Raw genomic sequence first — 57,671 nt, 5'->3', positions numbered from 1 at the left:
TCTTTACAAAAAATAAATATTTTTCATGGAACTTTATAAATATACTTTATTTATCAATTGGCTAGTTGTATTTTTGTTTGTAAAGATTTTTAAAGAAATGTAAATTTTTATTTTACCTATTTCCTTTTTAAGAAATATGCGTAAACTACGCCACACAAAGCAATAGGGCTTTGCAAAATGAATACTAGATGGAGATTTATCATGAAAAAATTAGCATTAGCTGCATTGGTGTTAGGTTCAACGGTCGCTTTAACCGGTTGTTTTGATAAAGATGAGGCAGCACAAAAAGTTGCAGAGGCAAAACAAGCGGCAACTTCAGCTGTTACGGATGTGAAAGAAGCTGCAACTAATGCTGCAGCAGATGTAAAAACTACTGCACAACAAGCTGTATCTGATGTGAAGGATATGGCGAGTAACGCTGTAGATTCTGCAAAATCAGCGGCAGCAGAAAAAATAGCTGAAACTAAAGATGCAGCTATGGCTAAAGTTGAAGATGCGAAGAATGTGGCAATGGAAAAAGTTGAACAAGCCAAAAATGCAGCGTCTTCAAAAATGGAAGAAATGAAACAATCTATAGGTGAAAAAGCGAATCAAACAATTGATGCGGTGAAAGAAGCTGCTAAATAATTTTGTGATTAAATAGAAAAATCCCTATTGTGAATTCAATAGGGATTTTTTAGTTTTAGTATTTGATATTATTTTTTCCAGATAACATGAAATTCACGATTTTCTTCTCGGTGAGAAATTAAAAATTTTGCAAATATATCGTCCATTTCATCTTGATTGTTTACTAATCCAACCCAAATCTCGGCATATTCATTTGGATCGATGAGTACGCCAATTTTGTCTTCCCAGTTATCGGCAGTTTCTACAAACTCAACAGCTCCTCGTTCTTCAAATTGTAGGTTGAAGAGAAGGATATCGGCAGGATCAAGATTTTCACTTGCCATTTCTAGAAAAATATCGTACGCAATATCAATTGCTGTATCAGGATCAAGTTTTTCGATTTCAGTCATCATAAAATATTCTCATAAAACTAAGGGTTATTTATTGGTAATTTTATTTCTCGAATGTTCATTGAAAAGCCATCAATAATGAGTAATCTACCACATAAATTCTTGCCAATTTTTAAACGCACTTTAATAGCTTCTAATGCTTGAATAGAACCAACAATCCCAACAATTGGGGCTATTACTCCTGCTTCTACACAACTTAATATGTTCTGCCCAAATAATTTACTTAGTTCACGATAGGTTGGTGTATTTGATTCATAGGTAAAGACTGAAATCTGCCCTTCCATTCGGATTGCCGCACCAGAGATTAAGGGAATATGCGCTTTCTCGCATTGGCGATCAAGTTGATTACGAATATCGACGTTATCAGTGCAATCTAAGACTAGATCAAAGTGCGGTATTAATTCGGCCAGTTTTTCTTCGGTTAGTTTTGCATTTATTGTTTGAATATCAATATGTGGGTTAAGCTGTTCTAGGGCTATTTTAGCAGATTCAACTTTTGGCATATTCAGTCTAGCATCACAATGAAGCACTTGACGTTGTAGATTGGAAAGTGAAACATGGTCAAAATCTAATAGGGTTAGATGCCCTATACCTGAAGCGGCTAAATATTGACTAGCCGAACAGCCTAATCCACCTAAACCTACAATGAGCATTTTGCTCTCTTTTAGTTTTTCTTGTCCTTCAAAATCAATCGATTTAAGAATAATTTGCCGGTTATATCGTAGCTCTTCTTCGTAACTTAATTCAGTCATAGGTTACCCCAATAAATGATTGAAGAGTTCTATGGTTACACGTTCACCTGCTGATACATTGCCACGCTCTTGTTCTAATACAATAAAACAATTACTTTTTATGAATGCACTAAATAAGTGAGATCCTTGAAACCCAACCGACTTAACCTCAATTTGTCCTTGTGAGTTGATGTGATAAAAACCTCGTTGGAAATCTAATCGACCAGGAGCTTTTTTTAAGTTTGTTGAAGCAATTGCTGAAAAACGTGCTGGATTTTTCCATCGTTTTTGACCTTGCAATTTTGCAATAAGGGGCTGAACGAGTTGATAAAAAGTAACAAGTGCAGAGACAGGGTTACCAGGTAAGCCACAAAACCATGCATTTTCTAGTTTACCAAAAGCGAAAGGTTTACCAGGTTTAATGGCAAGTTTCCAGAAATTAATTTCACCTACTTTTTCTAATACTGTTTTAGTGAAATCGGCTTCTCCAACAGATACCCCACCACTGGTAATCACTAAATCAGCCTGCTTTTGTGCAGATATAAAGGCTTTTTCAAATTCAGCCTCATTGTCTGGTAATAATCCTAAATCAATAACTTCACAATGAAGTTTTTCTAGCAGTAATTTTACGGTGAATCGGTTTGTATCGTAAATCTGTCCAATTTGTAACGGTTTACCTACCTCGACAAGTTCATCCCCAGTGGAAAGTATGGCTACTTTTAATCGATGATAACATTTTACTTCTGAGATACCCAAAGAAGCTAATAATGGTAAAGAAACGGCATTTAATTCATCACCTTGTGTTAATACTATATCCCCTTTTTTAACATCCTCTCCAATACGACGAATATTTTGATTGATTTTAGGTAATTCAGAGAAGGTGATTGTTCCGTCTTCATTTACGTTGACTTGTTCTTGCATTACGACCGCATCAGCACCTTCAGGAATCATTGCCCCAGTCATGATTCTTATTGCACTCTGAGCAGGCCATGAGCCTTGAAATGGTATTCCTGCAAAGGATTTACCTGCAACAGAAAGGGTCAGTGATTTTTCTAAATCAGCTAAACGTACAGCATAGCCATCCATCGCAGAATTATCGAAAGAAGGGACATTAATAGGGGAAATAACATCTTCTGCACAAATTCTATTAGCGGCTTGTTGTAAATTAAGCGTTTCAATTTGTGTAGGAAAGGAGAGCTGTTCTAGCATATTATTACGAGCTTGATCCAAGGTGAGCATAGAGATTCCTTAATTAGAGTAAAATTTAAAGTATTGTAGTCTGAAAAATCTTAAAACTAAAGATTTCATTTTACTTAGTGATTTTTCTCATTTTGCGTTCGCTTTATCCTTTGTTAGAATAACGCATTATTTTTTTAGGAAAGACTGTTATGACCGATATTTCACAAGATGCAATAAGTGTGCGCAATGCTTTAATTGCTAAGGGCATTGAAACGCCGATGATAGATCTAAACCAATGTAAAGAAGTGCGTCGCTTAGGTATTGCAAAACATATGCATGAAGTGATGAAACTAATTGGATTGGATTTACGAGATGATAGTCTTGAAGAAACACCTAATCGTTTGGCAAAAATGTTTATTGATGAGATTTTTAGTGGAATGGATTATGCAAATTTCCCTAAAATGACAAAAATTAAAAACCAAATGAAAGTGAGCGAAATGGTGCAGGTTAATGATGTTACATTGACGAGTACTTGTGAGCATCACTTTGTGACGATTGATGGTAAAGTTTGTGTAGCATACTATCCAAAAGATTGGGTTATTGGTCTTTCGAAGATTAATCGTATTGTGTCGTTTTTTGCACAGCGCCCACAGGTGCAAGAAAGGCTAACAGAACAACTTCTTACAGCTTTTCAAACTATTTTAGAAACAGAGGATGTCGCCGTTTATATTAAGGCAACACACTTTTGTGTGAAAGCGCGAGGAATTAAAGATACAAATAGTTATACTATTACTTCTGCTTATGGAGGCGTATTTTTAAAAGATCGTGATACGCGTAAAGAATTTCTTGCTACTATTCAAAAATAAAATGGAAATAAAATCGCCGCACTTTTTAATAAAAGGCGGCGTTTTTATTTATCCAAAGGATTTTTTCTCTTGATTTAACAGATAGTTTGGCGGCAGTTCAGGCATTGAATCTTGTTCATCAAAGGATTCAATTTCTGGTTTGAGATAAAATTCAGCCGCTTCATGATTGCTTTTCATTTTGCCTAATAATTGTGGCTGAAGTTTTACAAAAGTACTATTCGGTGCAAGCCAGATGCCGATAAATGCTTGATTAAATTTAGCATCAAAATCGTGTTCCAAAACTGTATCATTTAATACAAAGTAACCTCTATCTGGTAAGGCAATATAGTTCAAAATATCGTTTGGGGAAAAATCCGGAAATGTGGATTGCATTTCTTTGAGCCAGCTTTGAGTATCGCCATCATTAAGTTTTAAGGTTTCGATTTCTTTAATAAGAGTAATCGCAAAATTTTTTCCTTCAATGGGTTTTTCATATTTGAAAGAGAGCATTAATGGGCGTTCATTTTCTTGATAAGTGCCCGTTTCGGAAAATAAGCCAATGGTATAAACATGGAACGGCCCCCACGTGTATTCGGCATTTCCGATGGGTTGCCAATGAGCAAAAGGTGCGGCAGAAAAAAACGTTATCATTGCCACAAAAAGGGATTTCATTTTCATAGTAAATTGCCGTGAATAAAATTGTGTTGATTATAACAAACCGCATCAAAAAACAAATGAGAAACGAGTAAAAAGGCGAGTAATTTTACTCGCCTTTAATATTACTGATGTTAATTTGTGCGGTGAATTATTTTAGGCTACCCACCATATCTTCTGGGCGAACCCATTTATCAAAATCTTCTGCAGAAAGTAAGCCTAAATTAATCGCTTCTTCACGCAATGTTGTGCCATTTTTGTGAGCTGTTTTTGCAATTTTAGCTGCGTTTTCATAGCCAATATGCGTATTAAGTGCGGTCACCAACATTAATGAATTTTCAAGTTGTTGTTTAATTCGAGGATAGTTTGGTTCAATACCCACTGCACAGTGTTCATCGAAAGATACGCAAGCATCACCCAATAATTGAGCAGATTGTAAGAAGTTTGCAATCATCACTGGGTTGAACACATTTAATTGGAAGTGACCTTGTGAGCCTACAAATGCGATAGTGGTGTCGTTACCAAATACTTGTGCGCAGACCATTGTCATCGCTTCGCATTGAGTAGGGTTTACTTTACCTGGCATGATTGAAGAACCTGGCTCATTTTCAGGAATTAAAATTTCACCAATTCCTGAACGAGGACCTGATGCTAATAGACGAATATCGTTCGTAATTTTAAATAAACTCATTGCTAATTGACGTAATGCACCGTGAGTTTCAACAATCGCATCATGAGTGGCTAATGCTTCAAATTTATTATCTGCGGTGACAAACGGAAGTGCAGTGAATTTTGCAATGTAATCTGCCACTTTCACATCATAGCCTTTCGGCGTGTTCAAACCTGTGCCAACAGCTGTACCACCTAATGCTAATTGACTTAAATGCGGAAGAGTATTTTTTAATGCTTTTAAGCCGAAATCTAATTGAGCGGCATAAGCCGAAAATTCTTGGCCTAATGTGAGTGGCGTTGCATCCATTAAGTGAGTGCGGCCAATTTTTACTACGTTTTTGAAGGCTTCAGATTTTGCCGCAAAAGTTTTTTGTAAACGTTCAACACAAGGAATGGTATGTTCAACTACTTTTTTATATGCCGCAATGTGCATTGCCGTTGGGAAAGTATCATTTGAAGATTGTGATTTGTTTACATCATCATTTGGGTGAATGATAGATTTTTCACCTAATTTTCCACCGTTTAACACATGAGCACGATTTGCAACCACTTCGTTCACATTCATATTGGATTGTGTACCAGAACCGGTTTGCCAAATAACGAGTGGGAATTGATCATCTAATTTATTTGCTAAAATTTCGTCACAAGCCTGAGCAATTAAATCACGTTTTTCAAGAGGTAATACACCTAAATCATGATTAGCAAATGCGGCTGCTTTTTTCAAATAGCCAAAAGCTTCGATAATTTCATGTGGCATTGATGCGGCAGGACCAATTTTAAAGTTATTGCGTGAACGTTCAGTTTGTGCAGCCCAATATTTATCTGCTGGAACTTGAACTTCACCCATTGTGTCTTTTTCAATACGAAATGCCATTCTGTACTCCTATGAATTGAATGAATATTAAAACTGGATTGATTTTAACACTTCCGAGTTATGAGTGGAACGTAACAAAAACGTTAAAAATCAGTTTTGTGACATAGATCATAAAAGTGCGGTGGATTTCTACACATTTGTAATAATGTATATTTAATTATTTATTTTTTAGGGTTTTTTCGTTAAAATTTCACCCTTTTTATAGGGCAAGATTGAGAAAATAACGGGGCTAAAATGGCAAAAACTGCGCAATTTTACATTCTTACGGAAGATTGTACCTTAACTGTCGAAGAAATAGCCTGTAATCTTTCTGCCTCAATATGGCGATTAGGGAAAAAAGTATTGATTAGCTGTGAAAGTGAGGCTCAAGCGTTAGAGATTGACGAGCGTTTGTGGCAACGAGATCCTAATGAATTTGTTCCTCATAATTTATCGGGTGAGGCAACACAATATCCCACACCGATTGAGATTTCATGGCTTGGGAAACGAAATTTACAACGCCGTGATGTGTTAATTAATTTGCAACAAGAAATCCCAGATTTTAGCCATAGTTTCACCCAAATTATTGATTTTGTACCGAAAGATGACGTCTTAAAAACACAAGCTCGAGAACGTTATAAACAGTTAAGAGCGTTGGGATGGACACTTTCCACCGAAAATATAGCATAACAGAATGGAGTAATTATGAAGAAAACCAAATTTTGCTTAAGTTTATTATTGGGAACAGCTGTATTGATGATTTCAGCTTGTGAGAAACAAGAAAATAAAGTTGAAGCCACACCTAAAGTTGAAGCAACACCTAAAGTTGAAGAAACTCAACAGGCCACAAAACATGATGTTAAAAAGGAAGCTGCTCTTTTAGAAGAAAATAAAGAGAAAACTTCTGTTGTAGATCAGAAATCTGAAGCGGTTGAACAAGAAAAAATGGTTGAAGCTGAAAAAACAGTAGAGATGACTACTCAACAAAAAACGCAAGAGGCTCAAGTTTCATCTAAAGTATCGCCAGCTCCAGCTAAAATAAAGCAGGCAAATGATCCAAATACAGAAAAACGAAAAATATTACAAATACTAGAACAACAATATCAGCAAGTTCGTTGTACTAGCGAGGGAGAGAAACTCGGTTCTGAGAGTTTTTGTCATCAAGAAGAATATCGCTTATTAAATGAAATTGATCGTTTAAAGAAAGAATTGAGATAGTTTTATAAAACTTTCTAAATCCCAACCGCACTTTAAGGATCAAAATGCAATCCAACGACATCACCTTCTACCAACGTTTTGAAGCCGATATTCTCGCCGGGCGTAAAACCATTACCATTCGGGATAAATCCGAAAGCCATTTTAAAACGGGCGATATTCTGCGTGTGGGGCGCTTTGAAGATAATCAATATTTCTGCACTATTGAAGTATTAAGTGTGTCGTCGATTACTCTTGATGAACTGACGGAACAACATGCCAAGCAGGAGAATATGGGGTTGGAAGAATTGAAAGAGGTGATTCGGATTATTTATCCGAGTGAAAGGCTGCTTTATGTAGTTACGTTTGGTTTGATAGAGGGGAAATATGCGAGCTTACAATAAACCAAAAGATTTATTAAATCCCATCTTAAATATACTTAAAACAAATCCAAATTTAGATAAGTCTTCTATTATTAGTAAATTAGCTGAATATTTTAATTTAGATAATGATTTCCTGAATCGTAGATATGAAGTAAGTAATGCTAAGATTTTTGAAAATACTGTTTTGTGGAAATTAAATGATTTAGATAAGTCAGGTTTGATCTCTTTTGAGAAGGTAAAAGATAAAAGATTATATTTTGTCTCTGATTTAGGTATTAAGCTTTTATATGCCTCTAGTGATGATGTTTTAAAATATATTAGAGAAAACTACTTAAGAAAGTTTGATACTTCATCAGAGCAAGAAAAAGAAGAAATTACGCAACAAATTGTTGAGCTTGAGGTGAATCCACTTGAACAGTTAGAAAAGTCTTATTTAGCTATTAGAAAAGAGATTTATAATGAGATTATCGAAGTGCTTTTAAGCAAATCTCCAGCAGCTTTTGAAAAAATTGTTATCGAACTATTTCAAAAAATGGGGTATGGGGATGGTGAGATTACACAATTAAGTCGAGATGGTGGAATTGATGGGATTATAAAAAGTGATGTTCTAGGATTTGAACAGATTTATGTACAAGCAAAACGTTATCAAAAAGATGCATCAATAGGGCAACCTGATATTCAACGATTTATAGGAACATTGCTTGGTTTACAAGGAAATGCAACAAAAGGTATTTTTGTGACTACTGCAAAATTCTCAAATGAGGCTATAAAATATGTTCAAAATTTTTCAAAAGCAAAAATTGTTTTGATTAATGGAGATTTATTGGCTAAATATATTTATGAATATGAATTAGGGGTTCAGCCACAAAAAATTTTTAGCATTAAGAAATTAGATAGTGATTTTTGGGAAAGCTTTTCATAGTATTTTTATAAATGATCCAATAAATAAGTTTAATCTTACTAAAAGAGAATAAATAAATGACACAAAAATTCGAAATGGCAGACCGTTTTAATCCGTCTGCAGTAGAACAAGCCCTTTATCAACATTGGGAAGAGAGCGGTTATTTTAAACCGTCTGAAAATGAAAACGCGCAGAGCTATTGCATTGCGATTCCTCCACCGAATGTAACAGGTTCTCTACACATGGGACATGCTTTCCAACAAACCTTAATGGATACTTTAATCCGTTTTAACCGTATGGAAGGGCATAATACCTTATGGCAAGCTGGGACAGACCACGCGGGCATCGCCACCCAAATGGTGGTGGAGCGTAAAATTGCGGCTGAAGAAGGCAAAACTCGCCATGATTATGGTCGTGAATCGTTTATCAACAAAATTTGGGATTGGAAAGCCTATTCAGGCGGCACAATTAGCCAGCAAATGCGCCGTTTAGGAAACTCTATCGACTGGAAACGTGAGCGTTTCACTATGGACGACGGTTTATCCAATGCTGTAAAAGAAGTGTTTGTTCGTTTGCACGAAGAAGGTTTGATTTACCGTGGCAAACGCTTAGTAAACTGGGATCCAAAACTTCATACCGCGATTTCTGATTTAGAAGTGGAAAACAAAGAGAGCAAAGGCTCCCTTTGGCATTTCCGCTATCCGTTAGCAAACGGTGCAAAAACGGCAGATGGTAAAGATTATTTAGTGGTGGCAACCACGCGTCCGGAAACCATGTTGGGCGATACGGCGGTGGCGGTGCATCCGGAAGATGAGCGTTATCAATCTTTAATTGGTAAAACGGTCGTTCTGCCGTTGGCTAATCGTGAAATTCCGATTATTGCGGATGAATATGTGGATCGTGAATTCGGTACCGGTGTAGTGAAAATCACCCCAGCGCACGACTTTAACGACTACGAAGTGGGGAAACGTCACAGCTTGCCGATGGTTAACGTGTTAACCTTAAATGCAGATATTCGTGATGAAGCGGAAATTATCGGTACTGACGGCAAACCACTTGCTGGCTATGAAGCGACTATTCCTGCGGATTACCGTGGCTTAGAGCGTTTCGCTGCACGTAAGAAAATCGTGGCAGATTTTGAAGCGCTTGGCTTATTAGACGAAATCAAACCGCACGATTTGAAAGTGCCTTATGGTGACCGTGGTGGTGTGCCTATTGAGCCGATGTTAACCGACCAATGGTATGTGAGCGTGAAACCGCTTGCAGATGTAGCGATTAAAGCGGTGGAAGACGGCGAAATCCAATTCGTGCCGAAACAATATGAAAACCTTTACTTCTCTTGGATGCGTGATATTCAAGATTGGTGTATCTCTCGCCAACTTTGGTGGGGACACCGTATTCCTGCGTGGTATGACGCAGAGGGTAACGTTTATGTCGCGCGTAACGAAGAAGAAGTGCGGTCAAAATATAACTTAGATTCTACGGTTGAACTCAAACAAGATGAAGATGTGTTAGACACGTGGTTCTCATCAGGCTTATGGACGTTCTCAACATTAGGTTGGCCAGAGCAAACCAAAGAACTCAAAATGTTCCACCCAACGGATGTGTTAATTACCGGCTTTGATATCATTTTCTTCTGGGTTGCGCGTATGATTATGTTTACGATGCACTTCGTGAAAGATGAAAACGGCAAACCACAAGTACCATTCAAAACGGTGTACGTAACAGGCTTGATCCGTGATGAGCAAGGTCAAAAAATGTCGAAATCGAAAGGTAACGTACTCGATCCAATCGATATGATTGACGGCATCAGCCTTGAAGATTTACTTGAAAAACGCACTGGTAACATGATGCAACCGCAATTAGCAGAGAAAATTGCTAAAGCGACCCGCAAAGAGTTTGCTGATGGCATTGCCGCACACGGCACGGACGCATTGCGCTTTACACTAGCTGCATTGGCTTCAAACGGTCGTGATATCAACTGGGATATGAAACGTTTGGAAGGTTACCGTAACTTCTGTAACAAATTGTGGAATGCAAGCCGTTTCGTGCTTACCAATGACAAATTAGATTTAAGTCAAGGCGAAATTGAATTTTCCGTGGCAGACCGTTGGATTCAATCGGAATTTAATCGCACAGTGGAAACTTTCCGTAATTCATTAAGCCAATATCGTTTCGATCTTTGTGCGAATGCAATTTATGAATTTACTTGGAACCAATTCTGTGACTGGTATTTAGAATTGACTAAACCAGTATTTGCCAACGGCAACGCAGCACAAATCCGTGCGGCAAGTCAAACCTTGGTTCACGTGTTAGAAAAATTATTACGTTTAGCCCATCCGCTTATTCCATTTATTACCGAAGAAATTTGGCAAAAAGTGAAAGGTTTTGTCGGCATTACGGCTGACAGCATTATGTTACAACCTTTCCCACAAGTGGAAGAAAACGGCTTTGATCCAGAAGCAGAAGCTGAAATTGAGTGGTTAAAAGAAGTGATCGTTGCGATACGTAATATCCGTGCAGAAAGCAACATTGCACCAAGTAAAGGCTTAGATCTGTTATTCCGTAATTTAAGCACAGAAAATACAAAGATTCTCGAAAAACAAACCGCTCTTTTAAAAGCGATGGCGAAATTAGACAACGTTCAAGTGTTAGCCGCAAACGAAACAGCACCACTTGCGGTAGCGAAACTCGTTGGCAATGCTGAATTGCTTGTGCCAATGGCTGGCTTTATCAATAAAGAAGCAGAGCTTGCTCGTTTAACTAAAGAGATTGAAAAATATCAAAACGAAGTTAAACGTATCGAAAACAAACTCAGCAATGAGGCTTTCGTGGCAAAAGCCCCAGAAGCCGTGATTGCGAAAGAACGAGAAAAACAAGCGGAATACCAATCTGGATTAGAAAAAATCCAAGAGCAGTATAAGGCGATTGAAGCACTTTAATTTCAATAATAAAAACGTCGGTTTAATCTGACGTTTTTATTTTTTTTCGTTTTGCTAAGTATTTTCAGATAAACCAGAAAAATTGGGTATGGAATAACTCGATAGCAACCTAATATATACTGGAAAGGAGAAAAGGATTTTATTTTCTATATTAAGGTTTTTAATTAATGAATATTGTATTTGTACTAGATAAAAATTATTCTAGTTATTTAGAGGTGGCTCTGAAGTCAGTGCACTATCACCATCATAATGTAAATATTTATATTATTCATGATGGTATTTCAAGAGCTGAATTAACGAGAGTAGGGCAGCATTTAGCTCATCGAGGCAATTCTCTGTATGACTTATATATTGAAGATGTTAATAAGTTAATTGTATTTCCAACAGTAGGATCTCCAGATCATATTGGGGCATTTTCATTAGTTCGATTGTTTGTTCATCGTTTACTCCCAGAAAATATAGACAAAGTTATTTATTTAGATGTAGATGTAATTATTAATAAGCCAATAGATGAACTTTGGAATATTGACATAGATAATTATTTATTGGGAGCTGTTACTGATTATGGTATGGAATTCCATTGGTTCCATAAGTATTTTGATAAACAACAGTATATTAATTCTGGTGTGATGCTAATTAATTTAAATAAATGGCGTGAATTAAATGTTGATAAATATTTTATTGATGGCGCATTAAAATATGGCAAAAAATTTGAATATGGTGATCAAGACACAATTAATTTTAGCTTAAGTAAGGAATTAATTAAACTATTACCTATTGGATTTAATTTTCAAGTGGGGTTGTTAGAAGATAGATTGAGAGAGGCAGATATAGATTTAAGTCCTCATTTTACTTTTGTGCCAAATATTATTCATTACACTGGAAAGTTTAAACCTTGGTTAAAAGAAGACCATGAAGATTTCCCCAAATTTTATAAAGATAATTATATTTTTTATCAGGATTTAGATTGGAATAGCATATAAATAAAATAGTCGTTCAATTAGAACGAGTATTTTATTATTATAGCCAGACGAAAGTCTGGCTATAAAAACCATACGCTATGCGTATGGAGCCAAATAGCTTAAGTGATGAACAGAAAAAATCCTCGCTATATAATGAACAAGGCTGACAACCAAAATTCAACATATAGGAGGATTATCATGGTAAGTAAAACCAGTGACGATTCAAGTCTATCACACACAAAATGGAACTGTAAGTATCACATTGTATTTATCCCTAAGTACAGAAGAAAAGGAATTTATGGAAAGTTAAGAGCAGATATAGGTCAAATATTGAGGTAGTTATGTGACTATAAAAATGTGGAGATAATAGAAGCACATGCAATGCCAGACCCTATCCATATGCTCTTAAAAATCCCACCTAAAATATCAGTATCAGGTTTTATGGGCTATCTGAAGGGGAAGTCTGCGCTGATGATTTTTGAAAGACACACGAACTTAAAATATAGACATGGAAATAGGAATTTCTGGGAGAAAGGATTTTTGTAAGCACAGTAGGGTTAAATACAAAAGTGGTGGAGGATTATATAAGAAACCAAGAAAAAGAAAATATGGTTCAAGATAATTTATTAACGAAAGAACATGTTGACCCCTTTAAGGGGTAATCAAGGAAATAATTAGACGCGGTTGTCAGTTCTCACAAGCCCCTTGAGGGGCTTGTGAAGTATAGGCCCTTATAGGGGAGCCTAAAACCGCACGTTTTACGTGCGGATTGTTATTTTTGATTTAACCCTAAAAAATCCCCAACTTCGTGCTCTAGTTGACTCATAGCGAGTAGGGTTTCTTGAGTTTTTTTGGCTTCATCTTCATCAATAACACTCATTGCAAAGCCAACATGAACAAGCACCCATTTGCCAAGTAAATCGGCAGGATCTTCAGTGCAGACTAGTGAAATATTCACATCACGTTATACGTCATATGTGTTGTAATTAGGGCGAGTAAAGTTGGTATCAGAGAAAGGGATAATCAGCTCACTCAGGGTGTCTTCGTTTACGGCATAGCCGCCGATGCGTTGGAGTACGCCTTTGAGTTTTTCGTTATCTTTTTCAATGGCATCAAAAGCATCGTCAATCAGTTTTGCCACACCAGAAAATTTCCCGCGCTCTTTTCCTATATTCCAAGGCAATTCTGCCCTAGTGTTGAGAATAGAGACTTCTTGTAAGGCTTGCCAACGTGCAGAAGTTGGTTCCCAGAACACATTGTCGGCGGCGTAGCAGTTACGGTTTTCTAGTTATGTGGTTAAAGCTTCTTGATACTCTTCTTCAGTATCAAAAAAGTGCGGTCAAGATAGAGGGGATTTTCTGGTGTGGAGAGTTCCGCCTGAATTTTTTCCTGTTGATGAGTGAAACTATCAGAAATGTATTTTAAAAAGATAAGACCAAGAACGATATGTTTATAGTTAGCGGCATCAAGTTGTTGGCGGAGTTTATCGGCAGATGCCCAAAGTTTTTCATCTAATTCATTTAAAAATGCTTGTTGTAATGCATGATTTTCAGCGACAATCTTGGTCGTCTCGTCTCGTCTCGCTTGCATAAATTATGCCCTCTGTAAAGTGATTTTTATCGGAAGTTTGAATATTCAAACAAATTATCAGGTGTCATTTTATCGAAAAACAGTATCGGGTTGAAAGGGATTTTTGCGTGCTAAATCCAATGATTTCCAGTAGAATGGGGCGCTTTTATAAATAAGGAATAACTATGGCAAGAGAATTTAAACGTAGCGATCGCGTCGCTCAAGAAATACAAAAAGAAATAGCAGTCATTTTACAACGCGAAGTGAAAGATCCCCGTATTGGGATGGTGACAGTTTCTGATGTGGAAGTGTCGAGTGATTTATCTTACGCAAAAATCTTCGTGACTTTTTTATTCGATCACGATGAAGCGGCAATTGAGCAAGGCATGAAAGGCTTAGAAAAAGCATCGCCTTATATTCGTTCATTACTAGGTAAAGCGATGCGTTTACGTATCGTGCCAGAGATTCGCTTTATTTACGATCAATCCTTAGTGGAAGGGATGCGTATGTCAAATCTTGTGACAAATGTTGTGCGTGAAGATGAGAAAAAACACGTTGAGGAAAGCAACTAATGTCTAGACCTCGTAAACGCTGGCGTGATGTTGATGGTGTGTTTTTGTTGGATAAGCCACAAGGCATGTCATCAAATGACATTATGCAAAAGGTGAAGCGTTTATTTCAAGCGAACAAAGCCGGGCATACTGGCGCGCTCGATCCGTTGGCAACGGGAATGTTGCCGATTTGCTTGGGTGAAGCAACTAAGTTTTCACAATTTTTGCTTGATGCAGATAAGCGTTATCTTGTTACGGCAAAATTAGGCGAACGTACCGATACTTCCGATGCGGAAGGGCAAGTCGTGGAAACTCGTGAAGTTCATGTTGAAACTCAGCAAATTTTGACCGCACTTGAACAATTTCGTGGCGATATTTTACAAGTGCCGACAATGTTTTCTGCACTAAAACATAACGGCAAACCGCTTTATGAATATGCGCGCCAAGGTATTACAGTTGAGCGTGAAGCACGCCCAATTACGATTTTTGAACTCAATTTTATTGAATATCACGCACCTTATTTAACCTTAGAAGTGCATTGTTCAAAAGGCACTTATATTCGCACCTTAGTAGATGATTTGGGTGAAGTGCTAGGTTGTGGCGCGCATGTGGCAATGTTACGCCGTACAGCCGTAGCGGATTACCCCGTAGCGGAAATGATGCCAATCGATGAGTTACAACTGCTCGCTGAAAGTTTTCCATTAAGTGAGTTAGATCGTCTATTACTACCAACCGATACTGCAGTAAGTAAATTGCCCGCTTTTCATTTGAATGCAGAGCAGAGTAAAGCTATTGGTTTTGGTCAGCGAGTGAAATTTGCTAACGAACAGCAATTAAGCGGTCAAGTGCGGTTATTTTCAGCGGAGAATTTATTCTTAGGCGTGGCATTGATCGACGGGAATATTATTCGCCCACAACGGTTAATCACGCAATCTGCATAACCTAATTGCCTTTCTTATAAAATTCTAGTAATCTCATCTGTAATTAATTTTTTACAAATTGTGTAAACTAAATTTTTCAGGTGAGTTTTATGGAAGCCCTTAAGGATTTACGTTCTGAAATTGATTCGCTTGATTGCGAACTTATCCAACTTTTTGCTAAACGTCTTGAGTTGGTTTCTCAAGTCGGTAAAGTTAAACATCAACATGGATTACCTATTTATGCGCCAGAGCGTGAAATAGCAATGCTCCAAGCGCGTCGTTTAGAAGCTGAAAAAGCAGGCATTTCAGCAGATCTGATTGAAGATGTTCTACGCCGTTTTATGCGCGAATCCTATGCCAATGAAAATCAATTTGGCTTTAAAACCATCAATCCTGATATTCACAAAATTGTTATCGTGGGTGGCTATGGTAAATTGGGTGGTTTATTTGCTCGCTATTTACGTGCATCTGGTTATCCAATTTCTATCTTAGATCGCGAAGATTGGGCGATGGCTGAAAGTATTTTAGCGAATGCTGATGTCGTGATCGTTTCCGTCCCTATTAATCTCACCTTAGAAACAGTTGAACGCTTAAAACCTTATTTAACGGAAAACATGCTACTTGCAGATTTAACCTCTGTTAAGCGTGAACCGCTAGCGAAAATGCTTGAAATCCATTCTGGTGCTGTTTTAGGTTTACATCCGATGTTTGGGCCAGATATTGCAAGTATGGCGAAACAAGTGGTTGTGCGTTGTGATGGACGTTTTCCTGAACGTTACAAATGGTTACTTGAGCAAATTCAAATTTGGGGCGTAAAGGTTTATCAAACCGATGCCACAGAACACGATCACAATATGACTTATATACAAGCCTTGCGCCATTTTTCAACTTTCGCGAATGGTTTACATCTTTCTAAACAGCCCGTTAATCTTGCTAATTTATTGGCACTTTCTTCCCCTATTTATCGCTTAGAACTTGCGATGATCGGTCGTTTATTTGCGCAAGATGCAGAGCTTTATGCAGATATTATTATGGATAAACCAGAAAATTTAGCAGTAATTGAAACGCTAAAACAAACTTACGAAGAAGCCTTAACTTTCTTTGAAAATAATGATCGTCAAGGTTTTATTGATGCTTTCCATAAGGTGCGTGATTGGTTCGGCGATTATTCCGAACAATTCTTAAAAGAAAGCCGTCAGCTATTGCAGCAGGCAAATGATTTGAAACAAGGGTAGGGAAAAGTGCGGTGAAATTTCACCGCAGTTTTCTTTTACTGTCTCGCTAATCTTAAATTTTCAGGTAAGTTCTCAAAATTAGAGCGGAATGGGTTGATGTCTAAGCCACCGCGTCGGGTATAGCGTGCGTAAACAGTGAGTTTTTCTGGTTTTGCGTAGTGCATTAAATCGCAAAAAATACGCTCGACACATTGTTCGTGAAATTCATTATGCTGACGGAAAGATACAACGTAATGCAATAATTTTTCGTGATCGATTTTTTTACCAACATAATGAATATGTAACGTTCCCCAGTCTGGCTGATTAGTGATGAGGCAGTTAGATTTCAACAAATGGCTGACTAATTTTTCTTCGACAATTTCATCCGATACACAATCTTTCAGCCAATCAGCGTTGAATTCGTAGCTAGTTATTTCAATATCTTGTTCATCAATGCAATCGCCTTGTAAGTGATCAATTTTTTGAGAATCATAAACTGCTACTGGATTTAACCGCACTTTTACATCGCCTTGCGCACATTCGCTTAAATCGCGTTGCATAGTTTGTTGAACAGCTGTGAAATCTGCAAATTTGCTTTGGTTGAAGCTATTTAAATAAAGTTTAAAACTCTTTGATTCAATCAAATTTTGGCTTTGATAATCCAGATAAATGTCTGCGATAGCCACTTGTGGCAAGCCTTTTTCATTGAGCCACGAGATTTCATAAGCCGTCCAAATATCGGCGCCGATAGTAAATGGTTGGTTTTGAGTAATGCCCAATCCATCGCGATTTAACGCGCGTGGCACAGGCTGTAATAAAGTGCGGTCATATTGAGAGGCGTATTCCGTTTTTTGACCGAGTTTTAAGGATTTTAAGCTGTTGTCTTGGTAATTCATCTTTTCTCCGATTAAGTGTTCGAGTTTTGCAAATTTCGACACTTTATAAATTAATTACAAAAAATTCCACGATAGGTTCGAAACTAATCGACAGGTATCGCATTTAAAATGAAAGGTATCAAAAATCGCGTCTTTTAACGCCCAGTTTGCACCACAAGAAGGGCAGCAACGGGATTTTTCAGATTCTAAAGATTGCCCACCTACATGATATAAATAATAGTAAGTCGGTATGCCCGTTTCTTTTTCTATTTCTTGGGCTAAATAACGCCCATGTTTTGAAAGTGTGCTTTGATGCTCAGAAATTTCTGCCAAAGATTGTTGTTCTAATACCGCACCATTCATTTGCAGTTGATCACAGGCTTGCCAATTTTCTTGCCATTTAATGAGATCTTGGCTTAAGTGCGGTTGATTTTTTAGTTGTTTATACAACGGGATTGGTGAGAAATTTTCTCCGCTATGAATCGGTGAGCAACTTTGTAAATGGGTTGTGTAAAGCACTTGCCAAGCTGGAGATACATTTTCTGCCGTTTGATCTGAATTGAGATCATCGCCCACAAGTTGAAAACCATCAAAAATTACACCGCACTTTTCGGCTTCTTGTAATGCTCGATTCACTTCTGCATTATTATTTTGCGGGAAAAGACTATCTTGTTCAGGGCAAATGACACGCATAGCAAAGCCTTGTGCGCCATCTTCTTCCAATAAATATAAAGGAATTTCACGTCCGATAATTTGCCCGTTATATCGCCATTGATCGATCACGGCATTAAGTAAACGGCTTTGTGATTCAATGTTATTTTCGAGCGCAGTTAGGCGAAAATAGGTTTCGATTAAATACATAAATTTTTTAATTGCTGTCCGATTTGGTTTAAGCCGTTTAAACGCGTTTCACTTAAACGTTGTGAAATGCCGAGTTCGCTAAAAAATACAGTAATATCAAATGTATTCAATTCATCCGCTGTTTTGCCATTGATTTGATTGAATAAAATCCAAAGCAAGCCATTCATAATTCTGGCTTCGCTAAATCCATTGAATTGAAAAGTGAGGTCATTTTTAGGCATAATTTGAAACCACATTTGTGCTTCGCAGCCAGTAATGGGTTGCATTTGAGCAAGTTCATCATCGCTTGGGCGAGATAAATTTTTGCCAGCTTGAATAATCAGGCGATAGCGATCTTCCCAATTTTTAGCTTGTTTTAATTGTTCTATCATTGTAATAAATCCAATGTTTTATCTAAAGCTGTAAAAAATGCCTCTACATCTTCCTGTGTATTATAAGGGGCAAAAGACAGGCGTAATGTGGTGCGTTCGCCTAAGCGTGCTAAATAAGGCTGGGCACAATGTTCGCCCACACGGAGCGCAATATTTTGTTCGCTTAAAAGTGTAGAAAGATCGGAACAGTCAATGCCCTCAAATACAAAGCAAACGACAGTGCTTGGTTGAGGGGAATTAAATAATCGGCAATTTTCGTAAGATTTTAACCGCACTTTGACGGATTCAGCCAAAGATATAGCGTGCTGTTCTGCTGCGGTAAAATCCCATTTTTGTAGCCAATTTAGTATGGCATTAAATCCAATAACCCCAGCAATATTGGGTGTGCCCGCTTCTAAACGATAAGGTAATTCGGCAAAAGTAATACGATCATTTGATACACGATCAACCATTTTTCCGCCGAAAAAGAGCGGTTGAAGTTGAGAAAGTGTGGTTAATTTTCCTGTTAAAACGCCAAGCCCATTTGGGCCATAAATTTTATGGGCAGAAAATGCGAGGAAATCGGTATCTAAATCTTGTAAATCGATTTTAATATGACTAATCGCTTGTGCAGCGTCCACTAAAACCAACGCATGGCTATGTTTTCTAATAAGTTGAATTAGGCGTTTAATCGGCTGTTCTGTGCCTGTGACATTTGAAACAAAATTCAGCGCAACCAGTTTTGTTTTTTCAGAAAGAGCAGAAATAAGCGCATTTTCATCAATTAGCCAATTATCTAAAATCGGTAAAACTCGAATTTTTGCACCGCACTTTTTCGCCGTTTCGTGCCAAGTAACAAAATTAGCATGATGATCTGCTTGGCTAATCAGAATTTCATCTTCTGCGTTTAATTGCGGTAGTAATCCATTTGCCACTAAGTTTATTGCGTGAGTTGTACCCGAAGTCCAGATAACAGCGCGTTTATCTTCTGCATCAACCCATTCTTTAACCTGTGTGCGAGCCTGTTCATATTGTGCTGTTTGGGCCGCATCATATTGGCTACGATGTACTGAGCCTGCAGAAGCATAAAATTCAGCGGTGCGATCAATTAATACTTGAGGTTTCAACGCGGTGGCGGCGTTATCTAAATAAACAACCGCATCTTCATATTGGAAATAGGGAAATTCTTGACGAAACGTTTGATAATCAAAAGCCATATTGATTTTTCTCTTGTCTGCGCCATTGACTTGGTTCAATCGGATTATTGTCCGCCCAAAGACCAATTCGTTTGGCTTGTGCATTTTCTTGCGCTTGAAGATAAATCGGATCATGGGAATATTGCTTATAAGCCCATGCCATACCTTGTTTAACCATTTCTAAATTAATATTTTTATCTTGATAATAAACAATCGCCAATATGCGTTGATATCGATCCTGACCTTTTAAAGAAAGACGTACATCACGGAGATAAACCATATCAGATAACGCTTTTTTAGATTTTTGTCCAAAAGCTTGTTTTTTCTCTGGCGCATCAATTTCAGCTAGTCGCACTTTGACTTGCTTATTGCCTTTTGTAAGGCAAGTTAAAGTGTCGCCATCGCTGATACCCACAACACGACAATTACCTTTCTCACTGGAGCAAGCAGAAAGTGCGGTTAAAAAAAGCAAAGAAATTAAAATTAAGCAGTTTTTCATCATTAACCTTGGTAAATTGGCGCTATTGGTGCCAATAAGCGTGTAGAGTATTCCATCTTATGGGTGATAAATGTGGAGATAGATTGTTTAAGATTTATGGTTAATAAGTTGGAACATTGTAGCAAATCTTAAGCCTGATGAATAATAGCTAGTGATTTGATTGTGTTTAACTCTTTGTAATTTGATATCAAAATTTGATCGAGCTCACATTTTTTTCAGATTACGCCCGATTTTATTTAAAAATAGGTGGTCAATTTTCTCTTAAAAGGCGTAAAATCTTTTTTAAACATTATCAAAAAAGTTGAAAAAGGTCGAATATGGTTCAAAAGGTGTTTTTATTGACCCGTTCTTTGGTCATTTTATACATTATGTTATATCTCGGAAATCTTATTGCACATTATGTACCTGTAGGTGTACCTGGGAGTATTTGGGGATTGTTATTACTCTTTTTGGGGTTAACAACAAGACTTATTCATTTAGATTGGATTTATTTGGGGGCGAGTTTTCTTATTCGCTTTATGGCCGTACTTTTTGTACCTGTAAGCGTAGGCATTATTAAATATTCTGATTTATTAAGAGAACAGGTTAATATTTTATTACTTCCCAATATTGTAAGCACATGTATTACATTAGTTGTGATTGGTTTTTTTGCCAATCATTTATATCAACTCCAATCTTTTACACATAAACGGAAAAAAGTAATAAAACGTCGCCAAGTTCAAGAGAAACAAATAACTGAAAACATGTAGTCTTTATTTGGATGTCAATTATGCAGCAGTACGCAATTTATCTTTATACATTTTTAACAATTTTCGGATTTTGGCTTGCATTACAAATTAGTAAACGTTGGAAATCAGTCATTTTCAATTCATTTATCTTAACCGTGTTGATTCTTGTGGTAATTTTGGTTGTAGGCAAAATTCCATATGATGATTATATGGCTGGGAATGCACCAATAAACAATTTGCTTTCATTAAGTATCGTTGCTCTTGCTTTGCCGCTTTATGAGCAACTTCGCCAAATTGCCAAACAATGGAAAATCATTCTTTCAACGGTTTTCATTGCCTCTTTTTTAGCAATGTTAAGTGGTGCACTTTTAGCATTTCTTTTAGGCGCAACTCCCGAAATGGTCGCAACAGTTTTACCTAAATCAATTACAACGCCTATCGCGATGGAGGTTTCTCGCCATTTAGGCGGAATTCCTGCTGTTACCGCTGTAGGGGTTGTTGTTGCAGGTTTGCAAGGCTCTATTTTTGGTTACCTTGTATTAAAAAAATTAGGTATTAAACATCAAGAAGCTATAGGACTTTCCGTTGGTTCTGTTTCTCATGCACTTGGTACCGTAAGCTGTATGGAAACTAACTCAACGGCAGGCAGTTATAGTTCTATTTCTCTCGTGCTTTGTGGGATTATTAGTTCTATTCTCGCGCCATTTGTATTTAAGCTCATTTATTTCTTTGTTTAAATATCAATAAAAATTAAACCGCACTTTATTCATTCTAGATTTTGTTTGTTCCAGATAAAGTACGGTTGTTTTTTGTGCTAAATGATTAGATAATGCAGAAAAACCAAATAAAACAAAGCGATATGAAACCACTTATCATTGATTCTTCTTGGACAGAACGTTTTCTTCCTGATCCTCCACGCGAAAAAGATAATCGTCCACCATTTCGTCGCGATCGTGGGCGAATTTTACATTCTGCCGCTTTTCGTTGCTTACAAGCGAAAACCCAAATTCACGCAATTGGCGAAAATGATTTTTATCGCACTCGCTTAACTCATTCTTTGGAAGTCGCCCAGATTGGTAGTAGTCTCGTTGCACAACTTAAATTTTTAGAAACCTTTGAAAGCATTTCGCAAACATTAAATATTGATAAAAACGAATTACAAAAGCAGTTAAAACCTTTATTGCCGAGTAACGATCTTATCGAAAGTTTGTGTTTTGCGCATGATATTGGGCATCCGCCTTTTGGGCATGGTGGCGAAACAGCATTAAATTATATGATGGCAGAGCAGGGCGGTTTTGAAGGCAATGCACAAACCTTCAGAATTTTAACGAAACTTGAGCCTTACACTGAAAATGCAGGGATGAATCTAACGCGTCGAACACTATTGGGTGTAGTGAAATATCCCGCGTTGTTAGATGTGGCCTCCCCTCAATATGCAGAACTTAATTTTTCTCGCAATATTGATCCGCATTTTGTGCGTATTCATGATTGGATTCCAGGAAAAGGCATTTTCCGCGATGATTTAAAAATGTTTAATTGGTTGCTGGAAAATCTTTCTGAAAATGACCGCACTTTATTCTGTCAATTTAAAAAAGTGCGGGAAAATCCAGCTGAATCTTTACATACTCGGTTTAAATCGCTGGATTGCAGCATTATGGAATTGGCAGATGATATTGCCTATGGCGTACATGATTTAGAAGATGCGATTGTGACTGGCGTGGTCAATCCTCATCAATGGCAAGCGGCGCATGCAGCATTGAAACAAATTCCTTCAGCTTGGTTGCATGAAAATATTGATTCAATTAGCCAACGGCTTTTCTCTGATAAACATTTTGAACGCAAACAAGCGATTGGCGCATTGGTAAATTTCTTTATAACCAATGTGCGGTGGAAATTAACGGCAAATTTTGATGAGCCTTTGTTACGTTATAACGCAGAATTGCCACCTGAAGTGATTGCTGCGCTTGGTGTATTTAAAAAATTCGTTTGGGATTATGTTATTCGCAATGTGGATACCCAAAGAATCGAATATAAAGGGCAGAGAATGTTGACAGAAATGTTCCAGATTTTTGAATCTGATCCGGAGCGTTTATTACCGCGAAATACTGCAAATCGTTGGCGTAATGCACCAGAAGAAGGGAAGAAACGGATTATTTGCGATTATATTGCAGGCATGTCAGATGCACACGCATTGCGGGTATATCAACAACTTTGATTTCATAGAGAATCCCATTGAATTGATGGGATTTTTTATGCAAACCGTATAGAATAGTGCGGTTAATTTTTACAGAGTTTTATGGGGCAGTTGTGGCATTAATTAGTTTAACCAATGGATACCTTTCCTTTAGTGATGCACCTTTGTTAGATCATGCAGAACTACATATTGAACCGAATGAACGCGTTTGTTTAGTTGGGCGTAACGGTGCAGGTAAATCAACTTTATTGAAAATCATTGCAGGCGATGTGCTGATGGATGATGGCAAAATCCAATACGAAAAAGATCTTGTGGTTTCTCGTTTAGAACAAGACCCACCGCGTAATGCACAAGGCAATATTTTTGATTATGTCGCGGAGGGTGTTGGGCATTTAACGGATTTATTAAAAGAATATCATCATATTTCTGTTCAATTGGAAGAAAATTACAGTGATCAAATTTTAAGTCAATTAGAGCAAGTTCAGGCTAAATTAGAACACGCTGATGGCTGGCGATTTGAAAATAAAATCAATGAAGTGTTGTTAAAACTGGGCTTAAATCCAAACACAAAATTATCCGCACTTTCGGGCGGTTGGTTACGTAAAGCAGCATTAGCGCGCGCATTGGTATGCGATCCTGATGTGTTATTACTTGATGAACCAACTAACCACTTGGATGTGGAAGCTATTGAATGGTTAGAAAATTTTTTACTGGATTTCCAAGGTAGCATTGTATTTATTTCCCATGACCGTTCTTTTATTCGCAAAATGGCAACACGGATTGTGGATTTAGATCGCGGTCAATTAGTGTCTTATCCAGGCAATTATGATTTATATTTAACCACGAAAGAAGAAAATCTACGCGTTGAAGCCTTGCAAAATGAATTATTTGATAAACGTCTTGCACAGGAAGAAGTGTGGATTCGCCAAGGTATCAAGGCTCGCCGTACAAGAAATGAAGGGCGAGTACGAGCATTAAAAGCGATGCGTGAGGAACGCCGCCAACGCCGTGACGTAATGGGAACAGCCAAATTACAATTAGATACCTCAAGCCGTTCAGGCAAAATTGTCTTTGAAATGGAAGATGTGAGCTATGAAATCACAGGAAAAACTTTGTTAAAAGATTTTTCAACAACGATTTTACGTGGTGACAAAATTGCACTTGTTGGGCCAAATGGCTGTGGAAAAACTACGTTCATTAAATTATTGTTGGGTGAAATTCAGCCAACATCAGGAAAAATTCGTTGTGGTACTAAATTAGACATTGCTTATTTTGACCAATATCGTGCTGATTTAGATCCTGAAAAAACTGTAATGGATAATGTGGCGGATGGTAAACAAGATATTGAAGTCAATGGTGTAAAACGCCATGTGCTAGGATATTTGCAAGATTTCTTGTTCCCGCCAAAACGAGCAATGACGCCAGTTAAAGCCTTATCGGGGGGAGAACGAAATCGTTTATTGCTCGCAAAATTGTTGCTCAAACCAAATAATTTATTGATTCTTGACGAACCGACCAATGACCTTGATGTAGAAACATTGGAGCTTTTAGAAGAAATTTTGACTGATTATCAAGGCACATTGTTAATTGTGAGTCATGACCGTCAATTTATCGATAATACTGCGACAGAATGTTATTTATTTGAAAGTGAAGGGCGTTTGAATAAGTATGTAGGTGGATTCTTTGATGCTAAACAGCAACAAGCCAATTTCTGGGCAAGCAAAGCAGTGGAAGAACAGGCTAAAGCGAAGAAATCTGAACCACTAAAAGAAGAAAGTGCGGTGAAAAATGATCGCACTTCTAAGCCGAAATCAGTAAAACTTTCTTATAAAGAACAACGTGAGCTAGAACAGCTGCCACAACTTTTAGAAGAATTAGAAACCAAAATCGCCGCACTGCAAGCTGAAATAGCCGATCCAGCATTTTTCCAACAGGCTCATGATATTACCGACGTTAAATTAAAAGCATTGGCGGATACTGAAGCCGAATTAGAAACAGCATTTTTACGCTGGGAAGAATTGGAAGAAAAGAAAAATTTGATTGAAGGTAAAGCTTAAAAATAACGCCCGAAAGGGCGTTATCTTTAGATATTTTCAAGATGATCTTTTTTCAAAATACTTTCTTCATCAAGCGTTGATAAGCGAGAGATAGCATTCCGGTAAGATATTTCAAGGGTTTCTCTACTAGTTGCCATTACGCCTTGATCCACTAAAAATCCATCATTTACATCATATACCCAGCCGTGTAATGAGAGTTTTTGTCCGCGTTCCCAAGCACTTTTGACAATTGAAGTGCGCCCAAGATTATAAACCTGTTCCGCTACGTTAATTTTAGTCAACATATCCGCGCGTTTTTCTGGGGAAAGTTTACCGAGAAGATGGCCATGTTTAAACCAAATATCGCGAATATGAAGAAGCCAGTTGTTGATAAGTCCTAAATCTTTATCTATCATAGCGGCATGAATACCACCACAGTTGGTGTGGCCACAGATAATAATATGTTCAATTTTAAGCACATCGACGGCATATTGCACAACAGAAAGACAATTAAAATCGGTGTGAATTACTTGATTAGCAACATTACGATGAACAAATAATTCACCAGGTTCAAGATTTGTCAATTTCTCAGCAGGCACGCGGCTATCAGAACAACCAATCCAAAGGTAATGTGGCGTTTGATGATCCGCAAGTTCTTTGAAGTAAGTAGAATTTTCTTCTTTCATTCTTTGCGCCCAACTGTAATTGTTGGCAAAGAGTTGTTTAATTTTATCCATTTTGCTTTCCTTAAAATTCTGAAAAAATTGACCGCACTTTGGTGTAAGTGCGGTCAATATTAAAGTTAAATTGAATTAGAAATTCGCATTTCTTGGCGCGCGTGGGAATGGAATTACATCACGAATATTCTGCACGCCAGTTACATAGACGATTAAACGTTCAAAACCAAGACCAAAACCAGAGTGTGGAACGCTACCGTATTTACGAAGATCGCGATACCACCAATAATCATCTGGGTTTAATCCCATTTCTTCCATTCGTTTATCAAGCACGTCTAAACGTTCTTCACGTTGTGAACCACCGATGATTTCACCAATTCCTGGAGCTAACACGTCCATTGCTGCCACAGTTTTTCCATCATCATTTAAACGCATATAGAATGCTTTAATGTCTTTTGGATAGTTTTTCACCACAACTGGTGATTTAAAATATTCTTCCGCTAAGAAACGTTCGTGTTCAGAAGAAAGATCAATCCCCCAAGAAACAGGGAATTCAAATTTCTTACCAGATTTTAATAACACATCAATGGCATCAGTATAGTCAATTTGAGCAAAATCTGAGTTTACAAAGTTTTCTAGACGCGTAATAACATCTTTATCTACATGTTTTTCAAAGAATTGTAAGTCATCTTTACGCTCTGCTAATACTGCACGGAATACGTATTTCAACATATCTTCTGCAAGTTTTGCGTTATCCGCTAAAGTTGCAAATGCAACTTCAGGTTCAACCATCCAGAATTCAGCTAAGTGACGGGTAGTATTCGAGTTTTCTGCACGGAATGTTGGGCCGAAAGTATAAATTTTGCTTAATGCACAAGCATAGGTTTCGCCGTTTAACTGACCTGAAACCGTTAAAAATGATTCTTTACCGAAGAAATCTTGGCTGAAATCAACTTTTCCATTTTCACCACGTGGAAGATTTTCTAAATCAAGTGTAGAAACACGGAACATTTCACCCGCACCTTCAGTATCTGATGCAGTAATTAATGGGGTTGCCACCCAGTAGAAACCTTGCTCATGGAAGAAACGGTGAATTGCTTGAGATAAACAATGGCGAACACGTGCGACAGCACCAATAATATTGGTACGAGGGCGTAAGTGAGCTACTTCGCGTAAATATTCAATAGAGTGGCGTTTTGCTGCCATTGGGTAAGTATCTGGATCTTCAACAAACCCTGTCACTTCTACTTTTTCTGTTTGTAACTCAATCGCTTGTCCTTCTGCAGGTGATTCAACGACTTTACCTGTTACAATTACAGAACAGCCCGTTGTTAAACGTAAAATTTCGCTTTCGTAATTTTCAATATCGTTATTAATAATCGCTTGAATTGGATCAAAGCAAGAACCGTCATAAACCGCTAAGAAAGATAAGCCAGCTTTAGAATCGCGACGGGTACGTACCCAACCACGCACAGTGACGGTTTCACCAATCGCCACTTTTCCTTGTAATACATCAACAATTGATGCTACGTTAGACATATAAACCTCTATAACTAAATGTAATTTTACGTAAAAATAGAGGTATTTTACCTGAGTATGGAATTTTTTCCATAAAAAAGTATAGAATGGAGTGGATTATTCATCGTGAGGAGAAACAATGTTAAACGATATTTTAACGGGTTATGGAATTTTTGTTTTAGAAATTTTGACGGTTTTATTAGTGATTTTAGTCATTGTAAGCTTAATTATTTCACATCGTCAGCATAATAAAGTGAAAGTAGGCGAGCTGGAAATTAAGGATTTATTGGAAGAATTTGATAGTCAAGTTCGAGTGTTGCAAGATTTTAATTTTTCTGAAGAAGAGCTAAAACAACAAGCTAAAGCAGAGAAAAAAGCTGAAAAGCAAAAAGCCAAAAAACGTAAAGAGAAATTAAAAAAAGGTGAAACTGTAGATGACGCAAAGATAGGTTGTGTATATATCTTAGATTTTCATGGTGATATTTCAGCGTCAGAAACAACCGCACTTAGAGAAGAAATTTCAGCAATCTTAAGTGTCGCGAAACCAGAAGATGAAGTATTACTACGTTTAGAAAGCCCTGGCGGTATTGTGCATGATTATGGGTTTGCCGCATCTCAATTAGCTCGCTTAAAACAAAAAGGAATTAAGTTAACGATTGCGGTGGATAAAGTAGCAGCAAGTGGAGGTTATATGATGGCTTGTATTGCTGATAAAATTGTATCAGCTCCGTTTGCTATCATTGGGTCGATAGGCGTGGTTGCACAAATTCCTAATATTCATCGTTTATTGAAAAAATATGATGTGGATGTAGATGTAATGACCGCTGGAGAGTTTAAGCGAACTGTAACAATGTTAGGTGAAAATACCGAAAAAGGTAAACAAAAATTCCAACAAGAATTAGAAGAAACACATCAATTATTTAAACAATTTGTTTTACAAAACCGTCCTCACTTAGATATAGATAAAATAGCAACAGGAGAGCATTGGTTTGGGACGCAAGCGCTAGAATTGAAATTAGTTGATGAAATCACTACAAGTGATGATTTGATTTTAGATAAGATGAAAGAAAAACGAGTTCTAGCAGTGAAATATCAATTGAAAAAATCGTTAATAAAAAAATTAGGTCGCCAAGCAGAGGAAAGTTTAGCGAATATTATTTATAGTTATATGATGAAGAAGGTAAATAATTTTATTCAATAAACTTTAATTTCTTTACATTATCTTTACAAAAAAAAAACGATTGATTTAGGCAAAATCAAGTAATTTGTTATTTACAAGGTAAAGTTTTGCCATTAGTATATGCATCGAAACTTTAAAAGTTTTGTTCTTTGAAATTTATAAAGTTTAGTTATCCCTTTAATTTAGGGATTTTACAAATTAAAAGGTAAAACAAATGAAATTATCTCGTATTTTATTATCTACTGTTGCAATCGCAACTGTGACAGCTTGTGGTAACTTAAGCAAAGTAACAGATGCTGGTACACCAGAATATAAAGATGTAAATGGTGAGCAAGTACCACAATTAGTGTGGCCAAAAATTGATACATCAGGATTTAATCATGATGGTAGTCAATTTGGTTCATGGCCAAACTGGTCTGATGTTCGTTTGATCGAACGTGGTCAAAATAAAGATCAAATTCGCCAATTAATCGGTGATCCTCATTTTGCTGAGGGGTTATATGGCGTAGAAGAATGGGATTATGTATTTAATTATCGCGAAAATGGGATTCACAAAGTTTGTCAATATAAAGTGTTATTTGATAAAAACCATAATGCACAATCTTTCTTCTGGTTCCCAAATGGTTGTAACGGTAATTCTGCATTCAGTTTAAGTGGTGATTTCTTATTTGATTTTGATAAAGATACTTTAACTGCGCGTGGTAAAGAAGTCGTTGATAACGTTGCAAATCAATTAAAGTCAACTGGTGCAAAAGATGTTAAAGTTGCAGGTTATACTGACCGTTTAGGTTCAGATTCTTATAACTTAAATCTTTCTCAACGTCGTGCAAATCGTGTTAAAGCACGTTTATTAGAAGATGGTGTTGTTGCTCAGATTAGTGCTGTTGGATATGGTAAAAATCCACAAGTTAAGGCTTGTGATGATGTAACAGGTAAACAAGCATTAAGAGAATGTTTAAAACCTAACCGTCGTGTAGAAGTGACAGCTTCTGGTTCTGTATTAAAATTACAGGAAGGTAGTCAATCTAATGGTGGTACTCAAGGACCAGCTCCTTTATACCAAAAATAATTTAGGTATTTACGTCATTAAAAACATAGGGCTAGATATTTTATCTAGCCCTTTTTACATAAATTATTTTTCTCTTAATACTCTAGGGAATAAAATATTATTCTCTAAATGAATATGATGCATAAGGTCATCAATAAACTCATTAATTCCACTGTATAGAGCTTTCCAACTAAAACAAGCATCAGAAGGCGCTGTACAATGATTAGTGAGAGATTTAACGACTTCTACATCTTGCCCTGCTTCATCATGCTCCATTTCCATTACACGGATTGGCATAGCTGCCATCATATAATTTTTGGCCTTAATCATTGGGAAAAGAATTTGTTCTTCTTTCATTAAATGTTGGCTTAATTCGATGTAAATTTTTTCTAGTTGTGCGGCTACACCAATTGGGCAATCTTCACGATCACCATGTACATTTTCAACTTTTTGAGCCAAGGTAATTAATTCAGGTAGCTGCTCTCGGTGGCGATTATGGTAGCGTGTAATAATATGATCGATAATTTCGTCATAATGTGCAACATTCCAATCTTTATCATTATTTTCTGATTTACTTTGTTGTAAATGAGCTAAGCGCGTTTCAATCTCAGCGAGATTAAGATTTTTTTGCTGTGCGGCAACTTCTAGTAAGATAGAACCACCGCAACAAAAATCTAAATCATATTCACGAAAAATTTTGGTTGCTCCCGGGATAGAAACTGCTAATTCGCTAAGTTTTTGTTGGGCAAAAGACATAAATCACTCCTTCTTAAATGAAATAGAAAAAAACCTATTAAAATAGTAGGATATTTTCTTTGTGATGGAAAGTGTTTATATTCATTTCTTGATAAAATGATGACTTAAATCAAGAAAAATACTTCATAATAGTGAGATTAAGTAGTAAGGAAGATGATGATTAACGATTAAAATTATAGTGTTTTTGCGAAATAAAATGATTTTTTGTAGAATAAGCATTATATTTTTTTAGAGGAATTATTATGCGTAATCAAACAAAAAAGTATATCCAGCAATTACAAAATATTATGCATTCTTTGTCATTATGGCAAAGTATTCCCCCAGCTGCTGATGCTTTTCTCAGTGAAGAACCGTTTTCTATTGATACGATGTCTGCTCAAGAATGGTTACAATGGGTATTTATTCCACGTATGCTAGCATTGCTGGAAAGTGGTGCGCCATTGCCAAATCAGATCGCAATTTCCCCTTATATTGAAGAAGCAATGAAAGAATTTGATGAATTAGAACAATTATTGTCTCCTTTAATAGCCTTAGAAGAATTATTGAAAAATCAATGATATTAGAGATTCTATATCAAGATGATGTACTGATTGCGGTGAATAAACCTGCAGGCATGATGGTACATCGTAGCTGGCTTGATCCTCACGAAACACAATTTGTCATGCAAACTTTACGAGATCAAATTGGTCAGCATGTGTTTCCTGTTCATCGTCTCGATCGTCCTACATCAGGTGTCTTATTGTTTGCATTAAATAGCGAAATTGCCAATATATTATGTCAGCAATTTGAACAGCGATGTGTGGAGAAATCTTATTTAGCCGTCGTAAGAGGATATTTAGAGGGAAGGGACATCATTGACTATCCATTAAAAATTCAATTAGATAAAATTGCAGATAAATTATCCCAAGAAGATAAACCTCCTCAAGATGCCATAACTAAATATGAAGGGATAAGAACTGCAGAAATGCCTTATCCGGTTGGGCGTTACCAAACTGCACGTTATTCTTTAGTGAAATTGATTCCTTATACGGGGCGAAAACATCAATTGCGGCGACATATGAAACATATTTTTCATCCAATTTTAGGGGATACTCAATATGGCGATTTACATCAGAATCGAGCATTAACTACTCATACAGGTTGTCAACGATTATTTTTGCATGCTTATGAATTAATATTTATTCACCCTATAACACAAATAGAGATAAAGCTCACTGCAGGTTTAGATGAACAATGGTTAAAATTAATGAATAAATTAGGATGGGAGAATGTTTGATATTATTTTAACGCATGAACAACAACAAAAAGCAGTAGAACAAATTCAAGCGTTGATGGCTAAAGGTGTAAGTAGTGGTGAGGCTATCCAAATTGTAGCAAAGGCGATACGAGAAGCACATAATCATAATAAAAAGGCATCATAAAACTAATTTTTTGTGATCTAGTTATCATTTTTGAAGATTTCTCATTGCATTATTTCATAAAATGACTGAACATATTAACCATGCGAGGTGATAAGGCAATCGCCTTATTGGTATTTTGTTTTAATAGGCAAAGCCTAGAGAGGTCTTTTATGGAAATTGGTGTAGTGAAATGGTTTAATAATGCAAAGGGATTTGGTTTCATTTCCGCTGAGGGTGTAGATGCCGATATTTTTGCTCATTATTCTGTTATTGAAATGGAAGGGTATCGCTCTTTAAAAGCAGGGCAAAAAGTACAATTTGAAGTGATTCATGGAGACAAAGGCTCTCATGCCACAAAAATTATCCCTATAGTGGATAACCAGGAGTAACGATGTTGCTCTGATTTTCTCTATTTAGTCCTAAGTAAAAAGACAAGAATTGCAGCTTGTCTTTTTTATTTGAGTAAATTCTTCAAGCTGTTTTTCATTGCAGCCATTTGATTTTCAAATTGTGCTTTACTTTCTCGCTCATCAATCATATAGGTAATAGTTTCTGATAATGTCATTTTCATTTTGCGAGAATATCTTGAAAGACGTTGCCATACAGCATATTCTAAATCGATAGACTTCTTTTTTGTATGTTGTTTTTCACCATTAAAAAAGCGTTTACGGCGCGCCCGAATAGCCTGATCTAATTTAATTGGAAGTGCTGGAGAAAGATGGTTTTTTATCCATGCTTCTATTTTTTCGGGATAATGTTGACAGGCTAATAATTCTTGTGATTTTGCCTCTTGTAGACTGCGTTCTTGATAACATGTAATATTTTCTCCTTCACGGTATTTTCGAATGAGATAAATCCATTTCCAATTAGCTTCTTGATTTTCAAGTTTTTGATATTTCATGTTTTAACTATTCAGTGACGTGGTAACTCAGCTAGTGTAAGTCTTTTTAAATGAATTTTCTAGCAGATTTTTACAAGCGTATGAAATATGCGATAATAGCCCTAATTTTTTCAAAAAGAGAGTGACTGTGAGTTCATTTTTTCCTCAACAAGCCTTGGATTGGCAAGCGTTGCAACCAGATCTAGCTATAACTGACTTCCCATCAGAGACGGTTGATTTTTGGTCATTACAACCTAATGCTAAACAGGCTCTATCTGTATTTTTACGTCATCCTAGTCGTTTTTTGCTAATGCTTAAAGCTGATGATCAAGCTGAATATGCTTCGTTATTGGAATCCTTTACTAAGTTGCATCATTATCGTGAACAATCGGTTTTTGGTGTAAGTTATGTTGTTGAGCAAGGAGACGCTTTTTCTTTTCCACGTGTTTATACAGAGGTGGCCCATTCCCTAGACGATAATTTTGCTACGCCAGGTGAGGTGGTGAACGCACTTTATTGTGATCAATTTCAATTGTTTGGTTCTCTTCGTGTTCATCCTAGTTCTCATGATATTCAACTAAATCCTGGATTAGTTCATCGTGCAAATGGAGGAGTATTAATTTTAAGTGCAGCAATGCTATTATCTCAGTTTGACTTATGGTTACGACTAAAGCAAATTTTACAAACACAAACTTTTGATTGGTATTCAGCTCATCCTTTTAAACACTTGCCCTGCGATGTGCCTAGCTATAAGCTTAATTTGAAAGTTATTGTGCTTGGAAGTCGTACAGAATTGGCAACTTTAGGTGAGTTAGAAGAATCATTATATTCTTTTGCTGATTATGCTGAAATTGAGAGTTATATTTCAGTGGCAGAAGTTGAATCTCAAAAGATGTGGGCTGGTTATGTGAAGAAAATAGCACAAACACTTAATGTTGAAATGAATTTTTCTGCACTCAATAAATTATATAAATTATTAGTACGCGAAAGTGAAGATCGATTTCTCATTAATATTTCACCTCTTAAACTTAAAGAAATGCTACAAGATGTAGTGACATTAACAGGTAATTCAATATTAAGTGCGGATGATTTTGAAGCTGTTTTTCAAAGAAAATCTATACAACATGGCTTTTTAAAAGAGCAAACTTATGCTGATATTTTAAATGAACAAGTCTATGTGGAAACCCAAGGAGAAATTGTTGGACAGATAAATGGGCTTTCAGTGATTGAATATCCAGGCACGCCGGTGAGTTTTGGTGAACCCTCACGTATTAGTTGTATTGTCCAGTTTGGTGAAGGGGAAGTTATTGATGTTGAAAGAAAAAATGAGCTTGCAGGAAATATTCATAGTAAAGGTATGATGATTGCTCAAGCTTGTCTTTCTAATATTCTTGATCTCCCTTCTCAATTGCCTTTTTCTGCATCATTGGTGTTTGAACAGTCTTACGGTGAAATTGATGGTGACAGTGCATCACTTGCAATTTTCTGTGTATTGGTGAGTGCTTTGTCTGATTTACCACTACCTCAAAACATTGCGATTACAGGTTCTATCGATCAATTTGGATTGGTTCATTCAGTAGGCGGTGTAAATGATAAAATTGAAGGGTTTTTCACAATTTGTCAGCGTCGTGGATTAACAGGCAAGCAAGGTGTGATTATTCCTATGACAACTATACAGCAACTGAGCCTATCTGATGAAGTTAAAAGTGCGGTAAAAAATAATGAATTTTTTATTTATCCAGTAGAAGATATTTATCAAGCCTGTGAGTACTTATTTGAACGTGATTTATTAGATGAAAATAAAGAATATTCAGAAAAAACAATGCCTATTTCTCGTTTAATTCAACGTAGGATTGAAAATCGGCTCGATTCTGAAAAAAAAGGATTTTGGGATTTTTTTAAATCTTAATTAAAAAAAGCGAACATTTGTTCGCTTTTCTTTTAGTTATAATTAAACGGCACTGATCCGACTAGTTCTGCTAACAAGTGTTCGCTATTTACAGATTTATTTATTCTTTCTAGAATATATTTAATCAGTATAGTGCTGAAATTATCATGTATATAGGAAGGTAAAATGCAAAACACTTGTACACCTAATAAAAAAAGCAGTTATTCATATGATGATTTGCTTGCATCAGGTCGTGGTGAGTTATTTGGTAACGATGGGCCTCAATTGCCTGCACCAACGATGTTAATGATGGACAGAATTATCGAAATGAATGAAGAAAAAGGCGCATTTGGTAAAGGCTATATTGAAGCAGAGCTTGATATTACCCCTAATTTACCTTTTTTTGGCTGTCATTTTATTGGTGATCCAGTTATGCCTGGGTGTTTAGGGTTAGATGCTATGTGGCAACTTGTAGGATTCTATTTAGGCTGGATTGGTGGCAAAGGAAAAGGTAGGGCATTAGGAGTTGGTGAAGTAAAATTTACCGGACAGATTTTGCCAACGGCTAAAAAAGTGATCTATCGAATTAATATGAAACGTGTTATTAATCGTAAGCTTGTGATGGGTATGGCTGATGGTGAAGTTGAAGTTGATGGACGTATCATTTATACCGCTACAGATTTAAAAGTAGGTTTATTTCAAGATACTTCAGCATTTTAGTTTTATGGAGCGGACAGGTATATCCTGTCCTGCTCTTATAGGATTAAGCGATGAGATAAATTACATCGGATCAGTATGTTATCTTTATTTTTGATTCAATCCTAAAAAATCCCCAACTTCGTGCTCTAGTTGACTCATTGCAAGTAAAGCTTCTTGGGTTTTCTTGGCTTCATCTTCATCAATAACACTCATTGCAAAGCCAACATGAACGAGCACCCATTTGCCAAGTAAATCGGAAGGATCTCCCGTGCAGACTAGAGAAATATTCACATCACGTTGTACGCCACATACATCCACAGTGGCAAGTTGAAGAGCGCTTTCGCCAATCTTAACAATTTGGCCTGGAACACCTAAACACATAATACTTTCACTCCTATTGAAATTTGTGCCTATTTTACTATCGCGCGGAATAAGTTACGTCGATCTGGATCAAAAGTTGTTGCTTTTGTTGGCATAGATAAAATCATTCTGAGGCAATCTTGCGCGAGTTGAGCTGCTTGAGTATTTGTCATTGCAGGATCAATCGGAGAATGAAGGGAGCAACTAAGATATTGTGGAATATTTTCTAAACTACTCACTGTGAAGGTGAAGGTTTTATAGGGCAGTTGTACTGAAAGTTTATCGCCAATTTCACGGGGTTCCCATTCCTGATCTTTGCCAGGCAAAATGACAATACTTAACATCCAAGGTGTCACAACTGTACCTATCCATTGGTTTTCAAAAAGTACAAATTTAGGACAATAGCAGTCGATACCTTTTCGATAGAAAGGAAGATCTTTCATTTCTTCTGCAACTTTTCGCATTTCGTTTTGGAAGATTGAAGATGGATCTTCGGAGAAGCCTTGAATGACACCTTCAAGTGCGGTGGTATTTTCTGGTGTTTTTTCGTGTCGATACATAATTATTAAAATTTACAGTGAGGTTAATTTCAACAATTCACGCATACCATAAGAGTAAATTATGGCATGCGTGAAATATATTATTTCTCATCTACATTTGAACGTGAAATCCATACTCTTTCAAAACGTTTTCTAATGTTTTAAAAATTTCTGGAAATTGCTTTTGAATTGTTTCACTTAATTCAATCTGCGGCTCAAAAGTTTCTGGTTGAATCCCTATTAAACATAGGTTTTTAGGGAATTCATCCGTTAACTTTAATGCGGAAAGTACATCACAAATACCAAGTTGGTGTGGTGAAATTTTACGCGAGAAAAATACTGGTACTTGCTCATCATGAAGCACAATGACTTCTCCTGGCTGTTTATTGGCAAGTACAGCATCAATGATGATGATATGCTCACGATTCGCCATTTCATCCAATAATTCCATACCGCAAGTACCACCGTCAACCACATCAAAGTGCGGTAGAATTTCAGGGCGATTTTCTAGGGCTTGGGCGATTCGTACGCCTACGCCTTCATCGCCGAGTAAAATATTACCAACACCTAAGATTAATGGTTTCATTAGAGCACCTTCACTTGTGTGACTTCACCATTTTCTGTATTCACAACATGCACTGCGCATGACATGCAAGGGTCGAAAGAGTGGATAGTACGCACAACTTCTAATGGTTTTGTCGGATCTGCTACGGGTGTACCGATGATGGAAAGCTCATAAGGGCCCATTTCATCATTTTGGTTACGAGGGCCTGCATTCCAAGTCGATGGCACAACAGCTTGATAATTTTCGATTTTGCCATTTTTAACGACAACCCAGTGAGAGAGCATACCACGAGGTACTTCACCAAAACCAACACCTTTAAACTCACCTGTTTGTGGAATGTCTGTCTTGAGATAAGCAACGGTATCACCTGTGCCAATATTATCAACAAGTAATTTCCATTGTTGTTCAAGAATATTATTTAGCACGCAACAATGTACGGTACGAGCAATAATACGCCCTAAGGTTGAATGTAAATGGTCAACGGATAAGGTATTGCCGCTCAGTTTTTCATACAGCCCTTTAATATGGTTAAAGTGATGTAATGTATCTTTATTTTGGTTTGCCAAGTTACACATTAAATAGGCAAGAGGGCCGACTTCAACAACTTTTCCGTAGAAACTTGGCGCTTTAACCCATGAATATTTTCCTTCATCTTGCCAGCCTGTATATTTCGGACGTGTTAAACCAGCCCAAGGTTCAAGCGGTTCATCGTCTTCATACCAAGAGTGTTTACCACTTTCTTTAATGCCTTTCACAACAAATTCATCTTTCTGTTGGGTAATTGGACGGAAGGTTGAAATATCGAAGTTTTCAATATAGCCACCCGTTAGAACAAATTTAGAATTATCACCATCAATTGGATATTCAGGTACAGAGAGGTAGTTGCCCGATGTTTTACCAAGATTGAGCCATTCAGGATAATAAGCTGCAATGATCGCCGCATCAACACGATAAACTTGAGTAACAAAGTCATTTAAACGATCAATACAGGATTTTACAAACATTAAACGTTCTAAGTTTAATACTGATTGAGAGTCTAAGTTGATTGGGTTTGCTACGCCACCAATTGCTAAGTTTTGAATATGCGGTGTTTTTCCGCCGAGTAATGCCACAATACGGTTACAATCACGCTGACATTCAAGTGCTTGTAAGTAGTGAGCCACCGCGATTAAGTTTACTTCTGGCGGTAATTTCATTGCAGGGTGACCGAAATAACCGTTGGCAAAAATACCAAGCTGACCGCTTTCAACTAAAGATTTAATTTTATTTTGTACATTGCGGAATTCATTTGCACTGTTTAGTCCCCATGTTGAAACACCTTTAAGCATTTCAGCGGCTTTATCGGGATCAGCATTCAGTGCCGCAGTGATATCCACCCAGTCCATCGCAGAAAGTTGATAAAAATGAACGATATGGTCGTGCATACTATGAGCAGAAAGAATCATATTGCGGATATATTGTGCATTCACTGGTACTTGGGCACCGAGAGCATCTTCTACTGCACGCACACTCATAATGGCGTGAACGGTTGTACAAACGCCACAAATACGTTGCATAATCATCCAAGCATCACGCGGATCTGAACCTTTCACGATATTTTCCATACCACGCCACATTGTACCTGATGACCAAGCGTTGGTTACTACGCCATTTTCAATTTCGCAATCGATACGCAAATGGCCTTCAATGCGTGTGATAGGGTCGATTGAGATACGTTTTTTTTCAGTCATTATTCTGCTCCGCTCATTTTTTTACTGAATTGTGCTTTTTCGGCAATAATTTGTTCCGAGTCTTCATGATGTTTTTCTTTCAACACTGGTAAGACAGGGAATAGACGAATTATTAAAATATAGGCGCAAATTTCGATGGAAACGAAACCAATAGAAATTAGCAATTCTTCTGCTGATGGGAAGTAACGATAGCCATTACCTGGATCGTACATAATCATTGAATAATTTAAACGCCATAGGGCTGCGCCGAGTAACATGCTCAAGGCTGAAATAAATAGCCAACGTGAATCAGATTTTTTCTCACCAAGGAATAAAGTGAGTAATGGTAATGTCATTAGCCATACTTCCATCCAAAACATCCAAGCTTCAAATTTACCAAGTTTATCGAATCCGAATACATAATGGAGTTTGTCATGGTAAATCAATTCGCCAAAGCGTACTGCAAGGAAAAGTGCGATTAATCCAGCGGTCACTTTTGCAAGCTGGGTAAAGAGTGAACGTTCATCTGGTGTTTTTCCTGCTAAACCTGCGCGCACTAAAGAACCTTCAAAAATTACGATAGAAAAGCCCATAATAAATGCGGTAAGCAAGGATAAGATTGGTAATGCTTCATAGCTTTGCCACACTTGATGAACTTTATGACCAGCGGCGATCATTAATGATCCCATAGATGATTGGTGCATCATCGGTAATAGTGCGCCAAGTGCGATGACAAAGAACATAATTTTGTTGAGCTTATTGAACCATTTTTTCAATCCTAAGAACCCGAGCCAAACTGGCGCAAATTCAAGGGTAACAACAATGATGTAAATCGTCATACAAAATGCGGTTTCAAATAACACCGAGTTTGTATTGAATTGACCTGGAATGTAGAAGTAAGGCAAGTGCCAGTAACGTCCCATATCAATGGTGATGGAAAGACCACCTAGTGAATAGCCGAATAAGCTTGCAAGCAATGCGGGACGCACAAGAGGGTGATATTTCCCTTTGTTGAAAATATATACTGTCCAAGCTAATGCCCAACCACCACAGGCAAAACCTGTACCTACAAGTAAGTCAAAGGAAATCCATAAGCCCCAAGGATAACCGCCGTTAAGTGCGGTGACGGAACCGATACCTAAGAACAAACGTTTGATAATTAATAAGATACAAATTACAGCCAAAGGTGCAAAAAAGAGAATACTGGCGGAAACTAATCGACCGCCCACCGGACGTGGATTACCCATGATGTTCATCCTCCGCTTCTTCCATTTCTTTACGCGCTTGGCGCATTGCTTCTTTTTGCGCTTCAATTCGTTCACGAATCTTATCGCCGTGCATATTCTTATAAGTCATCATTGTTAAACCAGCTAACGCCACCAGAGGCAATGCTAAACCGCGATACAAGAAGTGTTGTAAATGCGCTGCGCGTGCACCTGTAGCAATATCATCTAACTCTGGGAAACCTAAATTTTCTTGTGGAACCGCACTTAACACTAATACTTGTGTACCGCCACCTTCTTTTTCACCGTAAATACGATATTGATAGGCTGGCACCGTTGCGCGATAAGTGTCTTTACTGTTTACGTGTTGGCGAGGATAGTCATATTCCGTGCCACGTAATAAACTTAAACGACGTTTTGCTTCTGCTAAAAGTTCTTCACGGGTACCAAAAATAATTGCGCCAGTTGGACAAACATGACAACACCCTGGTAATTCACCTTTATCTAAGCGTTCCACACCTTTTTGGTTGCAAAGTTCACATTTGCTGATTTGGCCAAATGGATTGTCATAATCATATTTTGGCACGTCAAACGGACAGCCCACCATGCAATAACGGCAACCAGTACAAATATCAGGATCGTATTTAACAATACCTGTTTTAGGATCTTTGGTTAAAGCCTGTACTGGGCAAACAGAAACGCAGTTTGGATCAACACAGTGCATGCATTGTTTTTTAACATAAGCATAACCGTTTTCTGTTTTATCTTTATTTTTGCCATCGCCATCGCTCCATACTTGAATCACATTGCGTGTGAACGGAGTGAGTTTGTCATTGTTTGCCCAGGTTTGCTCACCTTTTGGATTGACAGGTGTTTTATTCACTTGCTGACATTCTGCGACACAAGCCTGACAGCCAACGCAAAGTGTGGAATCATAAAGCATACCAAGTGCGCCAGGAATGGGTGGAAGATTTTCCACCGCTTCGGCTTTTGCAACGGGCAGACCTGATGTGACTGTTCCCAGCAGACCTGCTTTAAGGAAATTTCGTCTATCCATCTTTAATGTCCTTGATCTTGATTGGCTTGATTGTCTGCAGCTTTGTTCGCTTTATGTTGTTTGCTCAATTCTTTCAAGGTCATCACGCTGACACCTGCTAAAATGGCTGCAGCACCGCCTAATAAGCCAATCGCCGTCATTGAGGCACCTTCGCCTTCAACATTGTTCACATCTGGTTTTTCCACGCGTGGCGTTGGGTTTTCGACGTTCGCTAATTGGAAAATGCCTTTGGTAAAGCCGATACCTTGATCGTTACAGCCATAGCAAGGATGTCCGATACCCACTGGCCAGTTATTGCCACCAACATCACAGAATTCTAGTGTCGAGCAGTTGCCGTAAGTTTCGGGCCCTTTACAACCTAAATGATATAAACACCAGCCATGACGATGACCATAATCGCCAAATTCTTTTGCGAAACGGCCGGCATCAAAGTGCGGTCGGCGATAACAGTTTTCATGGATTAGACGGTCATAAGCAAACAATGGGCGATTTAATTTATCCATTGCTGGTAATTTTTTATAAGTGATGATATAGGCAACGGTTGCCAAGAAATTATGTGGGTTAGGAGGGCAACCAGGAATGTTAATAATTGGTGTGCCTTTTGGTAAAACTTCAGAAAGACTGACCGCACCTGTTGGGTTGCCACCGCAAGATGGAACACCGCCCCAAGATGAGCAGGATCCAATCGCAATAATGGCTGCAGCACCTTTTGCGGCTTCACGAATATGTTCCACAATTGGTTTGCCAGCCACCATGCAGTACACACCGCCGTCTTTAATTGGAATGGAACCATCCACTACAAGCACATATTTGCCGTAATAGTTATGGATAGCATTATGTTTATTTTCTTCCGCTTGTTCACCAAATGCGGCAGAAAGCACCTCATGATATTCTAGGGAAATTAAATCGAGCACGAGATTTTCAACAGTTGGGTGGGTTGCACGCAGTAAAGATTCGGTACAGCCAGTACATTCTTGCGCACCAATCCAAAGCACTGGTGGGCGTGCAGGGCTGGTCATTGCTGCCGTTATTTCAGCGCCCGCTTTAGAATTTAGCCCCATCGTAGCCGCAAGTGCGGTACATAATTTCATAAAATCTCGGCGAGAAACATCTGCCAACGCAGAAAAAACGCCATCTGGATTATTCATAGTATCACTCCAAAGACACACATTTATTGTGGGAATTGGCCAATGATAAATGTTTTCTTCAAAAAAAATTTGATCATAATCATGAAATGAAGAATTTATAGAAAAAATATGTCCAAATTGTGAACGTAATGTTATTGTATTTGAGAGGAGTTCTTATTTGATTGAAAAAGAACAAAAATAAAGGCTGTAGAACACAGCCTTAGATTGGATTAAGAACAAATTTTCGGTATTATGTAGCAGTTGCACAAATACTTAACCTCTTGAAAATACTAAAATCTCCATTGAAAGTTTAACTCAATGGAGATTTTTATTATGGCAGAATCCCACCTTATTTCTCAACTTACCAAATTAATCGAAAGTAGCTATAAAGAAAAAGCAATTCTTGAACATCAACTTGAGCAGTTAAAACAACAGAAATTAGATTTAGAGGATAAAATACTTTGTTTTGAAAATGCCTTGATATACATTGAACCCAATTTCGATTTAAGGCAATAGCACATCATAAGTCGTGCTTTCATCGGTGTTGATTCGAGTATTCGGTTTAATGAATTTGTTAGCAAAACTTTTCACGACATATTGTGACTCGGTTCGTGCCACGAAAACGTGCGAACGTTTCGCTCCACAATGCAACACATTACTGGCTTTTTCTTCGGCTGAATAATGTTTGCGTGCCACTATCACACAACGTTTATCAGGGTTCTGATTTTCTTTCAAGCGATAGTCAATGCGGTCAGATTTTTTATTTGCTTTGCGAGGGGCTCTGGGTGAACATAAGTACCATCCATATCCACTATGCTCGAAAGGGGCCTTATGTCGCGTTTTTTAAGTAACGCCTTACGGAACTTGTGAGAAAGGACTAATGCCGTTCTCGGATTAATCCCCATATTTCTAGCAAGTTGATGCGAAGAAATACCCTTCACGGCATTGCCCCATTAGATAATGGCATAAAGGTAGGTTTGGAATGACAATTTGTGATTGGCAAAAATAGTGCCTGATGTCACGCTAAAAGTATGATTGCAATGCTTGCATCGCCAATTGCTTACGCGTACCAATCCAATAAGCCTTATGTTGCACACCACATTTCGGACAAACGACCACTTCTTTACTTCCCCAACGCAATTCACAAAGCAAGCCAAATTCTTCATCGGAAAGTTGAGCTACTTCACGAGAAGAAATCGTACGCGCCTTACTGGAAAGAAGGAAGTGTTGAGCCATTTCTTTTGATTTATTCCATATTTAACATTAAAATATACCCATTAGGGTAACTTTTATATTCTTAAAGTTACCATAGAGAGCATGAAAAGGCTAATATAGAATACTTAAATGAGTATAAGTGAAAGATTAAAACAGGTTATTGAATCTAAAAATCTCAACATTAAAGAATTTTCAGAATTATCGGGCATCCCATATCGTTCTGTTCAAAACTATTTATGCAATGGACGTGAACCAAATGTAGAAGCACTTACCAAACTAAAAGAAATGATGAATATCAACATTAACTGGCTGTTAACTGGAGAAGGGGAAATGTTTCAAGGTTTGCCAAGTGATGAGTTAGCCGAAAAAGAGCAAGCCCTTATCAATCATTATCGACAAATGTCGAGTGATGTTCAAAGGGCTGTTGAGGTGTCGTTTCAGGCTATTTTAACATTGAAATAGCAACCGCCTATTTTGATTAGGTATTCTAAGAATTATCTAGTTTTTCGTAGTTCTACCATTTGACTTAGGTATTCTTTTGCCTTACTTAAAACATATTCATAATCATTGCCAAATAAAATTTTGCTCCATAAAATGTCAATATCTCTAACTTGAGGATTCTCTAAATCTAAGAAAGTGACGTTCTGTATTCCAAGTAATTCATTTTTTAAGTCTAATGGAATAATTTCAAGATTGGGTATAACTGTTGTAACTAAATCTTGTTTCTCCATTTTTCTTGTTCCTTCTTGATTTTTAGTCGTATTCTCACAGATAAGCTGATAGAAAATTGTTGTAAACCAAGTCGTTAATAAATACGCATTTGTATAATCTTCTAGGTTTAGTATCATGAAATTTGTAGAAACAAAAATTTCTTGAGTTGCCAAGTATGCTTTACCATACCTTCTGATATCTCTAGGAATCAGGATTGAATTAGTCAACGTTTTACGAGAATTTTCATTCTTGACAATAGATCTTAGTTGTTCAAGTGATTTAGATTTTTTCTTCTGTTTTACTTTTGAGCTATCTTTTTCTGATTCATAATTAAGGTAAACAGTAATAATCTCATCTAATTCCATATCGCTTAAAGCATCACTACATAAGAAATTGGTATCTCCCTTAGATAACACCATTATCATAGGATCTGCATTTCTCATACCTAATTTTAGATGAGCAGAATATTTATCCTTTAATTTGCTATTAAACCATTTCTTATTTAGATAAATTAAATCAGAACCCCCTTTATTTGCAACTTCTCCTCTATGTAAGTTAAACTGAGTTTTATCTAAGCTTTGTAGTTGAGAGTTTTGATAAAAATATTGGGTTAAAAAATCTTTAATTCTTAAATGAGTTGGATTAATAAAGCGCCAACCATCATTAATTGCTTGACTAAATACGTCATAGCTAACGCCTGCAATCGCAAAACCATCCCCTTCATATTTACATTCTGCGCCTAAGTTCTCTTTTAGGAAATTCTTTAATTCAAAAATATCTACATCAGGAATATCCGCTATACAATTTATCAAGTCAATACGTTGCGCAGGTTGCCCTAATTTACCAATAAAAACAAAAGTGTCTTTAATTACATGTTCAAATATACTTTCCCTAGGATAGTCGAAAACAATTCGCAATCCAAAAGAATTCAAAATTAACTTACGAATAGTAGTTGACTCTACTCCCCTAGCAAGTAAATGTGATTTTGATAGAACACAAGCAACGGTCGTTCCTTGAGGAAGTAAATGAGTAATCAATTCTAAGAAAGCTCCTTCCAAGGGCATCTGACCAATTTGGGTAATAGGTTCTTTCCCTGTTAATTCCTTAATTCGATTAAAAAAATACTCTTTTCTGTCGATGCAATTTATACCGGATACGTAAGGTGGATTAATCACTAAAACGCCTACATTATTAAAATATTCTTTAGGCAGAGTCTCAATATTATGATCTGAAATACTAGGTGAATTATTAGGTTTGATAGTGTCAATATATTCTAAACCAAGTCTTAAAGATAAAATCTCAAGTAATTTAGAATTGATATCATTGGCAAGAATTCTATTAGGAGATATTTTAAATTCTTGTGCAGTAGCGTGTATTAGATTACCACTACCAGCCGCAGGATCACAAATATACTCATCTATCTTTAGATTGCCATGAATTAAATGAGCTAACATCGCGACCACTTTACTTAGTTCAGTATCAGTTGCTACTTCACCATCAATTTCTTTCCCATAAGATACATAGTAATGTAATAAATCTGCAATCTTATCACCGATAGGGTATTTTTGCCCTAATTTAAACATTTCGGATATAATACTCCTATCCACTATATTATCCTTAGTAAAAGGATTAGAGTGATAGTCAAAGATTGATTTAAAATTTAACATAAGAGCTTCATCACAAAGCTTCTCTATATTCCCTCTGAAGTTTTTGATATCTTTTAATTTCCTACTTACTCTTTTCTGTATTTGAGAACCACGAATGTATTGGTAAAAACAAACAGCCAGATAAGATTTCCATATTGAGAGATCACCCGCTTTATATAATTTAATATGCTCAATAAACTCCTGGAATGAATGATCATAAGTAAAGCTATCGTGAATAAATTTTTCTATGAATTTCTTAAAAGCATCTTTAAGCTTGCAAGTAAATTCATTCAAATCTTTATCAGTTACAATATTTTTGAACTCATCCACATTGCGTGAACCATTCTCTAATCGTTGTTGGTAGGAGCGAGGACGTTCTTTATCATATCGAAAGCAAGTAATATATTCTAAATTAGTTAAAATATAATAGTTTTTTTCCATTTGCTCTATGGCAGATTGAACATAGGACATTGCCTGATACTGATAGCGTTCGCTATTGACTGCATTTTTAGTCTTTTTCACTTCAATTACACACAGATATTTCCCCGTAGAGCGGTTCTTTATCACAAAATCCATTTCAAGTGAACCCGTGCTCTGATGGTGTAAGACTTGATATTCACTGCTAAGATGTAATTCTTCTAATGCAAGATTTAAAGCTTTTTCACAAATAGGATGAAATACACCGACCTCCGAATCACTATAGTTGATTTTCATTCTAACCTCTTATTAAATTACCATAAATTTTTATTACAATATCAAATCATTTATTTAAAGATAGCTTTTTAGATGTTTAGCAATTGCTTTTGATAACAAAGGAGGCACAGCATTACCCACTATTTTGTGTTTACCAAGCTTACTTGTTGAAACTAATTCATAAGAATCAGGGAATGATTGCAGTCTTAATGCTTCTCTAACAGTAATCAAACGATCATTTGTATAGTGAATATTACAGCCTACATTAGGTCTATTAAAGTAAGTGTTAATAGTATAAGCAGGCTTAGACTCATCTAATCTGCCATAGCAAGTCGTATGCCCTCCCTGAGCCTGTAAACGTTTAATTCTTGCCGAAGCCACTTCATTAGGAATATCCATATAGTTACCTCCTTGCTTTACATGAGAAATAATATATTTATCTAAGTCGCTCATCTGTGGAGCTGTATGCTCCGATACCTGAAACTGCTCATCTGCCCTCATCAACTTTTGGTATGTTGTCTGAGGTGGTTGCAAATAAGATACAAAAGTATTGTCATTAGCAATAATATCTTTCAAGTCATCTAGTGCATCGGATACACTTATATAAGGAAGTAAATTTTCGCCATGAGTAGGAGTGGGAAAGTTGAACACAATATTTTTTCTTAGCCCAACAATAATAAGTCTTTTACGCCTTTGTGGTACACCGTAGTCAACGGCATTCATTACTTTTACTGAAATATTGTAGCCCAGTTTTCTGAATTCATTCTGTAAGATATCTAATACTTTAACCCCATTATTATTTTTAGCAGATAAAAGCCCTGTCACGTTTTCAAACACAAACGCTTTTGGCTTGGTAGTTTTTAGTATTTCTAAATATCTCCAAACAAGCATTCCTCTTGGATCATCTATATCCCGCTTACCCGCCAATGAGAATGATTGGCATGGTGGACCACCAATTAATACATCTGCTTTGGGGATTTCATGAATATTAATTGTATTAATGTCGGCTAATATAATATGTTCACCAATATTTTTTCTGTAAGTAGCCACGGCATTAGGCTCATTATCTATAGCCCATATAATATTGTAACCCTCACTAATAAATCCTAAGTCTAGTCCGCCACCACCGGAAAATAAACTAACAACCTTCATTTTTTTAACCTATTACTTTTCTTCTTAATATAACTTAATTTAATCACTTCATAAGTTATGCTACTATAGTTAGCAATCACCTTAGTAATATCATCAATAATATTTAGATATCCTGATTTTGAATCCATAAGCTTTTTCCCTAATCGTTTCAGATTTTCTATATCATTTCCTAATATAGTTTCTATATTAGGAAATTTTATATGTTCTAAATCATATTTTTGTAACTTTAATAACCCACCACCATATTCCTTACCCATTTTTTCAAGTTGGTAATAACAGTAGTAATTGTTTAATAACGCAAGCATCAATAATTTATCAATATTAGGCTCAATGATATAGAAATTATCTCTAACTAGAGAGTCACAATCATGTATAATAAATTTTATCTCATCTCTAATAAAATAGCCAAAAATAATCCCTTTTGATGGTATTTTATTTATTTTGAACCAGTTATTTTCATTAGCCTTAATTTTCTCAAATAGAGTCTTGGGGCTCTTGTTAAATAATATATTTTTTTTATGAGTATTTAAATATTCATTTAAATCACTAGAAATATCCTTGTAATTATATTTATCTAATATTAGTATTTGATCTAAGTGAGCATTTTTGGTGGAGTAACCTACTACTGATTTAGGGGATGAGATAATTGGGAAAATATACTCCTCACAATTATTTAAAGGAGGATTGATATACATTTTATTATAACCCGTTGTCAACCCTCGTCTAATTTTAGCTAATTTAGTTAAGGAATCAGGAAAGTCAACGTCTAAATCCATATTATCAGACAAATCCCTTACCAACTTTCTGCCATTAAAAATTAGATTATCTGTTACTGTCAAAGATGTCACTTTAGCCTTCACGAGTTTTAAAACAACAACTTCTACTAACGCATTTTGTTCAAATAGTTGCCCCTTTATAGACACCTGTTTAACTATCGAACAATCTTTAAGTAATAATTTTTTAAATACTATGCCATGTTTTGATTGAAGCCAATTACTTGGGAAAATGATAACAAGCTCACCATTGGGCTTAAGTAAGGATATTGCTTTGATTACAAAATACATATAGATATTTGCATTTAATGGTAATCCTTCATATATTTTTTCCTTGGATAACTGCTTTTTAGTAATACCTAATTCATTTAAGTCATTAATCTTTTCATGTCGAATATATGGTGGATTCATAATAATTCCGCTATATTTTTTTGGAATATTCGATAATAAAAAATCTGAATTAAACAATTCTACATAATTTAGTTTATTTTTCTTGACATGTTCAAATAAAAAAGGATCGATTTCATAACCTTGAATTGAATTAAACTGGTGCTCTAATAATGAATGAATAAACACCCCCTCACCAAAACAAGGATCTAATATAGTTTCAATAGTATCAATATTAAAAAGCGATACCATATAGTCCGCTATTTCTCGTCTAGTAAATACCTGTCCTAAGTCCATAAAACACTCAATTTTTCTACGTAAATAATTCTCTGATTTGCGTGATTTTCTCATTATCTAAATACACGATTATTGTAATATATTATTGTATCATTATCAAAGTAACTTTAAAGTATATACTTCACAATCAAAAGACAGGTAGGCAATCAATAAATTGTCTTGGAAACAGGCTGTTTCGATATTAAGGAATATCCCTAGTCCAACCTTTGGCTTAAAAAACTATACATAGCAAGTAAAAGTGTGGCAGTTACCTTATCTTTTTCAAATAATCCTTTACAAAAGTATATTATGTTTTCGAGCTAAACTATTATTCAATAATAATTGAATCTATTTACACAGTATAGTTAGCCAAAAATAACATCGAAGTGATAAAAAAATTATCAATAAATATATTAATAACTATGAAAGTTAGTATTGCTATTGTGAACTGAAAAATAAAATAAACAAAATGAAAAATTAATTTAACTTCTTTTAATAACCGCTTTACTTTCCAAAAATATCGCTTTAAAATAAAAGATATTTAGAAGTGAAAAAGCCGCTTCCTTGCGGTGGCGGCTTTTTCTTAATTCTCTTCATCTTATCTTATTTATAAGGAATTGATGAGGATTATATTCCACTATTGTTTCCTTATCAACAAAAATCTCTTCATCTAAAAATTTGATTTGGAATTTTTCGTGTTAATGCATTTGTCTTGTATTGACTTATTTATCATTTCTTTAAATAGGAAACTCTTTGAAGATGTTCTTAAACGTTGCTTATGGGTTCTGTCATTTCAAGAATGGGTTGGTTATTGGCAGAGCATCGTGAAGGTGAGTTTCTAGGTATGAAAGCCTTTGCGCCTAACGAAATTTCATCACGCGACTTTAAGCGACTTGAAGAACAAGCTGAATACGATGAAATTCTGATGGCAGCATAGAACCGAATAGACGCTAATAGACTAGATAGAAAGAAATAGCTTACCTGAATGAAGGTTGAGTGGAATAGCTACGCCTTGAGTTTGAAAAAATGGAAAATTGATGTGAAAAATTGCGAGGTTGAAGTTAGAATTTGAGGTAAAAGAAATGCCTTTCACAATTTTCATTCGGAAAGGCATTCAAATTTATGCGGTAAATTAGTCAATTTTCGGTCTTTGTGCAACTGCTACATAATACCGCAAATTTTTTCAAAAACTAACCGCACTTTTTCTTGATCTTTTACGCCCGCAGAACTTTCTACTCCAGAATTAAGATCTAAGCCTAAGCAATTTTGTTGAATGGCTTGCTCCACATTATTTGGTGAGATGCCTCCGGCTAAAATAATCTTATGTTTAAGATTTTCAGGAATTAATGACCAATCAAAAGTTTTCCCTGTGCCACCTTGTTGGTTCGCTGTTTTGCTGTCAAAAATATAACGATCCACATTCAAATCATCAGTAAAATCGACCGCACTTTGAGCTTCAGTATTGACAGAAATCGCTTTCCAGATTTGCGTGTTTTTTGGTAGTTGTTGGCGAAGTGCGGTAATAAATCCTTCAGTTTCTGCACCATGTAATTGCACCGCGTAAAGTTGCAACTGGCTGGCTATTTTTGCGATAAAGTCAATTTCTTGATTCTGAAACACACCAACAAATCGAAGTGGAGCAGTGGTTACCAATTCTTGCGCCTGGCGTAAACTTACACAACGTTTTGAATGTTCTACGAAGATTAATCCTCCGTAAAGTGCGCCGTTTTCGTAAACGATTTTGACATCTTGCGCGCGCGTTAAACCGCATACTTTATTTTCTCCAAAAATCACCGAGCGAACCGCATTATTCAAATCTTGGTTGCCCATTAAGCTGCTCCCAATTAAGAAACCATGCGCCACTTTTTGTAATTGACGAATTTGCTTGTGGTTGTAAATGCCTGATTCGCTAATAATACGTACATCAGCAGGGATACGGTCGGAATATTTTTCAGTGAGTTCAACAACACGATTTAAATCCACAGTTAAATCGTGCAAGTTACGATTATTGACACCAATAATTTTCGCACCAAGCGCAAGGGCGCGTTCAAATTCTTCTTCATTACTGGTTTCTGTCAATACGCCCATACCAAGAGAATGCGCAAGATCTGCCAGCACACGATAAGTCTCATCGTTTACCACAGAAAGCATTAATAAAATTGCATCCGCTTGATAGTAGCGTGCAAGGTAAACTTGATATTCGCTAATCATAAAATCTTTGCAAAGCACAGGTTGGCTCACGATATCGCGAACTAAAGGCAAGAATTCAAAATTGCCTTGGAAGTATTTTTCGTCAGTTAGCACAGATACGGCAGAGGCATAATGTTTATAGACATTGGCGATTTCTTCCAAATTAAATTCAGCACGAATTAATCCCTTGGAAGGGGAGGCTTTTTTACATTCCAAAATGTAAGCAGGCTTTTGATGCGTACCTTTTGCTAATGCCTCGTAAAAAGAGCGGTCAGATTTTTGAAGGTTTTCTTTAAATTGTGAAAGCGGAAATTCAGTTTCCTTTGCTTTAACCCATTGTGCTTTGTCTAAGACGATTTTTTGTAACACCGTAGCGGAATCAATGGGTTTAGTAAAATCTTGAGTGATCATCATTTTTCTTCTTATTGTGGCGTATCAAATTAGCTTTTTATTAATATTTGGTTAATTTCTGTAATGTTTCAAAGGCTTTACCTGATGCAAGATGCGCCAATACATTTTGCACATTTTGTTTTAAGTCATCATGCCCGAATAATTTTAATAATAATGCCGTGTTTGCTGCGACAGCATTTTCGTGTTCAGCCTTTCCTTTGCCTTGTAAAAGTGAGGTGAGCATTTTGGCGTTTTCTTGTGGTTCACCACCACGAAGGCTTTCGAGGGATTGCGTTTTTAAGCCAAAATCTTTAGGCGTTAAAGTGAAATATTCAATTTTGCCATTTTTAATTTCTGCCACTTGCGTTTCATCGTGCAATGCAACTTCATCTAAGCCAGAACCATGTACAACAAAGGAATGTTGATATCCTAAGGCGACTGCGGTTTCAGCATAGGTTTTCACTAATTCAGGGGCATACACGCCAAGTAAATGATAAGTTGGGCGAGCAGGATTGATAAGCGGACCTAAAATATTAAAGATAGTGCGCGTTTTTAAAGCAGCACGGACTGGCGCAACATGGCGGAAACCAGAATGATATTGTTGAGCAAATAAAAAGCAGACACCAATTTCATCTAATGCTTGTCGAGCTTGCTCTGGTGTGACATTCACATTAACGCCAAGTGCGGTTAATACATCGCTAGCACCTGATTTACTTGACACGCTTCGATTGCCATGTTTTGCTACTTTGGCTCCCATTGATGCTGCCACAATCGCACTGGCGGTGGAAATATTAATGGTGTTTTGCCCATCACCACCCGTTCCTACAATATCCGCAAAAGAATAATTTGGATGTGGGAATGCTTTGGCATTTTGTAATGAGGCGGCAACCGCCCCCGTAATTTCCTCAGTATTTGCTCCCCGCACTTTTAAAGCGATAAGCATTGCAGCAATTTGTTCATTGGAAAGCTCACCTTGGATGACTGCATTAAAAAGTGCGGTGCTTTCTGAGGTTGAAAGTGAATGTCCGCTATAAAGTTGTTCTAATAATTGGTTGTGTTGCATAGTCTATTCCTGTTTTTCTTTGTATATGGATTTGCTAATTTTCTATATTTTATTAAACATAAATATCGTAATCTAAATCGCGCGCCTCATCGCCTGTCATTCCGCGGAAACCCCAGCAATGCGCAGGTTGTTCTTTAATCGTAATTTCCACATCGTGAGCACGGATGCCGAGTTTGTACTCCAATTCGCTAAACAGCATTTTTATCAAGCGTTTTTTCGTGCCTTCCATACGACCAGCCATCAGGTTAATTTCGATGACCGTGTAATCATCGCTACGGTCGAAAGGGTAGTAAAAATCTTCTTTTTCTAAACACAAAAAGCGAATCGCATGTTTGCCTTTCGGAATATCTAAGCCAAGGTAGAGGCTGTTATAAATTACTTCCGCGAGTTGTTCACGACGTGGTGCGAGTTTGGATTTAAGTCCGAATACGGTGATCATTTTTTCTCCTTTAAAGTGCGGTTAAAAATCACCGCACTTTTTGATGTCTTATCTATTTAACAACCATTCAATGGATTGTTGTAATAATTGCGAACCTTGCACAGTTAAAATACTTTCAGGGTGAAATTGGAATGCACAAATAGGTAAATCGCGATGACGAATTGCCATGATAATGCCATTATATTCCGCATTGACGATAAATTCTTTTGGTAAATCTTGTCCCATTAAAGAATGATAACGCGCCACAGGCATTGGATTAGCAAGATCTTTAAACATGGCTTCGTTATCATGGGTGATACGAGAAACTTTACCATGCAATACTTCGCCAGCGTGAACAACCTTTCCGCCAAAGGCTTGAATCAATGCTTGATGACCTAAACAAATTCCAATAATCGGCACTTGATTTTTTAAGCGTTCGATCAATGGCAGTAAAACCCCCGCTTCTGATGGTGTTCCTGGCCCTGGAGAAAGTGCAAGAATAGTATCAGGTGTATTGAGTGCAGTTTCTACCAGTTTTTCTAAATCGCAATCATTGCGGTAAATTGTCACGTTGTGACCCAATACACGGAATTGATCCACAAGATTGTAAGTAAAGGAATCGAAGTTATCTAAAAATAAAATATTAGCCATAATAATTCTTCCTTATTTTGCTTGTGTATTAACTTGACGAATAGCTTTTAAGACAGCCGCTGCTTTGTGGCGTGTTTCATCGGCTTCCATTTGTGGATCAGAATCCAATACCTCGCCGCAACCAGCTTGTACATGGGCAATGCCATTTTGTACAAAAGCAGAACGGATCACGATACAGGTATCAAAATGTCCATCGGAAGTGAGATAACCCACTGCACCACCGTAACTATGGCGTTTTTGTTGTTCAAATTGATAAATAAGCTGCATTGCTTTGATTTTTGGCGCACCAGTTAATGTGCCCATATTCATACAGGCTTGATAGGCGTGGAGCGCATCTAACTCAGGGCGTAATTTACCCACTACGCGAGAGACCAAATGCATAATGTGAGAATAGCGATCCACTTGCATTAATTCTGCCACTTTACGGGTGCCACTTTGGCAAACTCGAGCAATATCGTTACGCGCTAAATCAACCAACATTAAATGTTCCGCTTGTTCTTTGTGATCAAGACGAAGTTCTAGTTCTAAACGTGCATCTAATTCAGGATCGATATTGCCATGAGCATCAAAACCACGAGGGCGTGAACCTGCGATTGGGTAAATTTCTAACTGACGATTTTCTGGCTCATATTTCAGCGCACTTTCTGGCGATGCACCAAATAAAATAAAGTCTTCATCATTCATATAGAACATATAAGGGCTTGGATTATTTTGTTTGAGTTGGGCGTAACTGGCTAATGTATTTGGGCAAGCCAAGGAGAAACGGCGAGAAGGCACAATTTGGAAAACATCACCAATATTAATATGGTGTTTTAATGCTTTCACAATGCCGGTAAATTCAGGATCGTCAAAGTTTGTTTTAACTTCATCACTTGCCGCTTTAATAGAAAGAACGTTATCAATATTTTTTAGTTTTTGCGCAATAGAAAGCGAGGTCTTCGCAATATTGACTTGTTCTTCTTGAGCAAAACAGAAACTTTTTAGTGTCGCTTGTTGATTTTGATGGTCGATAGTAATGAGGTGATCAGCAAGATAGAAACTGTAGTCAGGGCAGTTGATACCATCATTTCGCAATGTAATGCCATCCATTGGAATGAAATTTGTGACAAGATCGTAAGCAAACAATCCGCCTAAGAAAATAGGCGTTTGGCTATGTTGATAAAGAGTAGATACAACACGCAATCCATCAAAAATAGTAGCAGACTGTAATTTACTATCTTCATCGAGTTGATTATCAAGTGGCGAAAATTGTACAGTAAATTCTTCTTTAAAATTGACCGCACTTACTTTTCCAAGTGCGGTTAATTTTGGATGAATTTCTTTTAAAACTTGTTTTCCATTCTCATTTAATGCTTTAAATGTGACGTTGTGACCTAAGCACGTTATTTTAACCGCAGCATTGACTAAGATAAGGCTTTGTAAGCTGTTTTTACTCCCGATTTCGGCAGAGTCGAGTAGAAGAGAATTTGAATTAGGTTGGCAAAGTGTATTAAAAATAGCAGTGGTGTCAGCATAATAAGGAACGGGTTGAGCTGTCACCGCAATAAAGGCTTGAGTTTGCATATTGATATCCTTCTGGAAACTTTTGTACTATTAAACTAGTACATGAGAAATAAGTCAAGCCTGAATTAAGATTTTTTATGTTTTTTGATGAAAAATGTTTACTTTTATTCCTTTGCCCAAGGACGACCTCCGTAGTATTCAATATTTTGTTGACTTAACCCTTTTAATATATTCGATGAAATGAGGTTGATCATTTCATCAGATAAAGTTAGTTGAGGGAACAAGTTATGAACTCCAATCATTTTATCAAAATCAACGGTATATTTTACAGTATATTTTCCAGAAGTTTGTCCCTTTAATTCTGATTGATTTAAAGCTGAGAAAAATTTTTGATCTCCAAGGAAAGGCGTGTACCAAGCATATGCTGTTTTCTGAGCAATTTCACGAGGAATAGCATAACAATTAGTATCAATATGATTCTTAGTTTTAGTATTAATAAAGCAACCTATTTGTTGACCATCTTCCATAATAAAGCGAACCGGCATATTTTCTTTAGGTTTCCAGTTACCGAGAGATTCGAAATCATCGCGACATATAAATTGATGATTTGAATCGTAAAAATCTCGCAGTGAATAGGCAAAATCACCACCTTGTTCAATTACGTTTACTAAGCTTTCCACGTGATCTTCTCGTAGCTGATTATCATCATCCAAATAACAAATAATGTCTTCTTCCACAAGAAAAGTCGCTGCTGCGTTAATGGCTCCGTTAAGAATTCCGTTTTTTCCTGTATTTATTGGTAAGTAAATAGGAATTACATCAGGGAATTGTTCTAATATTGATTTGGCCTTATCCCAGAAAATATTGCCATCGACAAATACATAATGCTTACATGGATAAGTTTGATTTTGTACGCTTTTAATAGCCAAAGCTAATTCTGGACGACCAATTGTTGAAGTCACTACCGCAACTGTTTTACCATTTTGTTGGTTGGTTGGTTGGTTGGTTGGTTGGTTGGTTGGTTGGTTGGTTGGTTGGTTGGTTGGTTGGTTGGTTGGTTGGTTGGTTGGTTGGTTGGTTGGTTGGTTGGTTGGTTGGTTGATTCATAACTGTAAAACTCTTGTATTTTTTAATGTAACTAATTTAATTAAATTTTAAATAAGTGTAATGGAAAATATCAGGTCGGTAATATCATTTGCAAGATTTTTTATTCCTTTGCCCAAGGACGACCTCTGTAATATTCGATATTTTGCTGATTAATCAGCTTTAATATTCTGGCAGAAGTATGATCATTAATTTCATCTGATAGTGTTAATTGAGGGAAGAAACGACGAACTGATATCATTTTATTAAAATCGACAGTGTATTTTACGGTATATTTTCCAGAGGTTTGTCCCATTAAACCCAAATCTTTTAAAGCAGACAAAAATCCTCGATCACCGATAGATGGAGTATGCCAACCATGTGCAGCTTTCTGCGCTATTTCACGAGGCACAGCATAACAATTGGTATCAATATGAGCATTGATTCCGTTAAAATTAAAATGTATTTGTTGCTGAATATCTTCTATTTTAACATTTACGAAAATATCGCTTTTTGTAGTCCAATTTCCGAGGGAGTTAAAATCATCATTGCAAATAAATTGATGATTTAAGTCGTAAAAAGCGCGCAATGAATAGGCAAAATCAGCACTTTGTTCAATCACATTTACTAAGCTTTCCACGTGATCTTCTCGTAGCTGATTATCATCATCTAAATAACAAATAATGTCTTCTTCAACAAGAAAAGCTGCAGCAGCATTAATGGCACCATTGAGAATACGATTTTTACCGGTATTCATCGGTAAATAAATTGGCACTACATTAGGGAATTGTGCCAATATGGATTTGGCTTTATCGCAAAATATATTGCCATCGACAAATACATAATGCTTACATGGATAAGTTTGATTTTGTACGCTTTTAATAGCCAAAGCTAATTCTGGACGACCAATTGTTGAAGTGATTACTGCAACGGTTTTACTATTTTGTTTGCTCATTGATATACATCTCTTTTTATTTTGCTATATTGAATAAAAATGGATATTCTTCGTAAGAAAAATATCCATTTTATTGCTAGCGTTTTTGCATTCTATCACCACTATTTTATGGTGTATAGACATTAATGGTGGTGATGCGCTGGTCGTGGCGGCAGTTTATCTAAACCTTTTCCAATTGGAAGAATCAATGTTGAGTAGTTTGCCGATTGTTGGCAAATTTGTTGTTCTGGAAATGAAGTTTTATGAATAACTTTGATTTTCCAAATTCCCTCAATAAGAGGAATAATATTTACACGACCTTGTTCATCGGTTTTCCCTGAGAATCCTTGTGGTTCACGATGTCCATCAACGGCCTCAAAATCTTTCATTGCGATGGTATCAGATGTCGCAATGACGGTTTCTCCCGCTAAAGGCTGATCATTATAGAAGATTTGAACAGGGAACGGTTCGCCTGCTTTTACTTTACTTGGATCTTCTAATGGTACAATTTCAAGTGGCAAACCAATACGTGTTTTTGCCATTTCAGCATTTAATTTTTGTTTGCCTACAGTAATAAGTTTTTTAGCAAACATTTGGGTTTCTTCGCAATAGGTCGCATTAGGTAAACCTTTTAA

At 36.8% G+C, this 57,671-nt stretch carries 58 protein-coding genes and 5 pseudogenes (1 of these 63 only partly in view); 27 read left to right on the top strand and 36 right to left on the bottom strand.

Translation table 11 applies throughout. The features are described from left to right. The first annotated feature begins 201 nt into the window (after positions 1–201). Positions 202–627 (top strand): hypothetical protein, encoded by a 426-nt coding sequence (locus FE813_RS06855; protein WP_139989985.1) that lies wholly within the window; start codon positions 202–204, stop codon positions 625–627. 68 nt (positions 628–695) lie between these two features. Here FE813_RS06855 and FE813_RS06850 read toward each other — a convergent pair whose 3' ends face one another. From FE813_RS06850 to moeA, 3 genes are read right to left on the bottom strand one after another with little or no spacing between them, the layout of a single operon-like run. After that, positions 696–1,016, bottom strand: a complete 321-nt coding sequence (locus FE813_RS06850; RefSeq protein WP_180978707.1) for an HI1450 family dsDNA-mimic protein — start codon at positions 1,014–1,016, stop codon at positions 696–698. Positions 1,017–1,036: 20 nt separating this feature from the next. Then, positions 1,037–1,768: a molybdopterin-synthase adenylyltransferase MoeB gene (moeB, locus tag FE813_RS06845; protein ID WP_139989983.1), complete on the bottom strand. Its 732-nt coding sequence runs from the start codon at positions 1,766–1,768 to the stop codon at positions 1,037–1,039. 3 nt (positions 1,769–1,771) lie between these two features. Next, entirely contained in the window at positions 1,772–2,986 is a 1,215-nt protein-coding gene (gene moeA / locus FE813_RS06840) for a molybdopterin molybdotransferase MoeA (RefSeq protein ID WP_139989982.1), read from the bottom strand. A gap of 149 nt (positions 2,987–3,135) precedes the next feature. Between moeA and folE the strand changes: the two genes are divergently transcribed. Next, entirely contained in the window at positions 3,136–3,792 is a 657-nt protein-coding gene (folE, locus tag FE813_RS06835; protein ID WP_139989981.1) for a GTP cyclohydrolase I FolE, read from the top strand. A gap of 48 nt (positions 3,793–3,840) precedes the next feature. Here the strand turns inward: folE and FE813_RS06830 are convergent, their stop codons facing one another. Then, entirely contained in the window at positions 3,841–4,449 is a 609-nt protein-coding gene (locus tag FE813_RS06830; protein ID WP_139989980.1) for a chalcone isomerase family protein, read from the bottom strand. A gap of 127 nt (positions 4,450–4,576) precedes the next feature. Continuing rightward, positions 4,577–5,971, bottom strand: coding sequence for a class II fumarate hydratase (fumC, locus tag FE813_RS06825; RefSeq protein ID WP_139989979.1), 1,395 nt, complete (start codon positions 5,969–5,971; stop codon positions 4,577–4,579). A gap of 234 nt (positions 5,972–6,205) precedes the next feature. On the opposite strand from fumC, the gene FE813_RS06820 reads away from it, so the two are divergent. The 7 genes and pseudogenes from FE813_RS06820 to tnpA all read left to right on the top strand — a co-directional run bounded on the left by FE813_RS06820 (position 6,206) and on the right by tnpA (position 12,994). Further along, positions 6,206–6,640, top strand: coding sequence for a DNA polymerase III subunit chi (locus FE813_RS06820; protein WP_139989978.1), 435 nt, complete (start codon positions 6,206–6,208; stop codon positions 6,638–6,640). A gap of 15 nt (positions 6,641–6,655) precedes the next feature. After that, the gene (locus FE813_RS06815; protein ID WP_139989977.1) at positions 6,656–7,168 is read left to right on the top strand and encodes a hypothetical protein; all 513 of its coding nucleotides are present in this window, start codon (positions 6,656–6,658) and stop codon (positions 7,166–7,168) included. Between the two features lie 44 nt (positions 7,169–7,212). Continuing rightward, entirely contained in the window at positions 7,213–7,548 is a 336-nt protein-coding gene (yqfB, locus tag FE813_RS06810; protein WP_139989976.1) for a N(4)-acetylcytidine aminohydrolase, read from the top strand. Next, positions 7,532–8,449 carry a restriction endonuclease gene (locus tag FE813_RS06805; protein WP_111407361.1) on the top strand — a complete coding sequence of 306 codons (918 nt, stop codon included), beginning with the start codon at positions 7,532–7,534 and terminating at the stop codon, positions 8,447–8,449. The genes yqfB and FE813_RS06805 overlap by 17 nt, the downstream gene beginning before the upstream one ends. 56 nt (positions 8,450–8,505) lie before the next feature. Continuing rightward, positions 8,506–11,370, top strand: a complete 2,865-nt coding sequence (valS, locus tag FE813_RS06800; RefSeq protein WP_139989975.1) for a valine--tRNA ligase — start codon at positions 8,506–8,508, stop codon at positions 11,368–11,370. Positions 11,371–11,537: 167 nt separating this feature from the next. Continuing rightward, entirely contained in the window at positions 11,538–12,353 is an 816-nt protein-coding gene (locus tag FE813_RS06795; protein WP_139989974.1) for a glycosyltransferase family 8 protein, read from the top strand. A gap of 177 nt (positions 12,354–12,530) precedes the next feature. After that, positions 12,531–12,994: pseudogene (gene tnpA / locus FE813_RS06790) on the top strand (IS200/IS605 family transposase). A gap of 110 nt (positions 12,995–13,104) precedes the next feature. Here tnpA and hypC read toward each other — a convergent pair. Further along, positions 13,105–13,296 (bottom strand): annotated as a pseudogene (gene hypC, locus FE813_RS06785) (HypC/HybG/HupF family hydrogenase formation chaperone); the annotation flags it as partial. A gap of 15 nt (positions 13,297–13,311) precedes the next feature. After that, a pseudogene (locus tag FE813_RS06780) lies at positions 13,312–13,971 on the bottom strand (type I restriction-modification system subunit M N-terminal domain-containing protein); the annotation flags it as partial. Between the two features lie 115 nt (positions 13,972–14,086). Here FE813_RS06780 and rbfA point away from each other — a divergent pair. The 3 genes from rbfA to tyrA all read left to right on the top strand — a co-directional run bounded on the left by rbfA (position 14,087) and on the right by tyrA (position 16,607). Beyond that, positions 14,087–14,473, top strand: coding sequence for a 30S ribosome-binding factor RbfA (gene rbfA, locus FE813_RS06775; protein WP_118800409.1), 387 nt, complete (start codon positions 14,087–14,089; stop codon positions 14,471–14,473). Beyond that, a complete protein-coding gene (gene truB, locus FE813_RS06770; RefSeq protein ID WP_139989973.1) occupies positions 14,473–15,393 on the top strand; it encodes a tRNA pseudouridine(55) synthase TruB in 921 nt (306 codons plus the stop codon). Before rbfA ends, truB begins: the two co-directional genes overlap by 1 nt. A gap of 89 nt (positions 15,394–15,482) precedes the next feature. Further along, positions 15,483–16,607: a bifunctional chorismate mutase/prephenate dehydrogenase gene (gene tyrA / locus FE813_RS06765; protein WP_180978700.1), complete on the top strand. Its 1,125-nt coding sequence runs from the start codon at positions 15,483–15,485 to the stop codon at positions 16,605–16,607. Between the two features lie 35 nt (positions 16,608–16,642). Here tyrA and queF read toward each other — a convergent pair whose 3' ends face one another. Genes queF through FE813_RS06740 form a run of 5 tightly spaced genes read right to left on the bottom strand, consistent with a single transcriptional unit; the run spans position 16,643 to position 20,367 of the window. After that, on the bottom strand, positions 16,643–17,482 hold the full coding sequence (gene queF / locus FE813_RS06760) for an NADPH-dependent 7-cyano-7-deazaguanine reductase QueF (protein WP_139989971.1): 840 nt from the start codon (positions 17,480–17,482) through the stop codon (positions 16,643–16,645). A 54-nt stretch (positions 17,483–17,536) separates the two neighbouring features. After that, positions 17,537–18,322 carry a Zn-ribbon-containing protein gene (locus FE813_RS06755; RefSeq protein WP_139989970.1) on the bottom strand — a complete coding sequence of 262 codons (786 nt, stop codon included), beginning with the start codon at positions 18,320–18,322 and terminating at the stop codon, positions 17,537–17,539. Next, a complete protein-coding gene (locus FE813_RS06750) occupies positions 18,313–18,693 on the bottom strand; it encodes a SufE family protein (protein WP_139989969.1) in 381 nt (126 codons plus the stop codon). Before FE813_RS06750 ends, FE813_RS06755 begins: the two co-directional genes overlap by 10 nt. Then, on the bottom strand, positions 18,690–19,889 hold the full coding sequence (locus FE813_RS06745; protein WP_139989968.1) for a cysteine desulfurase: 1,200 nt from the start codon (positions 19,887–19,889) through the stop codon (positions 18,690–18,692). The genes FE813_RS06750 and FE813_RS06745 overlap by 4 nt, the downstream gene beginning before the upstream one ends. Continuing rightward, a complete protein-coding gene (locus tag FE813_RS06740; protein ID WP_506340688.1) occupies positions 19,879–20,367 on the bottom strand; it encodes a thermonuclease family protein in 489 nt (162 codons plus the stop codon). The genes FE813_RS06745 and FE813_RS06740 overlap by 11 nt, the downstream gene beginning before the upstream one ends. Before the next feature lie 317 nt (positions 20,368–20,684). Between FE813_RS06740 and FE813_RS06735 the strand changes: the two genes are divergently transcribed. From FE813_RS06735 to FE813_RS06720, 4 genes are all read left to right on the top strand, one after another. Continuing rightward, positions 20,685–21,116 carry a CidA/LrgA family protein gene (locus tag FE813_RS06735; protein WP_046939567.1) on the top strand — a complete coding sequence of 144 codons (432 nt, stop codon included), beginning with the start codon at positions 20,685–20,687 and terminating at the stop codon, positions 21,114–21,116. Between the two features lie 20 nt (positions 21,117–21,136). After that, the gene (locus FE813_RS06730; RefSeq protein WP_139989966.1) at positions 21,137–21,832 is read left to right on the top strand and encodes a CidB/LrgB family autolysis modulator; all 696 of its coding nucleotides are present in this window, start codon (positions 21,137–21,139) and stop codon (positions 21,830–21,832) included. Between the two features lie 92 nt (positions 21,833–21,924). Continuing rightward, positions 21,925–23,310: an anti-phage deoxyguanosine triphosphatase gene (locus FE813_RS06725; protein ID WP_139989965.1), complete on the top strand. Its 1,386-nt coding sequence runs from the start codon at positions 21,925–21,927 to the stop codon at positions 23,308–23,310. A 92-nt stretch (positions 23,311–23,402) separates the two neighbouring features. Then, complete coding sequence (locus tag FE813_RS06720) at positions 23,403–25,346, top strand: ABC transporter ATP-binding protein (RefSeq protein WP_139989964.1); 1,944 nt, start codon at positions 23,403–23,405, stop codon at positions 25,344–25,346. Positions 25,347–25,372: 26 nt separating this feature from the next. Here FE813_RS06720 and can read toward each other — a convergent pair whose 3' ends face one another. Both can and asnS read right to left on the bottom strand, forming a co-directional pair. Then, positions 25,373–26,062, bottom strand: coding sequence for a carbonate dehydratase (can, locus tag FE813_RS06715; protein ID WP_139989963.1), 690 nt, complete (start codon positions 26,060–26,062; stop codon positions 25,373–25,375). 75 nt (positions 26,063–26,137) lie between these two features. Continuing rightward, complete coding sequence (asnS, locus tag FE813_RS06710) at positions 26,138–27,541, bottom strand: asparagine--tRNA ligase (protein WP_139989962.1); 1,404 nt, start codon at positions 27,539–27,541, stop codon at positions 26,138–26,140. Positions 27,542–27,659: 118 nt separating this feature from the next. Here asnS and sohB point away from each other — a divergent pair, with 118 nt between their 5' ends. Together sohB and FE813_RS06700 are read left to right on the top strand one after the other, a co-directional pair. Then, positions 27,660–28,721: a protease SohB gene (gene sohB, locus FE813_RS06705; protein ID WP_139989961.1), complete on the top strand. Its 1,062-nt coding sequence runs from the start codon at positions 27,660–27,662 to the stop codon at positions 28,719–28,721. A gap of 193 nt (positions 28,722–28,914) precedes the next feature. Beyond that, the gene (locus tag FE813_RS06700; protein ID WP_139989960.1) at positions 28,915–29,769 is read left to right on the top strand and encodes an OmpA family protein; all 855 of its coding nucleotides are present in this window, start codon (positions 28,915–28,917) and stop codon (positions 29,767–29,769) included. 63 nt (positions 29,770–29,832) lie between these two features. Here FE813_RS06700 and ytfE read toward each other — a convergent pair whose 3' ends face one another. Continuing rightward, positions 29,833–30,504 carry an iron-sulfur cluster repair protein YtfE gene (gene ytfE, locus FE813_RS06695; protein ID WP_139989959.1) on the bottom strand — a complete coding sequence of 224 codons (672 nt, stop codon included), beginning with the start codon at positions 30,502–30,504 and terminating at the stop codon, positions 29,833–29,835. A 242-nt stretch (positions 30,505–30,746) separates the two neighbouring features. Between ytfE and FE813_RS06690 the strand changes: the two genes are divergently transcribed. The 4 genes from FE813_RS06690 (at position 30,747) to cspD (ending at position 32,293) form a co-directional block, all read left to right on the top strand. Beyond that, a complete protein-coding gene (locus FE813_RS06690; protein WP_139989958.1) occupies positions 30,747–31,061 on the top strand; it encodes a YqcC family protein in 315 nt (104 codons plus the stop codon). Beyond that, positions 31,061–31,780: a tRNA pseudouridine(65) synthase TruC gene (gene truC / locus FE813_RS06685; RefSeq protein ID WP_048952690.1), complete on the top strand. Its 720-nt coding sequence runs from the start codon at positions 31,061–31,063 to the stop codon at positions 31,778–31,780. Before FE813_RS06690 ends, truC begins: the two co-directional genes overlap by 1 nt. Then, entirely contained in the window at positions 31,773–31,925 is a 153-nt protein-coding gene (locus FE813_RS06680; RefSeq protein ID WP_048952672.1) for a YoaH family protein, read from the top strand. The genes truC and FE813_RS06680 overlap by 8 nt, the downstream gene beginning before the upstream one ends. Positions 31,926–32,074: 149 nt before the next feature. After that, a complete protein-coding gene (gene cspD / locus FE813_RS06675) occupies positions 32,075–32,293 on the top strand; it encodes a cold shock domain-containing protein CspD (RefSeq protein WP_048952671.1) in 219 nt (72 codons plus the stop codon). 65 nt (positions 32,294–32,358) lie between these two features. On the opposite strand, the gene matP is transcribed toward cspD, so the two are convergent. Further along, a complete protein-coding gene (gene matP, locus FE813_RS06670) occupies positions 32,359–32,805 on the bottom strand; it encodes a macrodomain Ter protein MatP (protein ID WP_139989957.1) in 447 nt (148 codons plus the stop codon). A 121-nt stretch (positions 32,806–32,926) separates the two neighbouring features. Between matP and FE813_RS06665 the strand changes: the two genes are divergently transcribed. Then, positions 32,927–34,693, top strand: a complete 1,767-nt coding sequence (locus tag FE813_RS06665; RefSeq protein WP_180978699.1) for an AAA family ATPase — start codon at positions 32,927–32,929, stop codon at positions 34,691–34,693. Positions 34,694–34,858: 165 nt separating this feature from the next. Next, positions 34,859–35,392, top strand: coding sequence for a bifunctional 3-hydroxydecanoyl-ACP dehydratase/trans-2-decenoyl-ACP isomerase (fabA, locus tag FE813_RS06660; RefSeq protein ID WP_048952668.1), 534 nt, complete (start codon positions 34,859–34,861; stop codon positions 35,390–35,392). An 84-nt stretch (positions 35,393–35,476) separates the two neighbouring features. Here fabA and hybG read toward each other — a convergent pair whose 3' ends face one another. The 7 genes from hybG to hybO form a co-directional block, all read right to left on the bottom strand. After that, positions 35,477–35,752, bottom strand: coding sequence for a hydrogenase maturation factor HybG (gene hybG / locus FE813_RS06655; protein WP_139989955.1), 276 nt, complete (start codon positions 35,750–35,752; stop codon positions 35,477–35,479). 29 nt (positions 35,753–35,781) lie between these two features. After that, positions 35,782–36,291: a hydrogenase-2 assembly chaperone gene (gene hybE, locus FE813_RS06650; protein ID WP_139989954.1), complete on the bottom strand. Its 510-nt coding sequence runs from the start codon at positions 36,289–36,291 to the stop codon at positions 35,782–35,784. Between the two features lie 91 nt (positions 36,292–36,382). Continuing rightward, positions 36,383–36,856, bottom strand: coding sequence for a HyaD/HybD family hydrogenase maturation endopeptidase (locus tag FE813_RS06645; protein WP_139989953.1), 474 nt, complete (start codon positions 36,854–36,856; stop codon positions 36,383–36,385). Next, positions 36,856–38,565, bottom strand: a complete 1,710-nt coding sequence (hybC, locus tag FE813_RS06640; protein ID WP_139989952.1) for a hydrogenase 2 large subunit — start codon at positions 38,563–38,565, stop codon at positions 36,856–36,858. Before hybC ends, FE813_RS06645 begins: the two co-directional genes overlap by 1 nt. Then, entirely contained in the window at positions 38,565–39,791 is a 1,227-nt protein-coding gene (gene hybB, locus FE813_RS06635) for a Ni/Fe-hydrogenase cytochrome b subunit (RefSeq protein ID WP_005629305.1), read from the bottom strand. The genes hybC and hybB overlap by 1 nt, the downstream gene beginning before the upstream one ends. Then, positions 39,784–40,824 carry a hydrogenase 2 operon protein HybA gene (hybA, locus tag FE813_RS06630; RefSeq protein ID WP_005636015.1) on the bottom strand — a complete coding sequence of 347 codons (1,041 nt, stop codon included), beginning with the start codon at positions 40,822–40,824 and terminating at the stop codon, positions 39,784–39,786. Before hybA ends, hybB begins: the two co-directional genes overlap by 8 nt. Positions 40,825–40,826: 2 nt before the next feature. Then, a complete protein-coding gene (gene hybO, locus FE813_RS06625; RefSeq protein ID WP_139989951.1) occupies positions 40,827–41,972 on the bottom strand; it encodes a hydrogenase 2 small subunit in 1,146 nt (381 codons plus the stop codon). 312 nt (positions 41,973–42,284) lie between these two features. On the opposite strand from hybO, the gene FE813_RS06620 reads away from it, so the two are divergent. Further along, the gene (locus FE813_RS06620; protein WP_235898354.1) at positions 42,285–42,467 is read left to right on the top strand and encodes a hypothetical protein; all 183 of its coding nucleotides are present in this window, start codon (positions 42,285–42,287) and stop codon (positions 42,465–42,467) included. Here FE813_RS06620 and FE813_RS10870 read toward each other — a convergent pair. Continuing rightward, positions 42,459–43,187: pseudogene (locus tag FE813_RS10870) on the bottom strand (transposase); the annotation flags it as partial. The gene FE813_RS06620 and the pseudogene FE813_RS10870 sit on opposite strands and share 9 nt — an antisense overlap. Before the next feature lie 108 nt (positions 43,188–43,295). Here FE813_RS10870 and FE813_RS06610 point away from each other — a divergent pair. Continuing rightward, a complete protein-coding gene (locus FE813_RS06610; RefSeq protein ID WP_139989950.1) occupies positions 43,296–43,628 on the top strand; it encodes a helix-turn-helix domain-containing protein in 333 nt (110 codons plus the stop codon). A gap of 32 nt (positions 43,629–43,660) precedes the next feature. Here FE813_RS06610 and FE813_RS06605 read toward each other — a convergent pair whose 3' ends face one another. From FE813_RS06605 to FE813_RS06595, 3 genes are read right to left on the bottom strand one after another with little or no spacing between them, the layout of a single operon-like run. Further along, positions 43,661–46,237 (bottom strand): BpuSI family type II restriction endonuclease, encoded by a 2,577-nt coding sequence (locus FE813_RS06605; protein ID WP_139989949.1) that lies wholly within the window; start codon positions 46,235–46,237, stop codon positions 43,661–43,663. Positions 46,238–46,291: 54 nt separating this feature from the next. Beyond that, positions 46,292–47,368 carry a DNA cytosine methyltransferase gene (locus FE813_RS06600; RefSeq protein ID WP_139989948.1) on the bottom strand — a complete coding sequence of 359 codons (1,077 nt, stop codon included), beginning with the start codon at positions 47,366–47,368 and terminating at the stop codon, positions 46,292–46,294. Further along, a complete protein-coding gene (locus tag FE813_RS06595; RefSeq protein ID WP_180978698.1) occupies positions 47,365–48,825 on the bottom strand; it encodes an Eco57I restriction-modification methylase domain-containing protein in 1,461 nt (486 codons plus the stop codon). The genes FE813_RS06600 and FE813_RS06595 overlap by 4 nt, the downstream gene beginning before the upstream one ends. Before the next feature lie 719 nt (positions 48,826–49,544). Between FE813_RS06595 and FE813_RS06590 the strand changes: the two are divergent. Continuing rightward, a pseudogene (locus FE813_RS06590) lies at positions 49,545–49,741 on the top strand (IS1595 family transposase); the annotation flags it as partial. A 224-nt stretch (positions 49,742–49,965) separates the two neighbouring features. Here FE813_RS06590 and trpCF read toward each other — a convergent pair. The 9 genes from trpCF to FE813_RS06550 all read right to left on the bottom strand — a co-directional run. Beyond that, positions 49,966–51,405: a bifunctional indole-3-glycerol-phosphate synthase TrpC/phosphoribosylanthranilate isomerase TrpF gene (gene trpCF, locus FE813_RS06585; protein ID WP_180978706.1), complete on the bottom strand. Its 1,440-nt coding sequence runs from the start codon at positions 51,403–51,405 to the stop codon at positions 49,966–49,968. A gap of 40 nt (positions 51,406–51,445) precedes the next feature. After that, on the bottom strand, positions 51,446–52,447 hold the full coding sequence (gene trpD, locus FE813_RS06580; RefSeq protein ID WP_139989945.1) for an anthranilate phosphoribosyltransferase: 1,002 nt from the start codon (positions 52,445–52,447) through the stop codon (positions 51,446–51,448). 52 nt (positions 52,448–52,499) lie between these two features. Then, a complete protein-coding gene (locus FE813_RS06575) occupies positions 52,500–52,886 on the bottom strand; it encodes a tautomerase family protein (protein WP_005636019.1) in 387 nt (128 codons plus the stop codon). A 48-nt stretch (positions 52,887–52,934) separates the two neighbouring features. Next, entirely contained in the window at positions 52,935–53,516 is a 582-nt protein-coding gene (locus FE813_RS06570) for an aminodeoxychorismate/anthranilate synthase component II (RefSeq protein WP_139989944.1), read from the bottom strand. A 12-nt stretch (positions 53,517–53,528) separates the two neighbouring features. After that, positions 53,529–55,079, bottom strand: coding sequence for an anthranilate synthase component I (trpE, locus tag FE813_RS06565; RefSeq protein WP_180978697.1), 1,551 nt, complete (start codon positions 55,077–55,079; stop codon positions 53,529–53,531). Between the two features lie 104 nt (positions 55,080–55,183). Then, positions 55,184–55,948 carry a glycosyltransferase gene (locus FE813_RS06560; RefSeq protein ID WP_235898357.1) on the bottom strand — a complete coding sequence of 255 codons (765 nt, stop codon included), beginning with the start codon at positions 55,946–55,948 and terminating at the stop codon, positions 55,184–55,186. 46 nt (positions 55,949–55,994) lie between these two features. Continuing rightward, positions 55,995–56,126, bottom strand: a complete 132-nt coding sequence (locus tag FE813_RS10865; RefSeq protein ID WP_180978695.1) for a PT domain-containing protein — start codon at positions 56,124–56,126, stop codon at positions 55,995–55,997. A 100-nt stretch (positions 56,127–56,226) separates the two neighbouring features. Then, on the bottom strand, positions 56,227–57,057 hold the full coding sequence (locus FE813_RS06555; RefSeq protein WP_139989941.1) for a glycosyltransferase family 2 protein: 831 nt from the start codon (positions 57,055–57,057) through the stop codon (positions 56,227–56,229). A 122-nt stretch (positions 57,058–57,179) separates the two neighbouring features. Next, positions 57,180–57,671 carry the 3' portion of a DUF4198 domain-containing protein gene (locus FE813_RS06550; protein ID WP_139989940.1) on the bottom strand. The gene runs 345 nt beyond the window's last position, so 492 of the gene's 837 nt are visible here — the last part of the coding sequence; its start codon lies off the right edge, out of view; the stop codon is at positions 57,180–57,182.

This window comes from Haemophilus seminalis (genome assembly GCF_006384255.1).
Classification (GTDB): domain Bacteria; phylum Pseudomonadota; class Gammaproteobacteria; order Enterobacterales; family Pasteurellaceae; genus Haemophilus; species Haemophilus seminalis.
The sequence above is the reverse complement of the archived record's forward strand: the minus strand, read 5'-3'. Positions and strand labels throughout refer to the sequence as shown.

Coding starts and splice junctions, on each gene's coding strand:
- FE813_RS06850 (WP_180978707.1), bottom strand. CDS start 1,016: ATGACTGAAATCGAAAAACTTGATCCTGATACAGCAATTGATATTGCG.
- FE813_RS06750 (WP_139989969.1), bottom strand. CDS start 18,693: ATGATAGAACAATTAAAACAAGCTAAAAATTGGGAAGATCGCTATCGC.
- tyrA (WP_180978700.1), top strand. CDS start 15,483: ATGGAAGCCCTTAAGGATTTACGTTCTGAAATTGATTCGCTTGATTGC.
- FE813_RS06605 (WP_139989949.1), bottom strand. CDS start 46,237: ATGAAAATCAACTATAGTGATTCGGAGGTCGGTGTATTTCATCCTATT.
- FE813_RS06815 (WP_139989977.1), top strand. CDS start 6,656: ATGAAGAAAACCAAATTTTGCTTAAGTTTATTATTGGGAACAGCTGTA.
- folE (WP_139989981.1), top strand. CDS start 3,136: ATGACCGATATTTCACAAGATGCAATAAGTGTGCGCAATGCTTTAATT.
- hybB (WP_005629305.1), bottom strand. CDS start 39,791: ATGGGTAATCCACGTCCGGTGGGCGGTCGATTAGTTTCCGCCAGTATT.
- can (WP_139989963.1), bottom strand. CDS start 26,062: ATGGATAAAATTAAACAACTCTTTGCCAACAATTACAGTTGGGCGCAA.
- FE813_RS06830 (WP_139989980.1), bottom strand. CDS start 4,449: ATGAAAATGAAATCCCTTTTTGTGGCAATGATAACGTTTTTTTCTGCC.
- FE813_RS06595 (WP_180978698.1), bottom strand. CDS start 48,825: ATGGACTTAGGACAGGTATTTACTAGACGAGAAATAGCGGACTATATG.
- hybO (WP_139989951.1), bottom strand. CDS start 41,972: ATGAATAATCCAGATGGCGTTTTTTCTGCGTTGGCAGATGTTTCTCGC.
- FE813_RS06600 (WP_139989948.1), bottom strand. CDS start 47,368: ATGAAGGTTGTTAGTTTATTTTCCGGTGGTGGCGGACTAGACTTAGGA.
- sohB (WP_139989961.1), top strand. CDS start 27,660: ATGTTAAACGATATTTTAACGGGTTATGGAATTTTTGTTTTAGAAATT.
- asnS (WP_139989962.1), bottom strand. CDS start 27,541: ATGTCTAACGTAGCATCAATTGTTGATGTATTACAAGGAAAAGTGGCG.
- cspD (WP_048952671.1), top strand. CDS start 32,075: ATGGAAATTGGTGTAGTGAAATGGTTTAATAATGCAAAGGGATTTGGT.
- FE813_RS06795 (WP_139989974.1), top strand. CDS start 11,538: ATGAATATTGTATTTGTACTAGATAAAAATTATTCTAGTTATTTAGAG.
- matP (WP_139989957.1), bottom strand. CDS start 32,805: ATGAAATATCAAAAACTTGAAAATCAAGAAGCTAATTGGAAATGGATT.
- yqfB (WP_139989976.1), top strand. CDS start 7,213: ATGCAATCCAACGACATCACCTTCTACCAACGTTTTGAAGCCGATATT.
- FE813_RS06740 (WP_506340688.1), bottom strand. CDS start 20,367: ATGAAAAACTGCTTAATTTTAATTTCTTTGCTTTTTTTAACCGCACTT.
- FE813_RS06690 (WP_139989958.1), top strand. CDS start 30,747: ATGCGTAATCAAACAAAAAAGTATATCCAGCAATTACAAAATATTATG.
- FE813_RS06610 (WP_139989950.1), top strand. CDS start 43,296: ATGAGTATAAGTGAAAGATTAAAACAGGTTATTGAATCTAAAAATCTC.
- valS (WP_139989975.1), top strand. CDS start 8,506: ATGACACAAAAATTCGAAATGGCAGACCGTTTTAATCCGTCTGCAGTA.
- FE813_RS06575 (WP_005636019.1), bottom strand. CDS start 52,886: ATGATCACCGTATTCGGACTTAAATCCAAACTCGCACCACGTCGTGAA.
- FE813_RS06745 (WP_139989968.1), bottom strand. CDS start 19,889: ATGGCTTTTGATTATCAAACGTTTCGTCAAGAATTTCCCTATTTCCAA.
- FE813_RS10865 (WP_180978695.1), bottom strand. CDS start 56,126: ATGAATCAACCAACCAACCAACCAACCAACCAACCAACCAACCAACCA.
- FE813_RS06755 (WP_139989970.1), bottom strand. CDS start 18,322: ATGTATTTAATCGAAACCTATTTTCGCCTAACTGCGCTCGAAAATAAC.
- trpE (WP_180978697.1), bottom strand. CDS start 55,079: ATGCAAACTCAAGCCTTTATTGCGGTGACAGCTCAACCCGTTCCTTAT.
- FE813_RS06680 (WP_048952672.1), top strand. CDS start 31,773: ATGTTTGATATTATTTTAACGCATGAACAACAACAAAAAGCAGTAGAA.
- truB (WP_139989973.1), top strand. CDS start 14,473: ATGTCTAGACCTCGTAAACGCTGGCGTGATGTTGATGGTGTGTTTTTG.
- FE813_RS06555 (WP_139989941.1), bottom strand. CDS start 57,057: ATGAGCAAACAAAATAGTAAAACCGTTGCAGTAATCACTTCAACAATT.
- trpD (WP_139989945.1), bottom strand. CDS start 52,447: ATGCAACACAACCAATTATTAGAACAACTTTATAGCGGACATTCACTT.
- hybG (WP_139989955.1), bottom strand. CDS start 35,752: ATGTGTTTAGGTGTTCCAGGCCAAATTGTTAAGATTGGCGAAAGCGCT.
- fumC (WP_139989979.1), bottom strand. CDS start 5,971: ATGGCATTTCGTATTGAAAAAGACACAATGGGTGAAGTTCAAGTTCCA.
- moeB (WP_139989983.1), bottom strand. CDS start 1,768: ATGACTGAATTAAGTTACGAAGAAGAGCTACGATATAACCGGCAAATT.
- FE813_RS06570 (WP_139989944.1), bottom strand. CDS start 53,516: ATGGCTAATATTTTATTTTTAGATAACTTCGATTCCTTTACTTACAAT.
- FE813_RS06805 (WP_111407361.1), top strand. CDS start 7,532: ATGCGAGCTTACAATAAACCAAAAGATTTATTAAATCCCATCTTAAAT.
- hybE (WP_139989954.1), bottom strand. CDS start 36,291: ATGTATCGACACGAAAAAACACCAGAAAATACCACCGCACTTGAAGGT.
- hybA (WP_005636015.1), bottom strand. CDS start 40,824: ATGGATAGACGAAATTTCCTTAAAGCAGGTCTGCTGGGAACAGTCACA.
- hybC (WP_139989952.1), bottom strand. CDS start 38,565: ATGACTGAAAAAAAACGTATCTCAATCGACCCTATCACACGCATTGAA.
- fabA (WP_048952668.1), top strand. CDS start 34,859: ATGCAAAACACTTGTACACCTAATAAAAAAAGCAGTTATTCATATGAT.
- FE813_RS06725 (WP_139989965.1), top strand. CDS start 21,925: ATGCAGAAAAACCAAATAAAACAAAGCGATATGAAACCACTTATCATT.
- ytfE (WP_139989959.1), bottom strand. CDS start 30,504: ATGTCTTTTGCCCAACAAAAACTTAGCGAATTAGCAGTTTCTATCCCG.
- FE813_RS06645 (WP_139989953.1), bottom strand. CDS start 36,856: ATGAAACCATTAATCTTAGGTGTTGGTAATATTTTACTCGGCGATGAA.
- FE813_RS06700 (WP_139989960.1), top strand. CDS start 28,915: ATGAAATTATCTCGTATTTTATTATCTACTGTTGCAATCGCAACTGTG.
- trpCF (WP_180978706.1), bottom strand. CDS start 51,405: ATGATCACTCAAGATTTTACTAAACCCATTGATTCCGCTACGGTGTTA.
- rbfA (WP_118800409.1), top strand. CDS start 14,087: ATGGCAAGAGAATTTAAACGTAGCGATCGCGTCGCTCAAGAAATACAA.
- moeA (WP_139989982.1), bottom strand. CDS start 2,986: ATGCTCACCTTGGATCAAGCTCGTAATAATATGCTAGAACAGCTCTCC.
- FE813_RS06820 (WP_139989978.1), top strand. CDS start 6,206: ATGGCAAAAACTGCGCAATTTTACATTCTTACGGAAGATTGTACCTTA.
- FE813_RS06735 (WP_046939567.1), top strand. CDS start 20,685: ATGGTTCAAAAGGTGTTTTTATTGACCCGTTCTTTGGTCATTTTATAC.
- FE813_RS06855 (WP_139989985.1), top strand. CDS start 202: ATGAAAAAATTAGCATTAGCTGCATTGGTGTTAGGTTCAACGGTCGCT.
- FE813_RS06730 (WP_139989966.1), top strand. CDS start 21,137: ATGCAGCAGTACGCAATTTATCTTTATACATTTTTAACAATTTTCGGA.
- queF (WP_139989971.1), bottom strand. CDS start 17,482: ATGAATTACCAAGACAACAGCTTAAAATCCTTAAAACTCGGTCAAAAA.
- FE813_RS06620 (WP_235898354.1), top strand. CDS start 42,285: ATGGCAGAATCCCACCTTATTTCTCAACTTACCAAATTAATCGAAAGT.